The following is a 56,577-nucleotide window of genomic DNA, read 5'->3' on the forward strand; positions in this document are numbered from 1 at the left end:
CGCGCCGCGTCGTGCGCGCTGGCGGCGTAGCGGGAGTACGAGGACTCCACGATCGCCGACGAGACCCGCACCACAAGCCAGGCGGTCGCCGCGCCGCCGCCCGCCCTCCGGCGCGCGCGACCGCCCGCACCCGCGGGGCCGACCCGGAAGCGGCCCGCGGCGCGGGGCGGCCGGAGGCGGCCGGCCGGGCGGACCGGGAGCGCGGCGCGGCGGGCTGGTCAGGCGTCATGTCGTATCCCTCCAGTTTCCCCGCGCGAGCGGTCCTCGCGGGGGGACCGGCGGGCTACTGATCGTCCGGGAACCGGCCGGAGGCCAGATCATGTACCGCCGCGGCGAAGGCATCGCCCCGCTTGTTGTAGTTGGTGAACATGTCCATCGAGGCGCAGGCCGGTGCCATCAGGACGGTATCGCCCGGCCGGGCGAGCCGCGCCGCTTCGCGCACAGCCGCCGCCATCGCCCCAGTGTCGGTCCGGTCGAGGTCCACGACCGGGACATCTGGCGCGTGTCGCGCCAGCGCTTCGCGGATCAGGGCGCGGTCGGCGCCGATCAGCACGACACCGCGCAGCCGCACCGCTGCCGTGACGACGAGCTCGTCGAAGGTGGCGCCCTTGGCGAGGCCGCCCGCGATCCACACGATGTGCTCGTAGGCGCCCAACGACGCCTCCGCGGCATGGGTGTTGGTCGCCTTGGAGTCGTCGATGTAGGCGACGCCGTCGACGTCCGCGACATGCTCCACGCGGTGCGGATCGGGCCGGAAGGCGCGCAGGCCCTCCCGTACGGCCTCGGGCGGCACGCCGTAGGCGCGGGCCAGGGCGGCCGCGGCGAGGGCGTTGGCGATGTTGTGCGGCGCCGGCGGGTTCACATCCGAGACCTCGGCGAGCTCCTGGGCCCGCTTGTGCCGGTCCGGGACGAAGGCCCGGTCGACGAGGACGTTCTCGACGACGCCGAGCTGGGAGGGGCCGGGGATGCCGAGGGTGAAGCCGATCGCCCGGCAGCCCTCCTCGACATCGGCCGCGCGCACCAGGTCCTCGGTGGCGGGGTCGGCGGCGTTGTAGACGCAGGCCACCTGGTTGCCCTCGTAGATCCGGCCCTTGTCGGCCGCGTACGCCGCCATGGAGCCGTGCCAGTCGAGGTGGTCGGGGGCGAGGTTGAGGACGGCCCCGGAGTGGGCGCGCAATGAGGGCGCCCAGTGCAGCTGGTAGCTGGAGAGCTCGACGGCCAGCACGTCGTACCGCTCCTCGCCCAGCACGATGTCCAGCAGCGAGACGCCGATGTTGCCGACGGCGGCGGTGCGCAGCCCGGCCGCCTCCAGGATGGCCGCGAGCATCCGCACCGTGGTGGTCTTGCCGTTGGTGCCGGTGACCGCGAGCCAGGGCGGCGCGTCCTCGCCGCGCAGCCGCCAGGCCAGCTCCACATCGCCCCAGACCGGGACGCCGGCCTCGGCGGCGGCCTGGAAGAGCGGGCTGGTGGGCTTCCAGCCGGGCGTGGTGACGATCAGCTCGGTGCCCTCGGGGAGCGTGTCACCGTCGCCGAGGCGGACCGTGATGCCGAGCGGCTCCAGCTCGGCCGCCTGGGCCCGCTGCGGCTCGCCGTCGCTGCCGTTGACGACGGTCACCGTGGCCCCGAGGCCCCGCAGCGCACGCGCTGCGGGGACCCCGGAGACGCCGAGTCCGGCGACGGTGACCTGCCGGCCGGCGAGGTCGGCGACGTCGAGATCGGCGACGTCGGGCGTCACTGGGCTCGCCAGCCCGCGTAAAAGATGCCGAGTCCGACGATCACGCACATGCCCTGGATGATCCAGAACCGGACCACCACAAGGACTTCGCTCCACCCCTTGAGTTCGAAGTGGTGCTGGAGTGGCGCCATCCGGAAGACCCGCTTCCCGGTCATCCGGAAGGAGCCGACCTGGATGACCACGGACATGGTGATCAGCACGAACAGGCCGCCGAGGAGGGCCATCAGCAGCTCCGTACGGGAGCAGATGGCCAGACCCGCGAGGGCGCCGCCGAGCGCGAGCGAACCGGTGTCACCCATGAAGATCTTGGCGGGCGAGGTGTTCCACCACAGGAAGCCGAAGCAGGCGCCCATCAGCGCGGAGGCGACGACCGCGAGGTCGAGCGGATCCCGCACTTCGAAACAGGACGAGGGGTTGGTGAGGGTCTCCGCGTTGGCGCAGGACTCCTGGTACTGCCAGACGCCGATGAAGGTGTACGCGCCGAAGACCATCACGGAGGCGCCGGTGGCCAGACCGTCGAGGCCGTCGGTGAGGTTCACGCCGTTCGACATCGCGAGGATCATGAACAGCGCCCAGATCGTGAAGATCACCGGGCCGAAGGACCAGCCGAAGTCCTGGACGAAGGACAGCCGGTCGGAGGCGGGCGTCTGCTGGCGCGCGTCCGCGAAGTTGAGCGAGAGGATCGCGAAGGCGATACCGACGATCAGCTGCCCGGCCATCTTCGCCTTGGCGCGCAGGCCCAGGCTCCGCTGCTTGACGATCTTGATGTAGTCGTCCAGGAAGCCGACCAGGCCCATGCCCGCGAACAGGAAGAGCACCAGCACCCCGGAGAAGGTCGGCTGGCTGCCGGTGATCACCTTCGTCACGGCGTACGCGATCAGCGTCGCCAGGATGAAGGCGATACCGCCCATGGTCGGGGTGCCGCGCTTGCTGCCGTGCGTACGCGGGCCGTCGTCCCGGATGTACTGGCCATAGCCCTTGCGGGCCAGCAGCTTGATCAGCAGCGGGGTGCCGATCAGGGTCAGAAAGAGCCCGATGGCTCCCGCGAAGAGGATCTGCCTCATGCCCATCGGCCGGCGACCTCACCCTCACCCTCGAGCAACGCCTGCGCAAGCCGCTCCAGGCCGACCGACCTGGACGCCTTCACCAACACGACATCCCCCGGTCGCAGCTCGCTGCGCAGCAAATCGACCGCTGCCCGCACGTCGGACACGTGCACCGACTCCTCACCCCACGAACCCTCGTTCTTGGCGCCCATGTCCAGCCAGGCGGCCTCCTGGCCGCCGACCGCCACGAGCTTGCTGACGTTGAGCCGGACGGCCAGCCGCCCGACCGCGTCGTGCTCGGCGAGTGACTCCTCGCCCAGCTCGGCCATCCGGCCCAGCACCGCCCACGTACGACGCCCCGGTGTAGCGGCGCCCATCGCGGCCAGCGCGCGCAGCGCGGCTCGCATGGACTCGGGGTTCGCGTTGTAGGCGTCGTTGACGACCGTCACGCCGTCCGAGCGCTCGGTGACCTCCATCCGCCAGCGGGAGAGCTGCCCCGCCTCGGAGAGCGCCACGGCGATCTCGTCGACGGACATGCCCAACTCATGGGCGACGGCGGCCGCGGCGAGCGCGTTCGACACGTGGTGCTCACCGTACAGGCGCATGGTCACTTCGCTGCACCCGGTAGGGGTGTGAAGCGTGAAGGCGGGGCGGCCACCGTCCGCGAGCCGGACATTCTCGGCACGGACGTCGGCGTTCTCGGCCTCGCCGAACAGGACCGTACGGGCCTTCGTACGGGACGCCATGGCGCGCACCAGGGGGTCGTCGGCGTTGAGCACCGCCACCCCGCCGTCCTCGGCGCGGGGCAGCGCCTCCACCAGTTCGCCCTTGGCCTCGGCGATCTGCTCACGGCCGCCGAACTCGCCGATATGGGCGGTGCCGACGTTGAGGACGAGGCCGATCCGGGGCGGGGTGAGGTCCGTCAGATACCGGATGTGGCCCTTGCCGCGGGCGCCCATCTCCAGCACCAGGTGCTGGGTGGTCCCGTCGGCGGTCAGAGCGGCGAGCGGGAGCCCGATCTCGTTGTTGAAGTTGCCCGGCGTCCATACGGTCGGGCCGTGGCGCTGGAGCAGCTGCGCGATCAGATCCTTGGTGCTGGTCTTGCCGGCCGAGCCGGTCAGTGCGACCACCTTGGTGCCCAGTCGCTCCACGACGGCACGCGCGAGCGCTCCCATGGCGGCGATGACATCGGGCACGACGATCGCGGGTACGGGGGCGTCCGCGGTACCGACGGGGCGGGCGGCCAGAACCGCCACCGCGCCCGCCTCGACCGCGCCCCGCGCGAAGTCGTGGCCGTCCACGCGGTCACCGGGGAGCGCGGCGAAGAGGCTGCCGGGCCGCACCTCACGGGAATCGATCACGACGGGACCCGTGACCTTGAGGTCGGGGTCCGGTATGTCGTGCGGCTGTCCACCGACTAGGCCGGCGATCTCAGCGAGGGACAGTGCGATCACTGCTCACCTCCGGCCGTGCGGGGGAGCTGCCTGGAGGGTGCTGGTGCGCGCATGGCGGTCTGTCATCCCTGGTCGTGTTGGTCTGTGTCCCAGTGCGGTCCGCTCGCCTCCCGGCGCTCGGAATCGCGCCGGCGGGCTCGCTCACTGAGCTCGATGGCTTCGCGTAGTACCTGGCGGTCGTCGAAGGCGCGTACCACCCCGGCGATGTCCTGGCCCTGCTCATGGCCCTTGCCCGCCACGATGACGGTGTCGCCGGGCTCGGCGCGGGCGACGGCGGCGGCGATGGCGTTCGCCCGGTCCTCCTCGACCAGCACATCGCCACGTTCGTGCGTGGGCACCTCGGCGGCGCCCGCGAGCATGGCGGCGAGGATGGCGAGGGGGTCCTCGGAGCGGGGGTTGTCGGAGGTGAGGACGGCCGTGTCGGCGTACCGGGCCACCGCTGCGCCCATGGGGCCGCGCTTGAGCCGGTCGCGGTCGCCACCGCAGCCGAGGACGGCGTGCAGCTTGCCGTCGGTGACCTTGCGCAGGGCGCGCAGCACCGACTCCACGGCGTCGGTCTTGTGGGCGTAGTCGACGACGGCGAGATACGGCTGGCCGACGTCGACCCGCTCCAGCCGGCCGGGGACGCCGGGGACGGCAGCGACGCCGTCGGCGGCCGTCTGCGGGTCGATCCCGGCGACGGCGAGGGCCACGATCGCGGCGAGCGCGTTGGCGACGTTGAAGGGGCCCGGGAGGGGGGCCGCGGCGCGCACGGACTCGCCGTTCGGGCCGACGGCGGTGAAGGTCGAGCCGAGCGGGCCGACCTCGACGTCCGCGGCGCGCCAGTGGGCGTCGGGGTGGCCCTCGGCGGAGAAGGTGGTGACCGGGACCTCGGACTGGAGTGCGAGCCGCCGGCCGTACTCGTCGTCCAGGTTGACCACTCCGGCGCGGCTGCGGGCCTTGGTGAACAGCTGGGCCTTGGCCTGGAAGTAGTCCTCCATGCCGGAGTGGAACTCCATGTGCTCCGGGCTGAGGTTCGTGAAGACGGCGACATCGAAGACGCAGCCGTCGACGCGGCCGAGGACCAGGGCGTGGCTGGAGACCTCCATGACGACCGAGCGGACCTCGCGCTCGCGCATCACCGCGAAGAGGGCCTGGAGGTCGGTGGCCTCCGGGGTGGTGCGCTCGGACTTCATGCGGTCGTCGCCGATCCGCGTCTCGACGGTGCCGATGAGGCCCGTAAGGCCGCCGGCGTCCTTCGCGGCGGCCTTGAGGCCGCCCTCGACGAGATACGCGGTCGTGGTCTTGCCGGAGGTGCCGGTGATGCCGATCTGCAGCAGGCTGTGGCCCGGCTCGTCGTAGATCGTGGCGGCCAGCGCGCCCATCCGGCCGCGCGGATTGTCCACGACCAGGACCGGCAGCCCGGTGGCGGCGGCGCGCTCGGCGCCGGCCGGGTCGGTCAGTACGGCGGCCGCGCCGAGGTCGGCGGCCTGGGCGGCGAAGTCCGCGCCGTGGAGGCGGGCACCGGACAGCGCGGCGTACACATCGCCGGGGCGCACGGCGCGCGAGTCATGGGTGATCCCGGTGACCGCGGCGTCGGCCGGTGCTTCGGGGGCATCGACGCCCAGCTGATCTGCCAGCTCCGCGAGCGGGATCGGGCGGACCTGGAGAGGGCGGGGCGCTCCCGGGTATTCCACAGAAACGTCCTTCTGAGGGGTTTGGGACTGATCAGCGTGGGGCACGGCGGTGAGCGTACCCGGCGCACCCGCTCCCCCGCGAAATGAGGCGGCGAAGCGGGGCGGTACCGGACCATGGTTCCCGGGGTCCGGCGTGATCGTCGTCACGGCTGGGCCCGCTCACTGGCCGGGGCTGTAGCTCACGGGGAGCCGCTTGGGCTGCTTGCCGGTGGGCGCGACCTGCAGACTCTTGAGCCCGAACTCCATGACCTTCTTGTACACCGGTCCGCAGACCTGGCCGCCGAAGTAACTGCCCTTCGTCGGATTCTGTACGGCACAGTAGACCGTGAGGCGCGGTTTGTCGGCGGGCGCGAAGCCGGCGAAGGAGGCGGTATAGCCGCGGTAGTGGCCGGTCTTCGGGTCCACTCGGTTGGAAGTGCCGGTCTTGCCCGCGACCTGGTAGCCGGGGATCTTCGCCTTGGCGCCGGTGCCCTGCTGGTCGTTGACGACCGACCCGAGCATCTCGGCGAGCGTCTTCGCGGTCTCCTTGCCGACGACGCGGGTCTTCTTGGGCGCCGGCGCGGGCGTGAAGGCGCCGCCGGGGCCCTTGGTGCCGCGGATGAGGGTGGGCGCGATGCGCTCGCCGCCGTTGGCGATGGTGGAGTACACGGAGGCCGCCTGGACGGCGTTGAGCGACAGCCCCTGGCCGAAGGCGATCGTGTACTGCTGCGAGGAGCTCCAGTCCTGCGGCTTGGCCAGGATGCCCGGGGTCTCGCCGGGGAAGCCGAGCCCGGTGGGCTGGCCGATGCCGAACTTCCGCAGATAGGAATAGAGAATCCGGTTCTTCTGCTTGCTGTTCTTCGCCAGCTGCTCGGTGGCCAGGATGGTGCCGATGTTGCTGGACTTGGCGAGCACGCCGTTGAGCGTCAGATACCAGGTGGGGTGGTCGATGTCGTCGGCGAAGGCCCGGTCCGCGCGCGGCAGCCGGTTCGGGACCTCCACATGGGTGTCCCACCGCGCGACGCCCTCCTGCAGTACGGCGGCCATCGACATCAGCTTGCTCACGCTGCCGGGCTCGTAGGCGTCGGAGACCGCGGCGTTGCCCAGGGCGTCCGCGTCCGTCGTGGAGATGTCGTTCGGATCGAAGCCGGGGGCGTTGGCCATCGCCAGGATCTGGCCGGTCCGGGTGTCCTGGACGATGACATAGCCGCGGTCGGCCTTGGACTTCCCGACCTGCTCGGTGATGGCGCTCTGGGCGGCCCACTGAATGTCGCGGTCAAGGGTCAGCTCGATGTCGCTGCCGGGGACCGCCGGCTGTTCCCTGACGTCGCCGGTGGGCACCTGGTGGCCCCCGGACTGGGCGTAGACCCGCTTGCCGTCCTTGCCCGCGAGCTTCTTGTTCAGCTGCTGTTCGAGCCCCGCCGCGCCGCGGCCGTCGGCACCCACGAAGCCCAGTATCCCGGCGGCGAGGTCCCCGTTCGGATAGACCCGCTTGCTGTGCGCCTCCCGGTTGACCCCGGCGAGGACATTGGTGCCCTTGCCCTTGGCCGCGGCGTCGTCCAGGGCGTTCTTCAGGTCCTTGATCTGGTTCCAGACCTGCGGGGACTGCTGCCGGGCCAGCACCACGTACTGCGACTTCGGGTTGTCGGTGAGCTTCTTCTCCAGATCGGCCCGGTCCTTGCCGAGGATCGGCGCGAGCAGGGCGGCGGCCTGGCGCGGCGCGTCATGGGTCTTGGCCATCTTGGGCGTGAGGAGGTCGGGGGCAGCCGTGATGTCGTACGCGTCCACCGTGGTGGCCAGGGCGACGCCGTCACGGTCGGTGATGGAGCCGCGCTCGGCGGAGAGCTTCACCGGGATGTAGCGGTTGACGTTGGCCTTGGCCGCGTACGCACTGGCGTCCACGGCCTGCACCTGGAGCAGCCGTACGACGAAGGCCAGCATGACGAGGGTGAGGCCGAGGCTGATCAGCCGCAGCCGGGGGCGCGGGCTGCCCAGCCGCAGCAGCTGGGCGGAGCCGGGGCGCGGGCGCTGCGGCGGACGGCCGGACGGCCCCGGGCGCCGGTCGGGACGGTGCGCGGTGCCCTGGCGCGGCCGGCGGGCGGCGCGGGCGGCCGGTTCCGGCACCCTGCGGCGGCGGGGGTCCTGGGGCGCGGTCACGCGGCGCCCGCCCGGGACTCGGCCGACGGGCTCGGCTGGGCGCAGACAAGGGTTCGCGTCACCGTGTCACCTACTGAGGGGCCGGGGTGGACGTCGCGGAGGCGGAGGAGGCGGCGGAGGGCAGCACCAAGCGCGTCCCGGAGGCCGCCGTGGCCGTGGGCTTCCCCGTGGGCTTCCCCTTGGGCTTCCCCGTGCCTGCCGAGGGGGACGGTGCGGGCGTGGCCGACGACGCCGCGACGGACAGTGCGGGGGCCGGTGAGGCCGGCTTCGGGGCCAGCAGGGGCGGCAGGACCGCCCCGGGGGCGCCCATCACCGAGGACTGCCCCGTGGCCGGGGCGGGCACACCGCGGACCGTGCCGTCCGGGTTGAGGAAGACGGGGCTGCCGCCGGGCACCATGCCGAGCTCGCGGGCCCGCCGCTCCAGCGCGCCGGGCGCGGAGAGCTGGTCGACGTCCTGCTGAAGCGCCTGGCGCTCGTCGGTGAGCTCCTTGGTCTGCTTCTCCAACTTGCTGAGCTCGAACGAGCCCTGGTTGAGAGAGGAGTTCAGCAGCAGCAGCGCGATCAGCCCGGAGCCGAGCAGGACGACCACGAGCAGGACGAAGGGCGTGCGCTTGGCCGTGGTGGCTCCCGGCGCCGCCCGCCCTGTCGGACCGGCCGCCCCCGCCGCCGCCCCTGCCCCACTCACGGCGCCGCCTCCTCGTTCGCCCCGCCGCGGCAGCGGCTGATGTCACAGCCGTCCGCGCGGCGCAGAGGTGCGGCTCTCATCGCCGTCTGCGGCCCGGCGGCCGCGCGCACGTCGCACAGCACCTTCTCGTTCGCTTCTCCGCCCGCGCGGCGCAGAGGTGCGGCTCTCATCGCCGTCTGCGGCCCGGCGGCCGCGCGCACGTCGCACAGCACCTCCTCGTTCGCTTCTCCGCCCGCGCGGCGCAGAGGTGCGGCTCTCATCGCCGTCTGCGGCCCGGCGGCCGCGCGCACGTCGCTCACAGCGCCTCCTCGCGGATGCGTTCCGCGCCCCGAAGACGCGCCGGGGCCGCCCGGCGGTTCTCGGCGATCTCCTCCTCGGTGGGCAGCTCCGCGCCGCGGGTGAGCAGCTTGAGCCGGGGCTGGTACTGCTCGGGGACGACCGGCAGCCCGGGTGGCGCGGTGTTGCCGGCGCCGGCCGTGAACACCTGCTTGACCAGGCGGTCCTCCAGCGAGTGATACGAGAGTACGGCGATCCGGCCACCGACGGCGAGCGTGGAGACGGCCGCCGGGATGGCCCTCTCCAGGACCGTGAGCTCTCCGTTGACCTCGATCCGCAGCGCCTGGAAGGTGCGCTTGGCGGGGTTGCCGCCGGTGCGCTTGGCGGCCTGCGGCAGCGCCGCGCGGATCAGCTCGACGAGCCGGGCGCTGTTGTCGAACGGTTCCTTCGCCCGCTCGCGCACCACGGCGTCCACGATCTTCTTGGCGAACTTCTCCTCGCCGTACGCCCGCAGGATGCGCACCAGCTCGCCCGGCGGATAGGTGTTGAGCACCTCGGCGGCGCTGACGCCGGTGCTCTGGTCCATCCGCATGTCCAGCGGGGCGTCCTGGGCGTAGGCGAAGCCGCGCTCGGCCTCGTCCAGCTGCATGGACGACACGCCGAGGTCGAAGAGGACCCCCTGGACGCGCGGCACGCCGAGCCGGTCGAGGACCTCGGGCAACTCGTCGTAGACGGCGTGCACCAGGGTCGCCCGGTCGCCGTACGGGGCGAGCCGCTCGCCCGCGAGCCTCAGCGCGGCCGGGTCGCGGTCGAGGGCGATCAGCCGGGCCGCCGGGAAGCTGCTCAGCAGCGCCTCGCTGTGTCCGCCGAGGCCCAGGGTGCAGTCGACGACGACCGCGCCGGGCTGGGCGAGAGCGGGGGCCAGCATGTCCAGACAGCGCTGGAGCATGACGGGAACGTGGAGAGCGTTGCTGCTCATTGCGCTGCTCGTGCGCCCTTCTGAGGGTCGGGCGAGGAGGGTACGCACCTCCGGGTCCCCGCCCGCTCTGAAGGGGAAGCGGCCATCTGGCGCCGGGGAAGTGACGTCAGGCGGCCGGAGCGGGAGGAGGCCGAGGGGTACGTACGCACCGCGCTCACGCGAAAATTCCGGGATCCAAAGGGGAGCGTCACGCCTCCCACTTCGCGCCACTTTAGTCCACTCGTCCCCTCGGTCAACCAACCGGCCAGCGCGTCCCGCCCCGGGTGTGGACCACCTCGTTCAGCCGTGGGGCACCAGGGCCCACACCCCTGTGGAGTGCCTCACATCACCCCATCGGCCCACCCCGTTGCCCACGTTTGCCCGGACTAAAGAGAAGACAAAACCCGCTGGTGAGATACCTTCATAATCATGTCGATATCAGCGCCGCAGCCGAACCAGTCCGCTGACCGCGACGCCCTCGCGGAAGGCACGGTCACCGACCGCCTCGTTGAGGCCAACCGGCAGTACGCCGCCCAGTTCCACGACCCCGGGATGGACGCGCGCCCCGTGCTGCGCGTCGCCGTCGTCGCCTGCATGGACGCGCGGCTCGATCTGCACGAGGCGCTCGGCCTGGAGCTGGGCGACTGCCACACGATCCGCAACGCGGGCGGTGTGGTCACCGACGACATCATCCGATCGCTGACCATCAGCCAGCGCGCGCTCGGCACCCGCAGCATCGTGCTCATCCACCACACAGGCTGCGGTCTGCTGAGTCTCACCGAGGACTTCCGGCATGAGCTGGAGGAGGAAGTGGGGCAGCGGCCGGCGTGGGCGGTCGAGGCGTTCAAGGACCTCGACGCCGATGTACGCCAGTCGATGCAGCGGGTGCGCACGTCCCCGTTCCTGCCGCACACCGACGACGTCCGCGGCTTCGTCTTCGATGTGACGACGGGTCTGCTGCGGGAGATCGAGCCGCGAGAGTGACGGGATTTACCCCCTGAACTCATACAAGGGTGACAAATAACCCCGGGTTATCCACAGCCAAGTGACGCGAAGCCGCGGAGACCGCAAGAATGCATAAGTGACATCGCCCCCCGCAACCCCGCGGGGGACCGGTGTCAGCGTTTGCGGTGGGCCGGTCCGTTCCAAGGGCAACGGCCCTGAGAACGGGGCCGAGGAGGGCCGGGTGACGACCTATGACGAGCGAGCGAGCCTCAGCGATCTGACCACCACAGCGGAGCGGATCCGCCGGTCGGTGGAGGGTGTGATCGAGGGCAAGCCCGAGGTCGTACGGCTTTCGCTGACCGTGCTGCTCGCCGAGGGGCATCTGCTGATCGAGGATGTCCCGGGCGTGGGCAAGACGATGCTCGCCAAGGCGCTCGCGCGGTCCATCGACTGTTCGGTGCGGCGGATCCAGTTCACTCCGGACCTGCTGCCGTCGGACATCACCGGCGTGAGCATCTTCGACCAGCAGCGCAAGGAGTTCGAGTTCAAGCCGGGCGCGATCTTCGCCCAGATCGTGATCGGCGACGAGATCAACCGCGCCTCGCCCAAGACCCAGTCGGCGCTGCTGGAGTCCATGGAGGAGCGCCAGGTCACCATCGACGGGGAGACCTACGAGCTGCCCAGCCCCTTCATGGTGGTGGCCACGCAGAACCCGGTCGAGATGGAGGGCACCTATCCGCTGCCCGAGGCGCAGCGCGACCGCTTCATGGCGCGCGTCTCCATCGGCTACCCCAGCCCGCAGGCCGAGCTGGAGATGCTGGACATCCACGGTGGCGTCTCACCGCTGGGCGATATGCAGCCGGTCGCGCACGCCCATGAGATCGTCAAGCTGGTCGAGGCGGTGCGCTCGGTGCATGTGGCCGAGGCCGTCCGGCGGTACGCGGTCGAGCTGGTGGCCGCCACCCGCAACCACCCCGATCTGCGGCTCGGCGCCTCCCCCCGGGCGACGCTGCATCTGCTGCGGGCGGCCAAGGCGTCGGCGGCGCTGGCCGGGCGGGACTTCGCGCTGCCGGACGATGTGCAGTCGCTGGCCGGGGCGGTGCTGGCGCACCGGCTGCTGCCCACCGCGCAGGCCCAGCTGAACCGGCGCACCGCGGAGCAGGTGGTCGCCGACATCCTGCAGCGCACCCCGGTGCCCACCGCGGCCTCGCGCGGCTCCGCTCCCATGCCACCGGTGCCGCCCATGCCCCCGGTCGACTACGGGCACCAGCCGGGTGCCCGGAGGCTGTGATGACCGCAGGGGGGACGGGCGCGGCTCCCGGCGGCTCCGGCGACGGGGAGGACAGCAGCGGGCTGCGGGCCGCGCTGGCCGGTCTGACGACCCGCGGCCGGTCCTTCCTGGCCGCGGGGGTCGCCGCCACGGTGTGCAGCTATGTGCTGGGCCAGGAGGATCTGCTGCGGGTCGGGCTGCTGCTGGCCGCGCTGCCGCTGGTGTGCGTGGCCGTGGTCTACCGCACCCGGTACCGGGTGGCGGGCAGCAGACGGCTGGCGCCCCCACGGGTGCCGGCGGGCTCCGAGGCCCGGGTGCATCTGCGGATGGACAACGTCTCGCGGCTGCCCACCGGGCTGCTGATGCTCCAGGACCGCGTGCCGTATGTGCTGGGGCCGCGGCCCCGCTTCGTCCTGGACCGGGTGGAGGCGGGCGGGCGGCGCGAGGTGTCCTACCGGGTCCGCTCGGATCTGCGAGGGCGCTATCCGCTGGGCCCGCTCCAGCTCCGGCTGAACGATCCGTTCGGGATGTGCGAGCTCACCCGCGCCTTCAGCGCGCACGACACCCTCACGGTGGTGCCGCGGGTCGAGCCGCTGCCCGCGGTGCGCCTGACCGGCGAGGCCGCGGGGTACGGGGACGGGCGGCACCGCTCGCTGGCGCTGGCCGGCGAGGACGATGTGATTCCGCGCGGCTATCGCCATGGCGACGATCTGCGCCGGGTGCACTGGCGCTCCACCGCGCGCTACGGGGAGCTCATGGTCCGCCGCGAGGAGCAGCCCCAGCGCGCGCACTGCACGGTGCTGCTGGACACCCGTTACACCGCCTACCAGGGCTCGGGGCCCGGCTCGGCCTTCGAATGGGCGGTGGCCGGGGCGGCCTCGGCCGCGGTGCATCTGCTGGAGCGCGGCTATGCGGTCCGGCTGCTGACCGACACCGGAAGCTCCGTGCCGGGCCCGGACGGCGGGGGCGGCTTCACCGGTTCCACTCATGACTCGGCGGAGACGGCCGGGCTGATGCTGGACACCCTCGCGGTGGTGGACCACTCCGACGGCGGCGGGCTCTCGCGCGCCTATGACGTGCTGCGCGGCGGCACCGAGGGGCTGCTGGTGGCCTTCCTGGGCGACCTGGACGAGGAGCAGGCGGCGATGGCCGGGCGGATGCGGCACCGCACCACGGCGGCGGTGGCGTTCGTCCTGGACAGCGCGGCGTGGTCGCGCGGGATGCCGGCCGCCGGTCCGCATCCGCTGGAGGAGCGGCTGCGACGGTTGCGCGAGCCGGGGTGGACGGCGCTGCCGGTCGCCCCCGGCGACTCGCTGGCACACCTGTGGCGGCAGGCCGACGCCCAGGTCGCCACCCGGGCCGACGCCGGTCCTGTGATCGGCGGCATGACAGGGAGCTGGGCATGATCCATCAGACGCCCCCTGAGGCGAAGGCGGGGGACACGGCATGAGTGGAAGTGTTCGGCTCTCGATATGCGCGACCCTGGCCACGGTGGCGGCGGCCTGTGCGCTGCTGCCGCTGGTGGATCCGGCCGCCTGGCTGCTGCAGGCCATGCTGCTGCTGGCCCTCCAGAGCGCGGTGGGCGTGGCGGCCCGCAGGGTCCCGCTGGCCCGCTCGCTGACGGTGACCGCGCAGTTCCTGGTGGCGCTGTTGCTGCTCACGCTCGTCTTCGCGCGCGGCGAGGCGCTCGGCGGGGTGCTGCCGAGCCCGCAGGCGCTCCATGAGTTCGCGCTGCTGCTGCGCGAGGGCGCCGACGATGTGGGGCAGTACGCGATTCCGGCGCCGCTCACCGACGGCATCCAGCTGCTGCTGATCGGCGGGGTGCTGGTGATCGGCCTGGTGGTCGACGCGCTCGCGGTGACCTACCGCAGCGCGGCCCCCGCCGGGCTCCCGCTGCTCGCGCTGTACTCGGTCGCGGCGGGCCTGTCCGACAACGGGAGCGACTGGCTGTGGTTCCTGGTGGCCGCGGCCGGCTATCTGCTGCTGCTCCTGGCCGAGGGCCGGGACCGGCTGTCCCAGTGGGGCCGGGTGTTCAGCGGCGGCGCCCCGCATCCGCCGGGCATGCCGCCGTCGGGCCTGGCCGGGGCCGGGGGCAGTCCGGTGCTCGCCCCGGTCCGTACCGGCCGCAGGATCGGCGCGCTCGCGCTGGGCATCGCGCTGGCGGTGCCGGTGGCGCTGCCATCCCTGGACGGCGGGCTGCTGGACCGGCAGGGCAGCGGCGGCGGGTCGGGCGGCGGTGGCGGCACGATCTCGGCGGTGAATCCGCTGGTGTCGCTGCAGGACAGCCTGAACCAGCCCGAGAACAAGGAGGTGCTGCGGTACCGCACCTCCTCGCAGACCACCCAGGACCTCTATCTGCGGATCGTCGCGCTCGACAAGTTCGACGGCACCTCGTGGAAGTCGTCCGAGCGGCATGTCACGGATGTGCCGAGCCAGCTGCCGTCGCCGACCGGGCTCGGCCCCTCGGTCCGGGTCTCCTCGATCGACACCTCCATCTCGGCCGCCGACTGGTACGCACAGAACTGGCTGCCCCTCCCCTACCCCGCGTCCAAGGTCGAGATCGACGGGCGCTGGCGCTACGAACCGGAGGGCCGCACGCTGGTCGGCGACCGCGGCCAGACCACCCGGGGCGCCCACTACCGGGTCACCAGTCTGCTGGTGGAGCCGACCGCCGAGCAGCTGGCCACCGCGCCGACGCCGTCCCCGCGGGTGCTGCGTGAGTACACGCAGGTGCCGGGCTCGCTGCCGTCGGTGGTCGCCCGGACGGCGCGGCAGGTGACGGCGGGCACGACCAACGCGTACCAGAAGGCGGTCAAGCTCCAGGACTGGTTCGCCGTGAACGGTGGATTCCGCTACGACACCCAGGTGCAGTCCGGCAGCGGCTCGGCCGCCATCGCCCGGTTCCTGAAGCAGAAGGAGGGCTTCTGCGTCCACTTCTCCTTCTCGATGGCGGCCATGGCCCGGACGCTGGGCATCCCGGCACGGGTGGCCGTCGGCTTCACCCCCGGCACCGCCCAGGCGGACGGCTCGGTGTCGGTCGGTCTGAAGGACGCGCACGCCTGGCCCGAGCTGTATTTCGAAGGCGTCGGGTGGACCCGCTTCGAGCCCACCCCGAGCCGGGGCACCCAGCCCGACTACACCATGGAGCAGACCCCGTCGGGCGACGCGTCCGATGAGCCGACGGCACAGCCGAGCACCTCGTCCGAGCCGTCGGCCGCGCCGACCGCCTCGGACACCTGCACGCCGGAGATGAAGAAGCTGGGCGACTGTGGAGGCGCGGCGGCCCAGCAGCCGGACAACGGCGCCTCGGGCGGCGGTTGGTCGGCGACCAAGGTCACCAGCTGGAGCTCGCTGGCGCTGCTGCTGATCGTGATGCCACTGCTCCCGATGCTCTACCGGCGGCGGATACGGGCCCGCAGACTGGGTGGTTCGGGCGGCCGCACGGAGCAGGACGCGGCCGACCGGACGCTGGCCGCGTGGCGCGAACTGGTCGATTCGGCCTGGGACTTCGGCGTACTGCCGGACGACTCCCAGACCTCGCGCAAGGCGGTGGCGCGCATCGTGCGGATCATCGGGCTCGACGGCGAGGCGGCCCTGGCGGCACAGCGGGTGGCCGCGGCGGTCGAGCAGGTGCTGTACGCGCCGCGGCCGGGCCCGGTGGCGGGCGTCGCGGACGATGTGCGGCGGGTGCTGGCCGGTTTCCGGGCACAGGCCGGGCGGCGGGAGCGGCTGCGGGCGCTGGTGGCGCCGCGGTCCGCGGTCCAGCTGATGTGGGCGGGCGCACGGCGCCGGTCCGCGCTGGTCGAACGATGGGGAGCCCCGCGCTGGGCGCGGTGGGCGTCCCAGCTGCGGGGGCCCCGCGGCCAGCGGGGCTGAGGCCGCCCCGAGACCGGCCCACAGATCCCGGGCCCGCCCGACCCACAGATCCCCCGAGCCACAGGCCCTGGCTCCGAACCCCAGGCCCTGGGCCGAGGCACACGTGAGGGGCGGTCGCCACCCGGCGACCGCCCCTCAACCGTTCATCCGTGAATTCTCAGTGGCCCTGTTCATCGCGGCGGCGCTGCCACCGCTCCTCGATACGGGTCATCATCGAGCGGCGCTGGCGGCCCTGACTGCGGGGAGCCGCCCCGCCGGGACGCTGCGCCTCACCGGGCTTGGGAGCCTTGCGCCAGCCGGTCACCGCGAGCACCGCACACCCCAGCATGATGAGGAAGCCCACCACGCTGATCCAGATCTGCGGAACGATCACTCCGACCATGAGGAGCGCGATACCGACCAGAAAACCCGCGACCGCCTGGTAGACCCGTCGCCGGGTGTACGTGCGCAGGCCGCTTCCCTCAAGCGCTGTCGCGAACTTGGGATCTTCGGCGTACAACGCTCGCTCCATTTGCTCGAGCATGCGCTGCTCGTGCTCCGAGAGCGGCACGGAGTCCTCCTACTCGTCGGTCGCGGGGGGCGACCGGGGTGCGACCCTTTCAGGATAGGCAGGGAATCGCCCCCGTGAAACCCGCCCCTCAACGCCAATTCGCCCACCGTTACCTGTGTGGCGAAAGTTGACGCTGAGACCTGCATTCCCCTCCCGCCGATGCGCCATGCCGGACGGTGTACCCCGATCATACGGGGCCGCGCGTTCGACCGGGCCTCCTGTGGCCTACTCCACCTGCCCCGTCCATCACCCCGCGGCGCAGGTGGAAAGGTCAGTCCCGCTCGGCGAGAACGTGCAGCTGAGTGGCGACGGACTGGAACGCGGGCAGCTCGGCGGCGGCGGCCTCCAGCCGCAACAGGGCGTCCAGTGCGCCGGGCTCGGTGTCGACCAGCACACCGGGGACGAGATCGGCGAAGACCCGCACCCCGTGCACCGCGGCGATCTCCAGACCGGCCGCCGTCACCAGCCCGGACAGCTGGTCGGCGGTGAAGCGGCGCGGCACCGGGTCTCCGGAGCCCCAGCGGCCCTGCGGATCGGTAAGCGCTTGCCGGGCCTCGGTGAAGTGACCGGCCAGTGCGCGGGCGAGCACGGCGCCGCCCAGGCCCGCGGCGAGCACGCTGAGGGTGCCGGCCGGGCGCAGCGCCGCCGCCGCGTTCCGCAGGCCCTCGGCGGGGTCGTCCACGTACTCGAGCACGCCATGGCACAGGACCACGTCGTAACCGCTGCGCTCGACGACGTCGAACAGGCCGTGGGCGTCGCCCTGGACGCCGCGCACCCGCTCGGCGACCCCGGCCTCGGCAGCCCTCCGCTCCAGCGCGAACAGCGCGTTGGGGCTCGGGTCGACCACCGTCACATGGTGGCCGAGGCGGGCGACCGGAACGGCGAAATTACCGCTGCCGCCGCCGGTGTCCAGCACATCCAGCGCCCCGTGCGCGGCCCCGTCCGCAACGGCCTCCCGGCCCGTGGCCTTGGCCCGCCGTTCCAGGGCGTCTTTCAGGACATCCCAGACCACGGCGGTACGGAGGGACGCACGGGGGCGCTGCGGGTCTGACACGGCGGGTGGCTCCTCGGCGCGGTGCCGCCACCGCCCGGAGGCGGCGGCGACGAGTTACTGACGTCGGCGCTCCCAGCCTATTGCCTCCGGCGCCGCGCCCCACGCCAGGCGTCAGGCCGGGCCCGCGCCAAGCCCCGGCCCGGCCCGGCCCGGCACGCCCGATGTGTCCTGCCCGGCCCGCGCTCATATTCCGGACGGGCCCAGGTCAGACCCCAACCCGGCCCATGCCAGGCGCCCGGCCCGGCCCGCTCAGGCCCCGGACGAGCCGGGTCAGCCCCAACCCGGCCCGCTCAGGTCCCGGGCGGGCCCGGGTCAGGCGCCGGACAGGCCCGGCTCAGCACGCACTCAGGCGCCGGACGGGCACGGGTCAGGTGCCGGGCGGGGCACGGGTCAGGCGCCGGGCGGGGCCGACGTCTCGCCCGGCGGCGTCTGCTGGGGCAGCGCGGGCTGGAGCATCAGCATCCGCTCGACCAGCCGCAGGAACATGGCGGCGGCGCGCAGCAGATCGTCCGCGTCACGGCAGCCGGCCGCGCCCGGTATGCCCGCCTCGGCGCGGGCCCGGCGGTCGGCGCCGGAGGCGAACAGCGCGCTCCACTCGGTCAGTTCGGGAGCGACTTCCGGCAGCACTTCCCAGGCGCTGCGGATCCGGGCGCGGCGGCGCGCCGAGGACTCGGGCCGGCCGCGCACGGCGAGCACGGCCGCGGCCGTGCGCAGGGCGGCCAGATGTGCGGTGGCGAAGCGCTCGTTGGCCGTCTCCAGCACGGCGGCCTCCTCCAGACCCCGGTGGGCCTGGGTGAGCAGGTCGAGGGCGGCGGGCGGAGCGGCCTCGCGGCGCAGCACGGGGTGGACATCGCTCGCGGGGCCGGTCAACGAAGGGGCAGGGGCGGCGGCACGGTGCCGGCGCGCTGCGGCGGTACTGGCCATGACGAAACTCCTGTCGTCGCGTGGCGGCCGATCTTGTGGTAAAGCGACCGCCGTATGGACCCATCGTGGGACACACCACTGACAATCGGCCCTGACCTGCGCGAACGACCCCGGTCGCCCAACTCGCCCGACCATGCCCCATACTTGCTTCTGTACTGACCAGTCAGTTCAAATTTCAAGGGGAGTGGTTCGTGTGGAGGACACCCCAGACGGGGAGGCCGGGGCCGCGGTGACGGCCGAGGGGCTCGGCGTCAAGGGGTCGCGCGGCTGGGCGTTCCGCGGCGTGGACATCACCGCCGAACCCGGTGCGCTGATCGCGGTCGAGGGCCCCTCGGGCTCGGGCCGTACCTCGCTACTGCTCACGCTCACCGGCCGCATGCGCCCCAGCGCCGGGCAGGGGACCCTCGGCGATCTCCGTGTTCCCCAACAGATGGCGCGTATACGCCGGATCAGCGCCCTCGCGCATGTGCCCGGCGTCACCGAGCTCGACCCGGTGCTCACAGTCGCCGAGCATCTGCGCGAGCGCGCCCTGCTCCTGCGCCGGTTCGCCGACTCGCCGCGCGGGCTGCTGCGGCCGCGCCGTGAGCGGGCCGCCGCGTCCCGGGCCGCGATCGACGCGGCCCTCACGGCCGCCGGGCTCGACCTGGACGCGCTGCCCAAGGGGCCGCGTACGGCCGTACGGGACCTGGAGCGGCTGGAGGCACTGCGGCTGTCGATCGCGCTCGCGCTGATCGCCCGGCCGCGGCTGCTGGCCGTCGACGACGCCGATATGAAGCTCTCGGACGCCGAGCGCGAGCGGGCGTGGGCGCTGCTGCGGGAGATCGCGGAGGGCGGCACAACGGTGCTCGCGGTGTGCAGCCAGGCCCCGGACGACGCGGTCGTGGTCTCGACCGCGACCGCCGCCGGGCAGACCGCCGCCGGGCAGACCACCGCCGGGCAGACCGCCGCCGGGCAGACCGCCGCCGACACCGCCCGCAGCGAGGACGACACGACGGACGGGAACGAAACCACGGACGAGAACGAGGAGGGGTCGGCGGATGCGCTCGCCGAAACTGGCCGCGCTTGAGCTGAAGCGGTTCGGCAGGGGAAAGCTGCCACGGGCGGCGCTCGCCGCCCTGCTCCTGCTGCCGCTGCTGTACGGCGCGCTCTATCTGTGGTCCTTCTGGAACCCGTACGGCAAGCTCAACAAGATCCCGGTCGCGCTGGTCAATTCGGACACCGGCGCCACCGCGAAGGGCAAGAAGCTCACCGCGGGCGACGACATCACTGACAAGCTGCTCGACAGCAAGACCTTCGACTGGCACCCGGTCAGCGCCGAGGAGGCCCGTAAGGGCGTCGCGGACGGCACGTACTACCTCTCGCTGACCGTCCCCTCGGACTTCAGCAAGCAGATCGCCTCCAGCTCCGGCAAGTCCCCGGAAACCGGCGCCCTCAAGGTGCGCACGAACGACGCCAACAACTACATCGTCGGCCAGATCTCCCGCTCCGTCTTCTCCGAGGTCCGCTCCGCGGCCTCCACCAAGGCCTCCCGGGGCTTCTACGACAACATCTTCATCTCCTTCTCCGACATCCACGGCGAGACGGAGAAGGCCGCCAAGGGCGCCGACAAGCTCGGCAAGGGCATCGGCAAGGCCAAGAAGGGCGCGGGCGACCTCGCCAAGGGGCTGGCCAAGGCCAAGAAGGGCAGCCGCGAGCTCAAGTCCGGCATCGGCAAGCTCGACAAGGGCTCCGGGAAGCTGGAGACCGGCGCGGGCGGGGTCGCCGACGGCACCCAGACCCTGGCCGACAAGGCGAACGACGTGTCCGCCAAGGTCGGCCCGTTCCTCAAGAAGAACGGCAAGGAGATCGGCGAGGTCTCCCGGCTGGTCGCCGAGGCTTCCCGGAAGGCGTCCGACAACCTCGACACGCTCCCCGAGACGACCTCCGCGGCAGCCGTCAAGGCCCGTAAGGCGTCCGACGACCTCGCCGCCGGCTACCGGGCGCGCTGTGAGGGGGTGGTGACCGCCGATCGGGACTGCCCCGCGCTGAAGAAGTCGGTGGCCGCGGCCGACACCGCCGCCGATGTGGCCGAGGACGTCAACACGCTGGTGCGGAACAACACCGACCAGCTCGACACCCTCGGCACCCACTTGGACGATCTGCACGACAAGGCGCTCTGGCTCGCCGACAACGCCCCGCACCTCGGCAGCGACCTCGACTCCGCCGTACAGAAGATCAACACCCTCAACTCCGGAGCGCACAAGGTGGCCAAGGGCGCCGACGCCCTGCACACCGGCCTCACCACCGCCAAGACCGGCGCCTCCGACCTCGACAGCGGCGTAGGCAAGCTGCGCACGGGGGCGGACACGCTGAACGGCGGCATGTTCAAGCTCGTCGACGGCTCCGGCAAGCTCTCCGGCGGTCTGCACGACGGCGCCGGCAAGATCCCCGACTACGACAAGCGCGACCGCGACGCCCGCACCGAGGTGATGTCGGATCCGGTGCAGCTCGTCAAGCAGGCGATGCACAAGGCACCCAACTACGGCACGGGTTTCGCCCCGTACTTCATCCCGCTCTCCCTGTGGGTCGGCGCGATGGTGGCGTACATGCTGATCCAGCCGCTCAACGGGCGCGCGCTCGCCGCGGGCGCCGCCTCCTGGCGCGTGGCGCTCGCGGGCTGGCTGCCGGTCGCCGCGATCGGTGTGGTCCAGATGCTCGCCCTGATGGCCGTGCTGCACTGGGCGATCGGGCTGCAGATGATCCGGGCGGCGGGCACGATCGGCTTCCTGCTGCTGGTGGCGGCCTGCTTCGCGTCGATCGTGCAGTGGCTCAACGCCCGCTTCGGACCGGCCGGCCGGATCCTGGTGCTGGCCCTGCTGATGCTCCAGCTGACCTCGGCGGGCGGCACCTATCCGGTGCAGACCAGCCCCCGCTTCTTCAGCGCCATCCACCCCTTCCTGCCGATGACCTACGTCGTGGACGGGCTGCGCCGGCTCATCACGGGCGGCGGGCTCGGCCCGGTGTGGCTGGCGTGCGGGGTGCTGCTCGGCTACACCGTGGCCTCCCTCGCCCTCACCGCGTGGTCGGCCCGGCGCCGGCAGGTGTGGTCGGTCGACCGGCTGCACCCGGAGCTGAGCCTGTGAGCGGGACCACTTCGGCAGCGGGCACAATCGGCGCTATGGACAGCAGCAGCACGCGCCGCCAGGCCACACGGCAGAAACTCTTCGAAGCAGCGGTCACCCTCATCGCGGAACAGGGCTTCTCCTCCACCACCGTGGACGAGATCGCCGAGCGGGCGGGGGTGGCCAAGGGCACGGTCTACTACAACTTCGCGAGCAAGACCGTGCTCTTCGAGGAGCTGCTGCGGCACGGCGTGGAGCTGCTCACCGCCTCGCTCCAGAACGCCGCCGACGAGAACGCCGAGCGCGGCGGCAGCCATGTGGACGCGCTGGACGCGATGGTCCGGGCCGGACTGGACTTCATCTCCCGCTATCCGTCGCTGACCCAGCTGTACGTGGCCGAGCTGTGGCGCACCAACCGCGCCTGGCAGTCCACCTTGATGATGGTCCGGCAGCGGGCCATAGCGGTGATCGAGGCCGAGCTGAGGGAGGGCGTCGCCGCGCGGGAGCTGAGCGAGGACATCGACGTTCCGCTGACCGCGTCGGCGCTGTTCGGGATGGTGGTGGTCGCCGCGCTGGACTGGCAGTCGTATCAGCCGGAGCGGTCGCTGGACGATGTGCACGCGGCGCTGTCGCGGCTGCTGCAGGGCCGCGTCGGCGGAGCCGTGGCCAACGACGCCGGAGCCGTGGCCAAGGGCGTCGCCGGCACCTCCGGCTAGACACCCGGACGACAGCAGAAAGGCGCTGTTCCGGCGCGGTTCGACCCCCATCGACCCGCGCCGGAGCAGCGCCTCCCCCCGTGCCCCCCGTTCCCCCGTTTCCCCCTCTTTCCCCCGGTTGAAGCCTCCTTGGTCCCCGGAGACTCCCCCGTGCCGTCCAGGCCGCCGCGCCGTTCCGCCGCCCCGTGTCGGCGGTGCGGCGCGCGGCCCTTCCGTGTGCTCCACTCTCTCCTCCGCGCGGGTCGTGGCCCATCCGCGCGGCTACTCATCTCATCGACTGAGTACGTGTGCTCAGGCCCCCGCGCTCATCCCCACGCGCCTCTCCCCCGACCGGTGGGACCGGCTGTCAGTGGCGGCGGATAAAGTCGCGGTCATGGCACGGATTGCGGTGATCGGCGCTGGGATGGGCGCCATGGCGGCGGCCGCCCGGCTGGCCGTCGCGGGCCACCGGGTGGTGGTGTACGAGCGTGGGGGGACCCACGGCGGCGGGGTGGGCCGCTTCGAGCGGGACGGCTTCCGCTTCGACACGGGCCCGGGGCTGCTGCGGCTGCCCGCCGTCTACCGGGATCTGTTCGTGAAGACCGGTAAGCAGACCCTGGAGCAGAGCGTCGAGCTCACCCAGGTCGACCCGGCGAGCCGGCATCTGTTCGCCGACGGTACGGACGTCCGGCTGCCCAACGCCTCGCGCGCGAGGGTGGTCCAGGCGCTGGACGGCGCCTTCGGCGCGGGCGCGGGCGAGCGCTGGAGCGATCTGGTCAACCGGGCGCGCGAGGTGTGGGACGCCACGCGCCGGCCGCTGCTGGAGGAGCCGCTGCGCGCCGACTGGCAGGTCCTGGGCCGCGATCCGTATCCGGTCGCCCCCGTGCGGCGCGGCTGGTTCGGTGGCCTGTTCGGGCGGGGCGAGGCCGGGCCGCCCGTGCTCGCCGATGTGGCCCGGCGTGAGCTGAAGGATCCGCGCGCCGCGGCCCTGCTGGAGAGTTACGCGCTCGCGCACAGCCTGGATCCGCGTACCGCCCCCGCCGCGGCCACCGTGCTGCCCTATATCGAGCAGACCTTCGGCACCTGGTACGTACGCGGTGGTATGCGGGCGCTCGCCGACGCGCTCCATGAGCGCTGCCGCCAGCGGAAGGTGGAATTCCGCTTCGCGGCCGAGGTCACCGGCATCGTCGAGAAGGACGGCCGCGCGGCGGGCGTGGAGTTGGCCGACGGCACGGTCGCGGAGGCAGACGCGGTGGTCGCGGCCGTCGACCCGGCGCTCCTCCCCCCGCTGCTCGGCGGCCAGGAGCCCTGGCGGGATGGGGACGTACGGCCGGATCTCGGCCCGGGAAGCGGCACTCCGGGCCGGCTGACCGTCTTCCTCGCGCTGCGCGGCGCCCGCCCCGAGGGCACCGCGCACCGGACGGTGATCCACACCCCGGACCGCGAGGCGGAGCTGGCCGCCATCTTCGGCGACGGCTACGACCTCCGCGAACCCTGCCCCCGCCCCACGGTGACCGTGCTGCGCCCGGACGACCCCACGGTGCGGCCGGACGAGGACCATGAGGCCGTCACCCTCACCGCGGTCGTCGCCCCGCAGGGCCCGGTGGACTGGATGGACGGCACCGCCGCCGAGGAGGACGCCGACCGGCTGATCACGGCCGCCGAGGCCGCGATACCGGGGCTGCGGGACCGGCTGCTGTGGCACGAGGTCCGTACGCCTGCCCATACCGGCATGGAGACCGGGGCCAGGGGCGGCGCCGTCCCCGGCCCGGCGCTCGCCGGAGCGGACGGCCGCTTCCTGCGCCCCGCCAACCTCACCCGCCTCCCGGGCCTCTATCTGGCGGGCGGCTGGTCCCACCCGGGCGGCGGGCCGGCCCACGAGGGGATGTCGGGCGCGCTGGTGGCCGGGCTGATCGTGGAGGGCGAGGACTGGCGGGGCTCGCAGTAGAGCGGTAGCGGGGGCGCGGGGCCGGGCGCCCCGGCGTCAGTAGCGGTACTGCTCATCGAAGCCCTGCTGGTAGCCCTGTTGCTGCTGCTGGTACGGGTACGGCGGCTGCTCCGGCTGCTGCGGGGCATCGCCCTCGCGCTGGTGCGGCACCCAGGGTCCGCCCGGCTGCATCACGTCGTACCCCTGTTGGTCCGGGGAGGGGTACGCGGCGTCGGCCGCCCAGTGGTCGCCGCCGCCGAAGCTCCCGGCCGCGTACGGGTCCTGCTGCCCGTATGCCGCGTACTGCTCGGCGTACTGCTGCTGACCGTACGGCTGTTGCTGGCCGTAGGGCTGTTGCTGGCCGTAGGGCTGTTGCTGGCCGTAGGGCTGCTGCTGTTCGTAGGGCTGGGCCTGGGGCTGGGCGCCGCCGTAAGGGTCCGCGTAGGCCGCGTACGCCTCGTTCCCATAGCCGTACTGCCCGGCCTGCGCCGCGTCGGCGTACACATCCTGACCGTAGCCCTGGCCCTGCATCTGGCCCTGCATCTGGTCGTCCTGCGAGCCGTAGCCGCCGTAGGTCTCGTACGGGCTGTAGCCGCCACCCGCCTCGTTCCCGTATGCGCCGGAGGCGGGGGCGAAGGGGGACGGCTCCTCGTAGACGCCGTACTGGCCGGTGTCGTCCGGCAGCGGCTGCGGCTGATAGGTGGGCGGCTCGGCCGACGTGACCGGGACCGCCTCCAGGTCCGACACCTGGAGGATCGGCTCCGGGTCCGGCTCGGGCGGCGGGGCGTCCTTCCCGTCGCGCTCACCGCGCAGCCCCGGCAGCCCGCCGCGCACCGCCCACCCGGCGGCGAAGCCGCGCCGGAAAGAGAGGGTCACATACGTCTGGCCGACCGCGAAGGCGATCGCCCCCACGCCGATCACCACCACGGACGGGATCAACACCCCGACGACCACACCCAGAAAGCCGACGAACGCCAGAAGTCGCCAGCGCAGCCGCGCCTTGTACTGCAGGAGCACCTCTCCCAGCAGCCACAGCGCGACGACGCCGAAAGCGATGTAGAGGACCGTCCAGCCCATGCCCGCCCCTCTCAGTGCGGCCGCCTGGTGGCTGCCGTCATCGGGACCGCTGATGCAGTCCCAGATTCTCGTAGATTTCCAGCGTCGCCGGGGAGTGGTTCAGGGTAATGAAGTGAAGCCCGGGGATCTCCTCGGCCATCAACCGCGCGCACAGCTCCGTCGCGTAGTCGATCCCGATCGAGCGTACAGCCGCCGCGTCATCCTTGACCGCCAGGATCCGCTCCGCGAGCTCGGGCGGGAAGGCGGCGTTACTGAGCTGTGCGAACCGCTCGATCTGCTTGACGTTCGTGACGGGCATGATCTCAGGGATGATCGGCGTCGTACAGCCCGTGGCGGCGACCCGGTCGCGCAGCCGCAGATAGTCCTCCGGGTAGAAGAACATCTGAGTGATGGCAAAATCGGCGCCCGCGCGGCACTTGTTGACGAAGTGACGGATGTCGCTGTCCCAGTCCGTCGAGCGGGGGTGCATCTCGGGGAACGCGGCGACGCCGACGCAGAAGTCTCCCGACTCCTTGATCAACTGGACCAGCTCGGCGGCGTAGGTGACGCCACCCGGGTGCCGGACCCACTCGCCCATCGGTTCGCCCGGCGGATCGCCGCGCAGCGCGAGCATGTTCCGGATCCCGGCGTCGGCGTACTGGCCGATGATGTTGCGGAGGTCGGCCCGGGAGTGATTGACCGCGGTCAGATGGGCGACGGGCGTGAGCGTGGTGTCCGTCGCGATGCGCTCGGTGGCGCGCACGGTGCCCTCACGGGAGGAGCCGCCGGCGCCGTACGTCACGGAGACGAAGGTCGGCGAGACGGCTTCCAGCCGACGGATGGCGTTCCACAGCGTGTGCTCGCCCTTCGCCGTCTTCGGGGCGAAGAATTCGAAGGAATACGACTGCTCGCCCGATGCGAGCAGATCACGCACGGTTCGGGCGCGATCGGTCCTGGTGGAAGCGGTGCCTAGGGCCATACGGGAAGGTTATCCAGCCGGGTGGGTTGCGCCCACCCGGGGGTGGGGATATTTCCCCTTTGTCGGCTTCTTGTCCGCACTGCGGACACCGGTTGTTCAACCTGACGGCTCCGGCCCCTGATGGACCCCTGGGCGGAGCCCCGGTTACGCCGCGCGGAGGCGCTTGGCCAAGGAGGCCGCCGCTTCCGCCGGATCGTCGGCCGCCGTGATGGCTCGGACCACCACGACGCGGCGGGCGCCCGCGGCCAGCACCTCGTCCAGGTTGGACGCGTCGATGCCGCCGATCGCGAACCATGGGCGGGCGGGGCGCAGCGCGGCCGTGTAGCGGACCAGCGGGAGGCCCGGGGCGGGGCGGCCCGGTTTGGTGGGGGTGGGCCAGCAGGGGCCGGTGCAGAAGTAGTCGACGCCGGGCTCGACGGCCGCCGCGTCCACCTCCGCCTCCGCATGCGTGGAGCGCCCGATCAGCACGTCGTCGCCGAGGATCGCGCGCGCCGCGGGCACCGGCAGGTCGCCCTGGCCCAGATGGAGCGCATCGGAGCCGATGGCGTGGGCGACGTCGGCCCGGTCGTTGACGGCGAGGAGCTTGCCATGCCGGCGGCAGGCGTCGGCGAAGACCTCGAGGTGCTCCAGCTCCTCGGCCGCCTCCATGCCCTTGTCCCGCAGCTGGACGATGTCCACCCCGGCCCCCAGGACGGCGTCCAGGAACCGCGGCAGGTCGCCCTGGCGCTTGCGGGCGTCGGTGCACAGGTAGAGCCGGGCATCGACCAGCTGTTCACGTGCGGTGGCGGCCATGAGGTCGGGTTCCCCCCGGGTCGGCGGCGTACGGGCCGGGCCGGATCACCAGGCCCGGCCCGTACGCCTTCGGTCGTTCGAGCGGTGTGCGGCGTCAGACGGCCAGTGCCTGGGCCCGGCGCTTCACTTCCGTGCCGCGATTCTCGCGCAGGGCCTGCGCCGGTGTGCCGGGCAGGGTCGGGTCGGGGGTGAAGAGCCACTCCAGCATCTCTTCGTCGCTGAAGCTGTCGTCCTTGAGGAGCGTCAAGGTCCCCACGAGGCCCTTGACGACCTTTCCGTCACTGATGAACTCCTCGGGCACCTGGAGCACCCTGTTCTCGCCACGGCGCACCGCGATCAGCTGGCCCTCCTTGACCAGCTGCCGGACGCGCGTCACTTCGACGCCGAGCCGTTCGGCGACGTCAGGGAGGGTGAGCCAGGCAGGGACGAGAGCATCGATCTTTGCGTCAATCTCGGTCACGGAACAAGCCTGCCATCTGGGACTGACAGTCGGTAGCCAGGCGTCCGCCGGGCGGGCCGCCGGGCCCCGGTCCCGGGGCTCCCGCCCCGGCGGTCACCGACCGGTCACAGAACGGCCGACTTCAGCGGCACCGAGGGGTCCATGGCCCGCGTACGGTCCAGCCGCGCCCCGCGTTCGATCAGCTTCCGCCCCTGGGCCAGATCGCGCGGACGGCCGACCGCCAGCAGGGCGACCAGGGCCCCCTCGCGCAGCCAGCACACCGACCACGCCGCGCCCGTCGGATCGCCGCGCCAGACCAGCTCGTCGTCGGCCTCCGAGTGGTGCCCCGCGTACTGCACGAACCGCCCGAACTGCTCGGACCAGAAATACGGCACCGGGTCGTAGACCGAACCGGGGAAGTGGGCGGCCGTCCGGCTCCCCACCACATTGGCGGCGACGGTCTGGGGCCCCTGCACCGCGTTGTCCCAGTGGTGCACCAGCAGCCGGGTCCCGTACCGGGTGGACGGGAAGGACGCGCAGTCGCCGACCGCGTAGACGTCCGGCACCGAGGTACGCAGCCGCTCGTCGGCGGCCACGGACCGGTCCGTGGCCAGGTCGACGCCCGAGCCCGCCAGCCAGTCCGTCGCGGGCCGAGCCCCGATCCCGACGACCACCGCGCCCGCCCGCAGCCGGGTGCCGTCGCCGAGCAGCAGTCCGCTCTCGTCCACGGCGGTGACCGGCGCGCCGGTGACCAGGGTGGCGCCGTAGTCCGCGTACCAGCCGGCCATATAGGCGGCGACCTCGGCCGGGAGAGCGCCCGCCAGCGGCCGGTCCGCGGCCTCGACGACGGTCACGGCGCAGCCCGCCTCGCGCGCCGCCGTCGCGAACTCCGCGCCGATCCAGCCCGCGCCCACGACCACGATCTCGTGCTGCCGGGCGAGCACGGGGCGCAGCCGTTCGGCGTCGTCCAGGGTGCGCAGCAGATGGACGCCGGGCACGCCCTCGCCGCCGGGCAGCGGGATCGGCTCGGCCCCGGTGGCGATCACCAGGACGTCGTACGGCACCGGCCCGCCCTCGGCCTCCACCAGCCGTTCCTCCGGACGCAGCCCGGTGACGGGGACGCCGAGCCGCAGCCCGATGCCCAGCGCGGCGAAGTCCACGTCGAGCGCGGATCCCTCGGCCTTGCCGAGCAGGACGGCCTTGGACAGCGGCGGCCGGTCGTACGGCTGGTGGGGCTCCGCGCCCAGCAGGACGATCTCCCCCGACCAGCCCTGCTCGCGCAGCGCGACGGCGGTCTGCACCCCGGCCATGCCGGCGCCGACGATCACCACCCGCTGTCCGCTGCCGACACCGCTGCCACCCGAGGACGCCGTCTTCGTTGTCGTCGTCTCATCGCTCACACGATCACTGTATTGCGGCAGGTAGGGCGGACCGCAGAGCGCATGGCGAGATCTCGGGCACAGACAGACCGGCCGTACGGCAGGTGGCCCGGCCCGCACTTCCGGCCCCTCAGGCCGCGTACTAGGGTGACGGGACAGAGCACTCGCGGGAGCCCGGACGCACCGGGCTGAGAGGGAGGCTGGGCGGCCTCCGACCGTACGAACCTGATCCGGGTCATGCCGGCGAAGGGAGGGGCAGCGTGCCCATGCACGCACCACACGGACGTGACGACACCTACGACGCCCTCGTCCTCGGGGGCGGCATCATCGGCCTGGTCACGGCCTGGCGGGCGGCCCAGCGGGGCCTGCGCACCGCTGTGGCCGACCCCGCGCCTGGCGGCGGAGCCGCTCAGGTCGCGGCCGGGATGCTGGCGGCCGTCACCGAGCTCCACTACGGCGAGCAGACCCTGCTGGGTCTCAATCTGGCCTCCGCGCGCCGCTATCCGGACTTCGTGGCGGAGCTGGAGGAGGCGAGCGGCCAGGACGTCGGCTACCGCGCCTGCGGCACGCTCGCCGTCGCGCTCGACGCCGACGACCGGGCCCATCTGCGGGAGCTCCACGCACTGCAGCAGCGGCACGGGCTGGACTCGCAGTGGCTGACGGGGCGCGAATGCCGCCGCCTGGAGCCGATGCTCGCGCCGGGCGTACGCGGGGGGCTGCGCGTCGACGGCGACCACCAGGTCGATCCACGGCGGCTGGCGGCGGCGCTGCTCGCCGCGTGCGAGCGGGCCGGGGTCGTCTTCCACCGGGCCCGCGCGGAGCGGCTGACGGTCGCCGGCGACCGTAGTACGGGCGCCGAGCTGGCCGACGGGACGCGGCTGGCCGCCGAGCGGACCGTCCTGGCCGCCGGCAGCCTCAGCGGCCGGCTCGCGGGCGTCCCCGACGACGTCCGGCCGCCCGTGCGTCCCGTCAAGGGCCAGGTGCTGCGGCTGTCCGTGCCGGGTCCGTACGCGCCGTTCCTCTCCCGGACCGTACGGGCGGTGGTGCGCGGCGGGCATGTCTATCTCGTCCCGCGCGAGAACGGCGAGCTGGTCGTCGGCGCGACGACCGAGGAGCTGGGCTGGGACACCACGGTCACCGCGGGCGGCGTGTACGAGCTGCTGCGCGACGCCCATGAGTTGGTGCCCGGCATCACCGAACTCCCCCTCGTCGAAACCCGCGCCGGGCTGCGCCCCGGCTCCCCCGACAACGCCCCGCTGCTCGGCCCGACCGCGCTCCCGGGGCTGCACCTGGCCACCGGCCACTACCGCAACGGCGTCCTTCTCACGCCCATCACGGGCGATGTCATGGCCGAGGCGCTGACGAGCGGAGAACTCCCGCCGCAGGCGCGGCCGTTCTCCCCGCACCGCTTCGCGGCCGGCCACCCGTCCGCCCCCGCGCCCTTCGCAGCACAGGAGCAGCCCGTATGAGCGTCACCGCCCGGATGACCGTCTCCGTGAACGGAGAGCCCCGCGAGATCCCCGACGGCACCACCCTCGACCGGCTCGTCGCGACCCTCACCCAGGCGCCCACGGGCGTCGCCGCCGCCCTCAACGAGACGGTCGTGCCCCGCACCCAATGGGCCGCGACCCCGCTCGGCGACGGCGATCGCGTCGAGGTCCTCACCGCGGTCCAAGGAGGCTGACCCCCCTCATGACGCACACCACGACGGCCGACGCCGCCACCACCGCCCCCCTCACCGCGCCCGATCCGCTGACGATCGCCGGTACCGACTTCACCTCCCGCCTGATCATGGGCACGGGCGGCGCGCCCAGCCTGGAGATCCTGGAACACTCGCTCCTCGCCTCCGGCACCGAGCTGACGACCGTCGCCATGCGGCGGCTCGACCCGACCGTGCAGGGGTCGGTCCTCTCCGTACTCAACCGGCACGGCATCCGTGCCCTCCCCAATACGGCGGGCTGTTTCACCGCCGGTGAGGCCGTCCTGACCGCCCGCCTCGCCCGCGAGGCCCTCGGTACGGACTGGGTGAAGCTGGAGGTGGTCGCGGACGAGCGCACGCTGCTCCCCGACCCCATCGAGCTGCTGGACGCCGCCGAGATCCTGGTCGACGACGGCTTCACGGTCCTGCCCTACACGAATGACGACCCGGTCCTGGCCCGCAAGCTCGAAGACGTCGGCTGCGCGGCGATCATGCCGCTGGGCTCCCCGATCGGTTCCGGTCTCGGCATCCGCAACCCGCACAACTTCCAGCTGATCACCGAGCGCGCGAGCGTCCCGGTGATCCTGGACGCGGGGGCCGGCACGGCGTCGGACGCCGCGTTCGCCATGGAGCTGGGGTGCGCGGCGGTGATGCTCGCCTCGGCCGTGACGCGGGCGCAGGAGCCGGTGCTGATGGCGGGGGCGATGCGGTGTGCCGTGGAGGCGGGCCGGCTGGCGTACCGGGCGGGGCGGATCCCCCGCCGCCACTTCGCTCACGCGTCCACCCCGGTCGAGGGCCTGGCGGCCCTCGACCCCGAACGCCCGGCCTTCATGTAAACCGGGGCTCCGCCCCAGCCCCCGTTCGGGGCTCCGCCCCGGGACCCGCTCGGGGGGAACCCCGGACCCCGCTCGGGGGGAGCCGGGCCCGCTCGGGGGGAGCCCCGGGAGCCGTTCAGGGGGAGCCGGGCCCCGCTCGGGGGCTCCGCCCCGGACCCCGCTCGGGGGGACCCCGGACCCCGCTCGGGGGACCCCGGACCCCGCTCGGGGGGGGACCCCGGACCCGCTCGGGGGGGACCCCGGACCCGCTCGGGGGGACCCCGGACCCCGCTCGGAGCGAGCCCCGGACCCCGCTCGGGGGCTCCGCCCCGGACCCCGCTCGGGGGGAACCCCGGACCCGTTCAGGGGGAGCCCCGGGAGCCGTTCAGGGGGAGCCGGGCCCCGCTCGGGGGCTCCGCCCCGGACCCCGCTCGGGGGACCCCGGACCCCGCTCGGAGGGAGCCCCGGGACCCGCTCGGGAGCCCCGGGAGCCGTTCAGGGGGAGCCGGGCCCCGCTCCGGGACCTGCTCGGGGGAGCCCGGGACCCGCTCGGAGGGAGCCCCGGGAGCCGTTCACCCGGGGAGCCGTGACCCGCTCGGGGGCTTCGCCCCGGGCCCGTACGCCTTCGGGCGTGTCCTCACTCTCGCCCAGCTACCGCTGGGAGGTGCCCCCTGGGCTGGGGTTTCCGGCCACGCTGGAAAACCCAGCTCCGGCGGGGGCCGGGGGCTGGCCTCCGGTTTCGGGGAGGGGTGGAGTGGGGGACAAACCATCGCCGGCCCACCGCGGCGCCTACCGTGGGAAGCGGAGGTGGTCGCCATGACCGTGACCGTGGCCGACCGGATCGAGCGTGAGATATACGTACGGGCGCCCCTCGACCGGGTGTGGCGGGTGCTGACCACGCCCGAGCACATCCGCTCCTGGTACGCCCCCGCCGGCTGCGAGATCGACCCGCACCCCGGCGGGACCCTCCGCTTCCGCTGGGATGAGCACGGGGAGTTCCACGGCAAGGTCGAGAAGGCCGTCCCCGACACCCTCTTCCGCTTCCGGCTGGCCCATGAGCCCGATCACGCTCCGTCGGCGCCCGGCCACGCCACCCTCGTCGAGTTCTCGCTGTCCTGGGAGGGCGAGGGCACCCGCCTCCGGCTCACCGAGAGCGGCATCCGAGACCTCGCCGTCCCCGATGACGCCAAGGCCAAGCACGCCGAGTGCGCCACCCTCGCCTGGACCTCCGCGCTCGAGGAGCTGGCCGCGATCGCCGCCGCGTCGCACAATTGACGCCCCGGTGTCACCGTTCGGTCGCAGTACCGCCCCACCTGGGGCGGCCGGTCCAAGCCCGTTCCTGTGGCTCGTAGACTCACCCTCGTGGATACGACCCTCCAGGACCCCCTCGTCGGGCAGGTGCTCGACGGCCGCTACCGCGTCGAGGCGCGCATCGCCGTGGGCGGGATGGCGACGGTCTACAGGGCCGTCGACACCCGGCTCGACCGCGTGCTCGCCCTGAAGGTGATGCACCAGAGCCTCGCCACCGACGCCGCCTTCGTCGACCGCTTCATCCGTGAGGCGAAGTCCATCGCGAGACTCGCGCACGCGAATGTGGTCGGCGTCTACGACCAGGGGACGGACGGGCCGCACGTCTATCTCGCGATGGAGTACGTCGCGGGGTGCACGCTGCGTGATGTGCTGCGCGAGCGCGGCGCCCTGCAGCCGCGCGCCGCGCTGGACATCCTGGAGCCGGTGCTGGCGGCGCTGGGGGCGGCCCATCTGGCGGGCTTCGTGCACCGCGACATGAAGCCGGAGAACGTGCTGATCGGCGACGACGGCCGGGTCAAGGTCGCCGACTTCGGGCTGGCCCGGGCGGTGGACACCAACACCAGCGCCTCCACCGGCACCGTCCTGGGGACTGTGTCGTATCTGGCACCCGAGCAGATCGAGCACGGCACGGCCGACACCCGCGCGGATGTCTACGCCTGCGGCGTCGTGCTCTACGAGATGCTGACCGGCTCCAAGCCGCACGGCGGCAGCACCCCGGCGCAGGTCCTCTACCAGCACCTCAACGAGGACGTGCCGCCGCCGTCCGCCGCCGCGCCCGAGGTCGCACCGGAGCTGAACGCGCTGGTCGCGTCCGCCGCCGCGCGCGATGTCGAGCTGCGCCCCGCCGACGCCGTCGCGCTGCTCGGCCATGCGCGCGCGACCCGCGCCGCGCTGACCGACGCGCAGCTGGACGCGGTGCCGCCGCAGGCCAGGGGGGACGTCTCCGGCGGCTCCGAGGACCGTACGACGGTGATTCCGCGCCCCGCGGGGGCCGGCGACCAGCAGCGGCTGAACCACACCAGCCGTCTGGAGCTGCCCCCGGACCCGCCGGCGCGGCGCACCGGGCGCCGGGGTCCGCGCCGCCCGGTGCTGCTGTTCGTGGCCGCCGTACTGCTGGCGCTCGGCATCGGCGCCGGCGTCTGGTACATCAACTCCGGACAGTTCACCGAGGTGCCGCCGGTTCTGCGGAAGACCCAGTCGGAGGCGGAGAAGAAGCTGCACAGCGCCGGTCTGGAGGTGAAGGTCGTCTCCGAGTTCAGCGATGTGGTGCCCAAGGGCAAGGTCATCGACTCCAAGCCGGGTGCCGGCGAGCGCATCCGTGACACGGGCACCGTGACCATCCGGGTCTCCCAGGGTCCGCCCCGGTCCGAGGTGCCCAATGTGGTGGGCAGGCCGCTGACCGAGGCGAAGCGGAAGATCGCCGACGAGGGTCTGTCGGTGGGCTCGGTGACCCGTCGCTTCAGCGGTGAGACGCCGCAGGGCTCGGTGCTGTCCACCAGCCCCGGCCCCGGCTCCGTACGCCGCCCCGACACGGCCGTGTCGATCGTCGTCAGCAAGGGCGCGCGGGTCGATCTCCCCGATGTCGTGGGTAAGTCGGTCGCGGACGCCCAGTCCACGCTGCGCGGCGAAGGCTTCAAGGTGAAGATCGCGCAGCGGCGGGTGTTCTCGGAGGAGGACAAGGGCTCGGTCGCCGAGCAGTCCCCTGCGGGGGGCGGCCGGGCCGCCAAGGGCGACGCGGTGACGCTGACCGTCTCCAAGGGCCGGCAGATGGTCGAGGTGCCGGATGTCGAGGGCCTGAGCGTCGACGACGCGAGGGCCCAGCTGGAGTCGGCCGGCTTCGAGGTGAAGGTCGACAAGCCGCTGCTGTTCCCCGGGAACAAGGTGAAGGACCAGTCGGTGAACGCCGGGGAGAAGGCGCCCAAGGGGAGCACGATCACCGTCAAGGTCAAGGGCGGCGTGTTCTAACAGGGCCTGGCGAGGGTGTGCTGCGGAGCGGGCCCGGCTGGGGGCACCTCCCAGCGGTAGCTGGGGGCGAGCCGAAGGGGCGCGCCGCTGTCGCGCCTCGGGGGCCGGCGAGTGAGCCGAAGGGGCGCGCCGCTGTCGAAAGGGAGAGCGCGCGGAGGCCCCGAGGAACGAGGGGCCGAGCACGGTCGACCGTCGACAGTGGCTTGAGCGCCCCGGAGGCGAACCGAGCCCTGAAAAGGGGGGCCGAGCACGGTCGACCGTCGACACGGGGCACCCCCGGCCGAAGGCTGGGGGAGGCTGAAGCGCCCCGGAGGCGAACCGAGCCGCCAGAAAAAGGGGGGATCCTTGACCCGTGAGTACGCACCGCAACCGCAACCCCATCGGCGGCCATATCCGCGTCGCCGGCGGCCTGGCCACCGTCGGACTGGCCTATGCCGAGGAGATCGGCGCCGAGGCCGTCCAGGTCTTCGTCGCCAACCCCCGCGGCTGGGTCACCCCGCTCGGGACCCCGGCCCAGGACGAGGCGTTCCGCGCCGCCTGCGCCGAGAAGTCCATACCGGCGTATGTCCACGCCCCCTATCTGATCAACTTCGGCTCGCACACCCCGGCCACGGCCGAGCGCTCCGTGGAGTCCCTGCGCCATTCGCTGCGGCGTGGCCGGGAGATCGGGGCGCTCGGCGTCGTCGTCCACACCGGCTCCGCGACCGGCGGGCGCGAGCGCGCCACGGCGATCGCCCAGGTGCGGGAGCAGATGCTGCCGCTGCTGGACGAGCTGACCCACGAGGACGACCCCTGGCTGCTGCTGGAGCCGACGGCCGGGCAGGGCGCCTCGCTGTGCGCGCTCGTGGAGGACCTCGGCCCGTATTTCGAGGCGCTGGACCGCCATCCGCGGCTGGGCGTCTGCCTCGATACGTGCCATGTCTTCGCGGCGGGCCATGACCTCGCCGCCTCGGGCGGCGTAAAGGAGACGCTGGACGAGCTGGTGGCGGTGGCGGGTGCGGGCCGGCTCAAGCTGATCCACGCCAATGACTCCAAGGACGTGGTCGGGGCCCATAAGGACCGCCACGCCAATATCGGTGCCGGGCATATCGGGGCGGAGCCGTTCCGTGAGCTGTTCACGCATCCCGCGACGGAGGGGGTGCCGCTGGTGATCGAGACCCCGGGCGGTACGGAGGGGCATGCGGCGGATGTGGCCCGGCTGAAGGAGTTGCGCTCCGGGGTGGCCTAGGTGGGTGCGCCCGGCGCCTGCGGGCGGGGCTCGATCTGCGGAGTGCGGTGCGGGTGGCGCCGGCCTGAGTCCGGCCGGCGGCCCGGCGCTAGAACTCCGGGCCCTCGCCCGGTTCCTCCTGGTAGGAGTAGCGCTGCTCGGTCCACGGGTCGCCGACGTTGTGGTAGCCGCGCTCCTCCCAGAAGCCGCGGCGGTCAGCGGTCATGTACTCCACGCCCCGGACCCATTTCGGCCCCTTCCAGGCGTACAGGTGGGGTACGACCAGCCGCACCGGAAAGCCGTGCTCGGCCGTCAGCAGCTCGCCGTCCTTATGCGTGGCGAAAATCGTCGTAGCCGCCGTGAAGTCCGACAGCCGCAGATTCGAACTGAAGCCGTATTCCGCCCACACCATCACATGCGTGACGTCCGGCGCCGGCGGAGCCAAGGCCACCACCTCGCTCGCCGCGACCCCGCCCCATTCGGCGTCGAGCATGCTGAATTTCGTGACGCAGTGCAGATCGGCCATGACCGTCGAGTACGGCAGCGCCGAGAACTCCTCATGCGTCCAGCAGTGCTTTTCGCCGTCCGCCGTGGCGCCGAAGACGCGGAACTCCCACCGGTCCGGCCTGAACTTCGGGACCGGCCCATAGTGCGTAACCGGCCAACCGCGCTGCAGTCGCTGTCCAGGAGGCAGCTTCGCGAGCTCCCCCTCGCGGCTTTCCGACTGGCTCATGAACTCCATGGTCTCAGACCGACGGGGGTGGTCATGACCAGGGCATCATCCACCGGGGCAACTCGCACTAAGCGTGCACTTACTGGACGCCCCATCAGGGGCGATGCGACGATGCGCGGAACCTGCCGTTCCCGTTCGGATTGGAAGGAGCCCCTCCGATGCAGGGCGACCCCGAGGTCCTCGAGTTCCTCAACGAGCAGCTGACCGGCGAGCTGACCGCGATCAATCAGTACTTTCTGCACTCAAAGATGCAGGACAACTTTGGCTGGACTCAGCTGGCGAAATACACCCGGTCGGAGTCGTTCGACGAGATGAAGCATGCGGAGATGCTCACCGACCGGATCCTTCTCCTGGATGGTCTGCCCAATTACCAGCGGCTCTTCCATGTCCGCGTGGGCCAGACGGTCACCGAGATGTTCCAGGCCGACCGGCAGGTGGAGGTCGAGGCGATCGACCGCCTCAAGCGGGGCATCGAGCTGATGCGCTCCAAGGGCGACATCACCTCGGCCAATATCTTCGAGGACATCCTCGCCGACGAGGAACAGCACATCGACTATCTCGACACCCAGCTCGCGCTGATCGAGAAGCTCGGTGAGCCGCTCTACATCGCCCAACAGATCGAGCAGCCGAGCGACTGACAGGCCGGGTAGCCGATCAGGCCGGGGCGACAGATCAGGCGGCCTCAGCGGCGGCGGGTGTCGAAAGGACGACCGGGTCCAGCGACTCGCGCCGCGGGCACGCACCGCGCCCCAGCAGCGCCTGGATCTTCCGTACGCACGATCCGCAGTCCGTGCCCGCCTTGCAGGCACCGGCGATCTGGCGCGGAGTGGTGCACGCACCCGTCTCCGCGTGATCGCGCACCTGCTTCTCGGTGATACCGAAGCATGAGCAGACGTACACGGACTCTCCAACGTTGCCGTTGATCGGTGAGGTAACCCTTACCTTACCTTCCCGACCGGACCCTCACAACGCCGTGGGGCGCGGATCCTTGTGATCCGCGCCCCACCTGCGTCTTGACGATCTTTACTGGTCCCGGTACATCTCCGCCACCAGGAACGCCAGGTCCAGCGACTGGCTCCGGTTCAGCCGCGGGTCGCACGCCGTCTCGTAGCGCTGGTGCAGATCGTCGACGAAGATCTCGTCGCCGCCGCCCACGCACTCCGTGACATCGTCGCCGGTCAGCTCCACATGGATGCCGCCCGGATGCGTACCGAGCTCCTTGTGGACCTCGAAGAAGCCCTTGACCTCGTCCAGCACGTCATCGAAGCGGCGCGTCTTGTGCCCGGACGCCGCCTCGAAGGTGTTGCCGTGCATCGGGTCGCAGATCCACGCGACCTGCGCCCCGGACGCCGTCACCTTCTCCACCAGGTTGGGCAGCTTGTCGCGGACCTTGTCCGCGCCCATCCGCGTGATGAAGGTCAGCCGGCCCGGCTCCTGGTCCGGGTCGATCCGCTCGATCAGCGTCAGCGCCTCTTCCGGCGTCGTCGTCGGGCCGAGCTTCACGCCCACGGGGTTACGGATCTTCGACGCGAACTCGATGTGCGCCCCGTCCAGCTGCCGGGTCCGCTCACCGATCCACACCATGTGCCCGGACACGTCGTACAGATCGCCGGTCCGCGAGTCCGTACGAGTCATCGCCGTCTCGTAGTCGAGGACCAGCGCCTCGTGCGACGAGAAGAACTCCACCGTCTTGAACTCCTCCGGGTCCACCCCGCAGGCGTTCATGAAGTTCAGCGCCCGGTCGATCTCGCGCGCCAGCGCCTCGTAGCGCTGACCCGACGGCGACGACTTCACGAAGTCCTGGTTCCAGGCGTGCACCTGGCGCAGGTCCGCGTAGCCACCGGTGGTGAAGGCCCGCACCAGGTTCAGCGTGGACGCCGACGCCTGATACATCCGCTTCAGCCGCTGCGGATCCGGGATCCGCGCCTCCGCCGTGAACTCGAACCCGTTGACGGAGTCGCCGCGGTACGTCGGCAGGGTCACCCCGTCGCGGGTCTCGGTCGGCTTCGAGCGCGGCTTGCTGTACTGACCGGCGATCCGGCCCACCTTCACCACCGGGACGGACCCGGCGTAGGTCAGCACGGCGCCCATCTGGAGGAGGGTCTTGAGCTTGTTACGGATCTGTTCGGCACTGACACCGTCGAAGGCCTCGGCGCAGTCCCCGCCCTGCAGCAGAAACGCCTCACCCCGCGCGACGGCTCCCAGGCGGTGCCGCAGCGCGTCGCACTCGCCCGCGAAGACGAGCGGCGGATAGGACTCGAGCTCAGCGATTACCTCGCGCAGAGCCGCTTGGTCCGGCCAGTCAGGCTGCTGCGCCGCGGGAAGAGACTGCCAGGTGTGGCCACCGGCGTCGTGGGTTTCAGCGTTCACGGTCACCCGGACAAGGTTACGGGGTCCCTACCGTGGTCCATCCCGCCGCCCAAGGGGTGAGACGCCCGCCGTCACGCCTTGAGCTCGAACCAGACCCGTTTCCCCGGCCTGCCGGGCGTCTGCTCCACGCCCCACGCGTCCGTGATCAGCTCCACCAGCGCCAGCCCGCGGCCCTGCTCGTCCCAGGGCCCGGCGGCTGCTTTCGCGGGCAGGCCGGGCCAGGTGTCCCCCACCTCCACGCGCAGCTTGCCCTGCTCCGCGAGGAGGAGGGCGGTGCAGGTGCGGTCGGGCACGTGCCGGATCACGTTCGCGAGGAGCTCGGTCATCGCCAGCTCGGCGGGCTCGGAGAGGTGAGGCATGTCCCACGTGGCCAGGAAGACGCGGAGGAGGCGGCGGAGGTGGCGGGCGGCGTGCGGGGACATGGCGGTCAGGGTGAGGTGGTACTGCGGCGGCGGGTACGCGATGTCTTTGTTCACGCCACAAGGGTGGATCCGGTCGATTACTCTCGGCTATGTGACCAACACAACGCGTTCGGGCGTTGTTGGAGCTGAGGTAGGGGGCACACCTGTGGCGAACGTCAGCGAGCTGGACCCGAGCGCCTCGCCGCTAAACTACTACGGTTACGAGCTGCGACGGCTCCGGAAGGCCGCGAGCCTCACGCTGAACCAGCTCGGCGACATCATCTTCTGTACGGGTTCACTGATTGGCCAGATCGAGACGGCCCGTAAAGCGCCGACCCGTGAGGTGACCGAGCGGGCCGATGCGGCGCTGGGGGCGGACGGGTCGCTGATGCGGTTATGGCCGTTGGTGGCGCGGAGCCAGTTGCCGGGGTGGTTCCAGCCGTATGCGGAGATGGAGGCGATCGCGACGTATCTGTCGACGTACCAGGCGCAACTGGTGCACGGGCTGCTCCAGACCGAGGGCTATGCGAACGCTGTGCTCGGCGTACTCACCAAGGACCGACTCGACGTGCGGGTGGAAGCGCGACTGGAGCGGCAGCGCATCCTGAGCCGTACGAATCCCCCAGCGGTATGGGTCGTGCTGAGCGAGGCGGTGCTGCACTGGGCCATCGGCGGACGGGACGTGATGCGGAGGCAACTCGCTCATCTGTTGAGCTTCCGAGACCGGGAGGATGTGAACGTGCAGGTGCTGCCGTTCACGGCAGGAGCGCATGCCGGGCTCATGGGCTCCTTCAACGTTCTCCGCTTCAAGAACGAGCCGGACATCGTCTACAGCGAGGACTATGACGACGGCCAGATGACCTTCAACCCAGCAGCCGTCAGGGACCGTTCGCTCCGTTACGATCACCTGCAAGCCGCCGCCCTGTCCGTCGAGGACTCGGCGGAACGGATCGCCCAGGTGATGGAGGAGCGCTATGGGGAACACCCCTGATCTGACTGCCGCGCAGTGGCGTAAGTCCAGCTACAGCGGCGACACCGGCGGCGACTGCGTGGAGTGTGCAGCGCTCGGCAGCGCCACGTGGCGCAAGTCCAGCTACAGCACCGACACAGGAGGCGACTGCGTGGAGTGCGCCGCACTCGGCGGCTCCACATGGCGCAAGTCCAGCTACAGCGGCGACACCGGCGGCCACTGCGTAGAGGTCGCCGCGATACCCACCCAGCAGGTGGCCATCCGGGACTCCAAGAACCCCCACGGCCCCGCCCTGCTGCTCTCCCCCGCCGCCTTCACCGCGTTCGTCTCGGCTGCCGCGAGCGGCGAACTCTGATCTCTCGGGCGCGGCTTTCGTCTCGCGCCTTCGGCGCCTGTTGCATGCGGGGAGGGCAGGGGCGAGGTCCGCGCCATCGCCGTCCATCGGCCCGTGGTGGGCCGGGCTTGAGGGCGGCTCCGCTTCGCTCCGCCACAGGTGGCCGTGTGCGTGAGCGTGACGGCCACGGGGGTGCCCCTGCCCCCGGGGTCGGCCGCTGACTCCACCCGACGCGCGGTGAATGTGGGCGTCGAACCTGCGGCGATCCGGGGGGCGACGGGCCCAAATCCACCGCTGACGGCCGCCGGACGGCAACGGCGCAGGACCGGCCCCCCACCACCCCAATGCAACAGGCGCCGATGGCGCGAAACGGCGCCGCGCCCAACCACCCTGCACCAGCCCGCCCCAGCAACGCTCGGGGCGGGCGCGCCGTCGCGGCCTGCGGGCCGGTGGCGGCAGTGGCCGGGCGGTGGGCGCGTTGAGACACACGCCCCGCCGTGACGCGGCGCCTGCACCGCGCCCCTTGCGGCCCTATCGGGCGCATCCACTGGCCCGGTCGGCCTACTGGATCAGCTTCTGCATGCAGAGGGTGAACTGCGCCCTGCCCCTGCGGGTCAGCTGGTACTGGCTGTATCCCTCGTAGCAGGCGTGGTCAAGGGCGTACCGTTCCTTCACCTTGTACTCCGCCGTACTGGCACCGCAGTCGACGATGGAGAGGTCCGGGGCGCTCTCGGAGCCCTTGTTCTGCATGCAGTCGCCGACATGGGCGACGGACGCGCTGGTGGTGTCCCTGTTCTCGGGGCCGGTGGTGTTGCCGCGGCTCGTGTAGTACCAGACGCCGGCGATGATGAGGGCCAGCGGGATCGCGATGATCCGGGCCTTGGTCTGACGATTGAGCGTGCGTGTGGACACGATGAACTCCCCCGTGCTGTGGTGTGTTTCGCGCATCAACGGCATGCGCGCCCCCGTAAGTTAGCCTCCGTCAGCGGCATCGCAAAATGCGAGGTCAGCGCCGTCGGACAAGAGCGGTTGAGTCCGACATCGGCATCCCTTGCGGCATATGCCGCCCTGTGGGCGCCGGGCACCTACCCTGATTCCATGACGACGTACGACGTATGGGTGCGGGTGAACGGCGACGCGTCCGGCAGCCGGATGGTGCGTGCCGACACCGTCGAGCAGGTCAGGTGGGACCGGAAAACTCCCCAGCACCTGATCCTGACCCTCAACAACGGTGAGGAAGTGCGTCAGGACGTACCGCCAGGCATGCCGATCGAAGGCCCCGATCTCGCCGAGCACCTGGTGCGCGCGATGGTCAGGGCTGCCGAGCGGCCCGGTGGCCAGATGCTGGTGCTGGAGGTGGACGAGAACACCGGAGACGTCGGGTGGGTCCGCACACCCCTGGCCGACAAGCCCTGGAAGGGCTGAGCCGCCCCGTGACGCCTTCCGGCGGCTTCACAGCCGAGGATCTGATGCGGCTACGCGGCCTTCCCCGGCACACCGAGCTCATTGACGGCAACCTCGTTCCCGCAGCCCCGCAAGGGAAATGGCACAGTCGGGTGATCAATCTGCTGGTCGCGGAGCTGGACCGGCAAGCCCCGGCCGGGCTGCGGGCCGATCGGGAGATGACCGTACGGCTGGCCAAGCGGCAGGCGCCCGAGCCGGATGTCGTCGTGGTCACCGCCGAGGCGTACGAGCGCGACGAGCCGTCCACGTACTACGTGCCGGAAGACGTCGTGCTGGCCATCGAGGCCGTGTCCCCGGATTCCGAGGAGCGGGACCGCGACACCAAGCCACGGAAGTACGCGAAGGCGGGCATCCGGTACTACTGGCGGGTGGAGAACGACGAGGGTCGGACCGTCGTCTACCTCTACGAGCGCGATCCGGCCACCGAGTGCTTCTCGCTGACCGGCATCCATCACGACCAGCTCAAGACCACGGCACCCTTCACCATCGACATCGACCTCACCTCCGTGGGCAAGCGCTCCGCGTGAGGGCTGAGGTATGGTTCCAGGCATGTTCGCGCGACTGACCATGACCTGGTGGTGGACCGCTCATCCGGCGGCCCACTGAATCGCGCGCACTCATAGATCTCGCGAAGGCCGCCCGAGGGGCGGCCTTCGGCGTTTGAGCGGGCCGTTTCTCCTTCCGGAAGGAACCCACCGCAATGCGAAACGCGACGCCCCGGGATACGTCCGCCGTCATCGCACGGCTGCTCTCCGACGACGCCCCGCCGTTCGCCCTGCTGCACCGACGTACGCCCGGCCACACCCCGGACACGGTCGAGGTGCTGGTCGGGCCTGTCACCGAGGCGGCGCGGCTGACCGATATCGCGTTGCCCACCGGGGCGCCCGAGGGGGGCGAGGCGGTGTGCGACGCGCTCGCCCTCGTGCCGTTCCGGCAGATCCGCGAGCGGGGATTCGACGTACGGGACGACGGGACGCCGCTGGCCGTGCTGCGGCCGGAGGAGGCGTACGAGCTGCCGCTCGCCGAGGTGCTGGAGGCGCTGCCCGCCCACTCCGTCGAGGTCGAGGGCGGGGCGTTCGATGTGGACGACGACGCGTACGCCGAGATCGTGGGCCGGGTCATCGAGGACGAGATCGGCACCGGGGAGGGGGCCAATTTCGTCATCCGGCGGACCTTCACGGGGCAGATCCCCGGTTTTGCGCCTACCGACGCGCTCGCGCTCTTCCGGCGGCTGCTGGCCGGTGAGCGGGGCGCGTACTGGACGTATGTGGTGCGGCTGGCGGACGGGCGGACGCTGGTGGGGGCCAGCCCCGAGGTGCATGTGCGGATGTCCGGCGGGACGGTCGTGATGAACCCGATCAGCGGGACGTACCGCTACCCCGACGATGGTGCCAAGGCCGAAGGGCTGCTGGAGTTCCTGCACGACCGCAAGGAGGTGGAGGAGCTGTCCATGGTCGTGGACGAGGAGCTGAAGATGATGTGCACCGTCGGCGACATGGGTGGTGTGGTGATCGGGCCCCGGCTCAAGGAGATGGCGCACCTCGCGCACACCGAGTACGAGCTGCGCGGCCGCTCCTCGCTGGATGTGCGGGAGGTGCTGCGGGAGACGATGTTCGCGGCGACGGTGACGGGGTCGCCCGTGCAGAACGCCTGCCGGGTGATCGAGCGCTATGAGCCCGGCGGGCGCGGCTACTACGCGGGGGCGCTCGCGCTGATCGGGCGGGACGGCGGCGGTGCGCAGACGCTGGACTCGCCGATCCTGATCCGCACGGCCGACATCGACGGCGACGGCTCGCTGCGAGTGCCGGTCGGGGCCACGCTGGTGCGCCACTCGGATCCGCGCGGCGAGGTCGCCGAGACGCATGCGAAGGCGGCGGGGGTGCTCACCGCGCTCGGGGTGCGGCCGGCGCCCGTACGGGAGGAGTCACCACGGGAGCGGCCGCGGCTCGCGGACGACCCTCGGGTGCGGGCGGCGCTGGACGCGCGGCGGGCGGATCTGGCGCCGTTCTGGCTGCGGATGCGGACCCCGGAGGAGCCGGCGGTCGGCGGCCAGTCCGGGGAAGCGCTGGTGATCGACGCCGAGGACACCTTCACGGCGATGCTCGCGCATCTGCTGCGTACGTCGGGGCTGACCGTGACGGTGCTGCGGTACGACGAGCCGGGGGTGCGGGAGGCGGCGCTGGCGCACGAGGGGCCGGTGGTGCTCGGCCCGGGGCCGGGCGACCCGAAGGACACGGCCGACCCGAAGATGCGCTTTCTGCGGGGCCTGGCCGCGGATCTGCTGGCCGGGCACCGGTACGGGCTGCTCGGGGTGTGTCTGGGGAACGAGCTGATCGCGGCCGAGCTGGGGCTGGAGATCGTACGGAAGGACGTGCCGTTCCAGGGCGCTCAGGAGCGGATCGACTTCTTCGGGCGGGAGGAGACGGTCGGCTTCTACAACACCTTCACCGCGCGGTGTGAAGAGGCGGCGGAGACGGAGTTGGCGATGCACCGTGTGGAGCTCAGCCGGGACCCGGCGACCGGCGATGTGCACGCGCTGCGCGGGCCGGGCTTCGCCGGGGTGCAGTTCCATCCGGAGTCGGTGCTGTCGCTGAACGGCTCGGCGCTGGTGGCGGAGCTGCTGGCGGCCGTCCTGGTCTGAAGGGCGGCCGTGGCGATGGGCCGGTGCGCGGGAGGCAGCGCGCGCCCGGCCCATCGTCGTACTGCACCCAGACGGCCTCAGCCGAAGAAGACCTCGGCCTCGGCGTAGAGCGAGGGGTCGACCGTCTTGAGGCGCGCGGTCGCCTCGGCGAGCGGCACCCGGATGATGTCGGTGCCGCGCAGCGCCACCATCTTCCCGAAGTCCTCGTCCCGGACCGCGTCGATCGCGTGCAGTCCGAAGCGGGTGGCGAGCCAGCGGTCGAAGGCGCTGGGCGTGCCGCCGCGCTGGACATGGCCGAGGACGGTGGTGCGGGCCTCCTTGCCGGTGCGCCTCTCGATCTCCTTGGCCAGCCACTCGCCGATGCCGGAGAGCCGGACATGGCCGAAGGAGTCCAGCGACTCGTCCTTGAGGACCGCGTCGCCGTCCTTGGGCATGGCGCCCTCGGCGACGACCACGATCGGGGCGTAACGGATCTTGAAGCGGGACTCGACCCAGGCGCAGATCTGGTCGACGTCGAAGCGCTGCTCGGGGATGAGGATGGCATTGGCGCCGCCCGCGAGCCCCGAGTGGAGGGCGATCCAGCCCGCGTGACGGCCCATCACCTCGACGACGAGGACGCGCATATGCGACTCGGCGGTGGTGTGGAGCCGGTCGATGGCCTCGGTGGCGATGTTGACGGCGGTGTCGAAGCCGAAGGTGTAGTCGGTGGCGGACAGGTCGTTGTCGATGGTCTTGGGTACCCCGACACAGCGGATGCCGTAGTCGCCCGAGAGCCGGGCGGCGACGCCGAGCGTGTCCTCGCCGCCGATCGCGATCAGCGCGTCGACCTCGTGCTTGGCGAGGCTCTCCTTGACCCGGCGGATGCCGTCCTCGCTCTTGAGGGGGTTGGTGCGGGACGAGCCGAGGATGGTGCCGCCGCGCGGCAGGATGCCGCGTACCGCGCGGATGTCGAGGGGAACGGTGTCGTTCTCGAGAGGACCGCGCCAGCCATCCCGGAAGCCGACGAAGTCATAGCCGTATTCCTGTACGCCCTTGCGCACGACGGCGCGGATGACCGCGTTGAGCCCGGGGCAGTCACCGCCACCGGTCAGCACTCCGACCCGCATCGTTTCTTCCCTTCTCCCGTGAAATCCCGTGATTGGGCCCGGTACGGGACCACGCTAACGGTGATCCAGGTCACAGGGGATGGGGCGTCAGTCGATTCCCGCGCATGCCAAGGGAGTTGTTTTTGAACTTCACTCTTACGAGGGGTCACGCGATGCCCAAACCTCGGGCACTCCCCCTCAGGCGTCGTCCAGACCGCGCTCGATCGCGTACCGCACCAGCTCCACGCGGTTGTGCAACTGGAGCTTGCCGAGGGTGTTCTGCACATGGTTCTGCACCGTGCGATGGGAGATGACCAGCCGCTCCGCGATCTGCTTGTACGACAGGCCCTTGGCCACCAGCCGCAGCACCTCCGTCTCGCGCTCGGTGAGCTGGGGCACGACCGGCTGATCGGCGGCGGGGGCGGGCTCGCCGGCCAGCCGCCGGTACTCGCCGAGCACGAGGCCCGCGAGACCGGGGGTGAAGACCGGATCGCCGGCCGCCGTGCGGCGCACCGCGTCCAACAGCTCCTTGGTGCTGGCCGACTTCAGCAGATAGCCGGTGGCGCCGGACTTGACCGCCTCCAGGACGTCCGCGTGCTCACCGCTCGCGGAGAGCACCAGCACCCGCGGCTGGGGGTGGTAGCCGACGACCTCCTTGCAGACCTCGACCCCGGGCAGCCCAGGCAGGTTGAGGTCGAGCACCAGCACGTCGGGCGCGGCGGCCTTGGCCCGGCGGACGGCCTGCGGCCCGTCCCCCGCCGTGGCCACCACCTCGAATCCGGCCTCGGACAGATCGCGGGCCACCGCGTCACGCCACATGGGATGGTCGTCGACCACCATCACCGTCACCGGGCGACCGTCGTGGTGCTCGGTCATCGTGCTGTCTCCCCCTTGTCCTTCGAGCTGTTCAGCAGAGCCATGGGAGCCTTGGGCACCGTCAACTCCACCTCGGTGCCCTGGCCGGGAGCCGAGATCCACTCGGCGCTGCCGCCGAGGTCGCGCAGCCGCCCCCGGATGGACAGGGCCACCCCAAGCCGCCCCTCCGCCTCGGCGTCCGCGAGCCGGCCCTCGGGGATGCCGGGGCCGTCGTCCCGTACGGTCACCATCACCGCGTCCGGCTCGTCCTCCACCAGGATCCAGGTGTGGGCGCCGTCGCCCGCGTGGATCCGTACATTGTCGAGCGCGGCACCGACGGCGGCGGCCAACTCCCCGGCGGCGCCCGCCGGGAGGATCACGGGGGCGCCCGGTTCGGAGAGGGTGACACGGGATCCGGCGTGCGGCGCCAGCAGGGCGCGCAGATCGCAGGGCCCGCCGCCGGTCTCCTCCGGGTCGGCCGGGACGAGCGGTCCGGGCGGGACCGCCGGGGTGTCCGGGTCCGTCCGGGCGTCCGCGTCGGCCGCCCCACGCGGCGGGGCCACCAGGCCGCTGGAGACCAGCGTGCGCAGCGCGATCTCCTGCTCGCCCGCCATCCGGCCCAGTTCGGCCGCCTCGCCGCCGATCGCGGCGCCGCGCCGCTGCACCATGGCGAGCACCTGAAGCACGCTGTCGTGGATGTCGCGGGCCAGCCGCTCGCGTTCGCGGGTCGCCGCCTCGATGCGCAGCGCGCGGGCGAGGGTGCGCTCACTGACGCGGGCCACCTCGACCACATAGCCGATGGCCACGCTCGCGACCCAGACCAGCATCAGCATATGGACGGCGTCCTGGGCGAAGCCGCCGCGCTCGACGATGTTGGCGGCACAGACGACGGTGGAGGCCGACGCGGCCCAGCGCCAGCCGCCCTTGATCGCGAAGCCGAGGACCGCGCCCGCCGTCCATATGGAGGGCAGGGTGGGTGTGCCGTCGGCGATCCGGTCATGGGTGTCGACGAGCGGGGTGAGCAGAATGCCGACCACCGCGATGCCGAGATCGCCGACCAGGAACCGCCGGGTGCAGCGCTCGGCCGAGGAGACCATGCGGAAGGTCAGCGCCGTCCACACCGTCAGCACGGCCATATAGGCGCCGGCGCCCAGCGGATGGTGATAGTCCTCGAAGGCGTAGACGTAGAGGCTGAGCGCGTAGAGCAGCGTGAGCACGCGGTACGCGGTCAGCGCCTGCCACAGCGGCTGCTCGACGGACATGCGTACGGCGCGCTCACGTCCGGCACGCTCACGTCCGGCACGCTCACGCCTGGCCTGCTGCGCCAATTCCCCCCACCCCCGGTGCCGAGGCGCGTCTACGCCCCGGCCTTGTGCTTGTCCTTCTCCTTCGCGGCCTGCTTCCGGGCCGCCTCCGCGTCCGCGATCTGCCGCTTGGCGGCGGTCGCGTAGACGTCGACGTACTCCTGACCGGAGAGCTTCATGATCTCGTACATGACCTCATCGGTCACCGAACGCAGGATGAAGCGGTCGCCGTCCATGCCGTGGTAGCGGCTGAAGTCCAGCGGCTTGCCGATCTTGATACCGGGCCGCATCAGCTTCGGCATGATCTTGCCGGGCGGCTGGATCTTCTCGGTGTCGATCATCGCGACCGGGATCACCGGAGCGCCCGTCGCGAGCGCGACCCGGGCCAGGCCCCCCGGCTTGCCCCGGTAGAGCCGGCCGTCCGGCGAGCGGGTGCCCTCGGGGTAGATGCCGAAGAGCTCGCCGCGCTTGATCACCTCGATACCGGCCCTGATCGCGGCCTCGCCCGCACCGCGTGAGCCCGACCGGTCCACCGGGAGCTGGCCGACGCCCTTGAAGAAGGCCGCCGTCAATCGCCCCTTGACCCCGGGGGTGGTGAAGTACTCCTGCTTGGCGATAAAGGTGACCTTGCGGTCGAGCATCGCGGGCAGGAAGAACGAGTCGGAGAAGGAGAGATGGTTGCTCGCGAGAATGGCCGGCCCCTCGGCGGGGATGTGCTCCAGCCCCTCCACCCAGGGCCGGAAGGCGAGCTTCAACGTTCCACCCACCGACAGCTTCATTGCGCCGTAGAACAACCGAGGACCTCCTGTATCCGACGAGGAGACCTTAACCTGCCTACCCCGCATGCGGCGCGCCGCGTACGCTGAGGACCCGATGCCCGCTTCATCACCGAACGGAGATCCGTGGTGCCGCTCCTTCCCGGAGCCGAGCCGTTCCGCCACGACGGCGGAGAGATCGGCGTCCTCGTCTGTCACGGTTTCACTGGTTCCCCGCAGTCGGTGCGGCCCTGGGCCGATCATCTCGCGGCGCGCGGTCTGACCGTCTCCCTACCGCTGCTTCCCGGCCATGGCACGCGCTGGCAGGACCTCGCCGTCACCGGCTGGCAGGACTGGTACGCGGAGGTGGACCGGGAGTTGCGGGCGCTCAGCGAGCGCTGCGAGCGGGTCTTCGTCTGCGGTCTGTCCATGGGCGGCGCGCTCGCGCTGCGGCTGGCCGCCCAGCACGGCTCGGCGATCAGCGGCCTCGCCCTGGTCAACCCGGGCAACAAGGTGCACGATCCGCTGGCTGTCGCGCTGCCGGTGATGCGTCATCTGGTGCCCTCCGTCAAGGGCATCGTGAGCGACATCGCCAAGCCGGGGGCGGAGGAGTCGGGCTACCACCGGGTGCCGCTGCACGCCGTGCATTCGCTGCGCCGGTTCTTCCGGCTGGTCGACGCCGAGCTGCCGCAGGTCACCCAGCCGCTGCTGGTGATGCACAGCCGGCAGGACCATGTGGTGCCGCCGGTCGACTCCGAGCGCATCCTGAGCCAGGTGTCCTCGCGGGACGTCAGCGAGCGGCTGCTGGAGCGCAGCTATCACGTGGCGACGCTGGACCACGATGCCGAGTTCATCTTCGAGGAGACGGACGCGTTCATCACCCGGCTGACGGCGGGTAGGGAACAGGAAACCGGGAGGGACTCCGGCAGCGGCAGCGGGAAGGAGGGGGCGACGGCCGGTGGCTGAGCCCGATTCGAACGAGAACGAGGCGGACGCGCGGCGCGATGACGACGCCGCCTTCGCCGACATCGTCGCGGCGTACGGCGAGGAGCCTCCGGACCCGCCGGGCGCCGAGCGCTGGCCCGCCGCCGAGAACCTGACGGAGGAGTGGGGCCGGGAGCGCCCCTCGCCGAGCCCGGACGGCGACCTCGACGGTGTTGACGACGGCGAGAAGGACGAGCAGGCGGCCGGCGAGTCGGCGACCGGCGCGCTCACCAAGCCCGACAAGCCCCTCGGTAGCTTCATCGTCTACGCACCGGGCGTCGGCCCCCGCGACTGGGAGGCCGACGAGCCCTCCGAAGACGACTTCGACGCGACCGACGAGGGCCATTTCGTCCCGCCGGAGCCGCCGCCGCTGCCCGAGTCGGACACCACGTCCCGCTTCGCCTGGCTGGGCGTGCTGGGCGGTCCGCTGCTGCTGCTCGGCGTGGTGCTGTTCCGGGTCGAGATGACCTGGTGGATCACGACGCTGGGCGTCGGCGGCTTCCTGGGCGGCTTCCTCACGCTGGTGCTGCGGATGAGGGACAGCGAGGACGAAGAAGACGAGGACCCGGGGCGCGGCGCCGTCGTCTGAGCCGTGGGCCCTGTTGAGCCGTGGGCCCTGTCGCCCGAGTCCTGTTGTTCGGCCTCAGGCCGGGGAGACGCGCGGGAGGCGGAGCGCGGCCAGGACCGGGAGATGGTCCGTGGCCGCCGTCAGATCGCCGTCGGTGACGCCCGGCAGCCCGGCCGGTACCCCGCAGCCGATGATCTCGACGCCCTCGGACGCGAAGAGCGCGTCGATGCGCTGATGCGGATCCTTCGGCGTCGAGGTGGCCTCGCTCCCCCACGGCTCGGTGGCCCAGCCGTCACGCAGTTGCCCGGCGATCCGGCGGAAGGCGCGGCCGTCCGGCCGGTCGTTGATGTCACCGGCCGCGACGGCGTACGGGACGTCCAACGCGGCCAGCCGGTCCAGCAGCATTCCGGCCTGGTCGTAGCGCTCGGCCGCCGCCAGGCTCAGATGGCAGCTGATCACGCCCAGCCGGATGCCGTTGGTGGCCCCCCTGGGGTCCGTGGGGTCCGTGGGGTCCGTGGGGTCCGTGTCCCGGTGGCCGCCGCCGAAGCGCAGCACGGCGGTCGCGAAGCCGCGCCGGTGCAGCCCGGGGACGCGCGGCAGCAGAATGTCCTCGGCCCGCTCCACCTGGGCGCGCAGCGAGGTGAGGATCATGGGGCCCGTGGCGGTGGCGCCGCCCGTGGTGTACACGAGGCCGGTCTCCCGGGCCAGCCAGGCGGCGGCCTTGCGCCAGCGGAAGAACCGCGGCGCCTCCTGGATGCAGACCACATCGGGGGCGCAGGCCCGGATCACCCGGGCCAGCGCCCCGCGGTCGTCGCGCATCGAGCGGATGTTGTAGCTGAGCACGCGCACCACGGCCGCGTCCGGGCCGGTACTGGATCCGGGCAGGTCCGCGAGCGGCACGACGGGCCCTCCGGTCAGCCCTGGCGGGCCAGGTCGGCGGCGCCGACGAGCCCGGCCTTGCCGCCGAGCTGGGCGGCGAGCACCTGGGCGTGCGGCCGCCACTGATTGCCGACCAGCCAGCGGCGGAAGGACTTGCGGATCGGCTCCAGCACGAGATCGCCCTCGTCGGAGACCCCGCCGCCGACGATGAACGCCGAGGGGTCGAAGAGCGAGGCGAGGTCGGCGAGCCCGGCCCCGGCCCAGCGGGCCAGCTCACGGAAGGAGTCGATGGCGACCGCGTCGCCCCGGCGGGCGGCGTCGCTGATGTGCTTGCCCTGGATGCCCTCGGGGGTGCCGTCGCCGAGGCCGAGGAGCACCTCCGCGTTCTCCGGGGTGGCGGCGGCGCGCTGCTTGGCGTAGCGGACGAGGGCGCGGCCAGAGGCGTACTGCTCCCAGCAGCCCTGGCTGCCGCAGCCGCACAGCAGACCGTCCGGCACGACCCTTATGTGGCCGAACTCGGCCGCGACGCCGAAGCGGCCGCGGTGCAGCTTGCCGCCGATGATGATGCCGCCGCCGAGACCGGTGCCGAGCGTGATGCACACGACGTCGTCATGGCCGGCGCCGGCGCCGAAGCGGTACTCGCCCCACGCGGCGGCGTTCGCGTCGTTCTCCACGACGACGGGCAGCCCGACGCGCTGCTCGACCTTGTCCTTCAGCGCCTCGTGCCGCCAGTTGATGTTGGGCGCGAAGAGCACGGTGGCGCGCTTGTCGTCCACATAACCGGCCGCGCCGATGCCGACCGCCTCGACGTCATGGCCGGTGCTGACCTTGCGCACCGCGGCCGCGATCGAGTCGACGACCCCCTCGGGGGTCAGCGGGGTCGAAACCTGGCTTGTCTCGAGAATCGAGCCCTCTTCGTCGACCACGCCAGCCGCGATTTTCGTGCCGCCGATATCGACGCCGATGGTGAGTCCCATGAGTCCCTCAGTTATTTGGTCGAACCCCGCCGTGGGCTAACGGTACCGGAGGTAGCGCTCAGTCGAGGTCGATGTGTTCACTACTCGAACTCTCCCCTTCGTCGCCATGGCCCTTCCGGCCGGTTTCGCCGCTTTGGGTCCAGCGGTGCTCCTGTCCCGATACGGCGGCACGATAGGCGGCGAGCAGCTCAGTACCAGCGCCGGCGAGGTGCTCGAATACATCGGGATTGCGCTCTATGACCGGTTCGACGGCCGCTTTCGCCTGTGCAATCAACTGTTGTACGGCACCCTGCACCGCCGTCCCGGCGAGCGGCGCCTGCAGCCCGGCGACCTTGTCCGCGAGGGCGTCGGCCAGCTTGCGGAACTCGTCGGCGGCGCTGCCCGGCTCCTCGGCCGACTCCCGGGCCCGCTGCCGGGCCCGCTCGGCGGCGAGATCCTCGGCGCAGGCCCGCTCCCAGGCGTCGGGGTCGATCTCGGTCACCGGTACGTCGGTGTCCGGGGTGTCTGCGGGGCGCTCGGTGGCATCGCTCATGGCGAACTCCTGCGGCGGGGATGCGGGCTGTCCGGGTGCGTTCATCCGGGCTTGTCATCGACGTTACCGGAATGAGGGGCCGAGGTCAGAGCCCATGACCGGGCGGGGTCAGAGCCTCTTGGGCCACAGGTCGGGGTCAGAGCCTCTTGGGCCACAGGTCGGGGTCAGAGCCGCTTGGGCCACAGGTCGGGGTCGGGGGTGAAGCGGACCTGCAGCCGGCCGTCGCGCAGCCCGGCGCCGGAGACGGTACAGCGGCGCAGCGCGGACGGCAGCGGCAGCACCCGGTGGAACGGGCCGAAGGTGACGATCAGTTCATCGCCGCGGCGCACCAGACCGAGCGCGTCGCGGTCGGCGCCGGGCAGCGGCAGCCGCCACAGCAGCGCCCCGTCCTCCGCCAGCCGGTCCTCGACGCTCCAGGGGTCGGCGGCCGGACGGTCCGGCCGGGCGCCGGGCGCCCCGACGGCCCCGGCGAGCGCGGCCAGTCCGGCCGTGGCGCGGGCGGACTCGGGACCGTGCGTCTCCCTCTGCGCATCCCCCGCCCCATGCGTCTCTCCCACCCCATGCGTCTCTCCCACCCCATGCGGGTCGCGGCCCAGATGGGGCAGCTCGCGGATCGGGACGGCGGGGGCCCACTGCTCGTACAGCTCCTTGAGCGCGGCCTGCTGCTGCCCGGAGAGAGCGGCCAGCCACGGATCGGCGGTGCCGGTGGGCAGCAGCCGGTTCGCGATCACCGCCTCGATGCGGCAGCCGTGCAGCGCGAGCCCGGCGCGGGCGGTGCGCAGCGCGCGGTCGGCCACCGGTCCGGGCTCCACGACCAGCCGTACCGTCGTGGCCTCGGAGTCGATCACGCCCTGCACGCCGGCCAGCTCGCGCTCCCAGCGCTCCGCCGTCTCGTACAGCTTCTGCGCGGGCATCGGCACCCCCGCCAGCTGGGCCAGCATCGGCCGCAGCGCACGCGCCGCCTGCCGCTCGGCGGGCAGCAGCCGCCGCAGATAGCGCCGCAGCTGCTCGGGCAGCGCGACGATCGCCACGGTGTCGGGCGCGGGCGGCATGTCGACGACGAGGACGTCCCAGCCGGTGCCGGGCGGGGCGGTCTGCGCGGCGCGCAGAGCGCGCAGCAGCGCGATGGCCTCCATACCCGGGAGGGCGGTCAGCTCCTCGCCGTCCAGCGGGGTCGCGCCGAGCATGTCGAGCGCGGCCCGGCCGCGATCCTGGAGGGCGGTCAGCTCGGCGCGGAACCACTCGTCCGTCACGATCCGGGCGGCCCACAGCCCGGGGGTGAGCTCCACGGGCACCGACCACGGCAGCCGGTCGGGCGCCCTCCCCGGGGCGGAGCGCAGCGCCCCGATGCCGAGGAGCGCCTCGGGCGTGCCGTCCGGGTCGGCGGTGAGCAGCAGTGCCCGCTGCCCCTCCCGGGCGGCGGCGAGGGCGGTCGCGGCGGCAACCGTGGTGCGGCCCGCGCCGCCCGTACCGGTGACGAGGACCGTACGCATGAAGGGAGCCTCCGGCGGGGTGGTGCGTGGGTTCGTGGCGCGGCATCCGAATGATCCGCACCCGGCCGGAGCGTACCTCGCGGGGCGGATCACCCCGACCACCACCGAGCCCTGGCCGCGCCCGCGCTGAACCACCCCGGGGACCCCGCCCCCGGCCCCTGTTCCGGGGGCTCCGCCCCGGCACCCCCGCTCCTCAAGCGCCGGAGGCCCAAGGGCCGGGGCACCCCCCTGGACCCCCGCTCCTCAAACACCGGAGCGGCCGGGGGCTGGGGGCACCGCCCCCGACCCCCGGCTCCTCACACACCGGAGGTAGCGGCTCCGCCCCGGGCTCAGGCCGCCTCGACTCGCTTCTTGAGGCCCGCGAGGGCGCGGTCGATGATGACCTTCTCGGCCTTGCGCTTGATCATGCCCAGCATGGGGATCTTGACGTCGACCGTGAGCTGGTACGTCACCTCGGTGCTCTTGCCGTCGTCGAGGGCGGCGAGCCGGTAGGAGCCGTCAAGGGCACGCAGCATCTGGGACTTGACCAGGGACCAGCTGACCTGGTCGTCGCCGGTCCAGCTGTACTCAAGGGTGTAGTCGTCCTTGATGGCCCCGGCGTCGAGCACCATCCGCACCTGCTCGCCTCGCCCCCGCTCGTCCTTGGTGAGGACGTCGGCCTCCTTCACCTCTCCGGACCATTCCGGGTAGCGGTCGAAGTCGGCGATCACCTCCATCACGTCGGCCGGTGCCGCCTCGATCGTGATGCTCGAGCTGGTGTGTTCCGCCATCGCCGTGGCTCCTCCGTACCGGTCCGCCGCATGGGATGTCTGCCGCTGAAGGCTACCGCGCGCGGGTCACCACTCCAGGGTCCAGGGGGTCCCGATGGAGGCGAAGTGTCCGACATTGACGCACTCGGTGGCGCCAATCCGCATACGGCGGGCGAGCGGCTGATGGACATGGCCGAAGAGGGAGTACTTCGGCCGAACGGTGTGAATCGCCTCCAGCAGCGCCACGCTGCCGCGCTCGAAGCGGCGGGCGACGGTGTCGTAACAGAGCTCGGGGACCTCCGGCGGGATATGGGTGCACAGGACGTCCACCTCGCCGAGCGCCGCGATCTTGGCGGCGTAGGTCTCGTCGTCGATCTCGTACGGCGTACGCATCGGGGTGCGCAGCCCGCCGCCCACGAAGCCGAAGACGAGACCGCCGATCTCGACGCGCTCCCCGTCGAGGACGGTGGTACCGGGCCGGATGTACTCGGGCCACAGCGACGGTATGTCGACATTGCCGTAAGTGGCGTACGTCGGAGTGGGGAACGCGGCGAAGAGCTCGGCGTACTGGCGGCGGACGGCGGACTCGATGGCCGCGTCGCGGTCGAGCCCGGCCCACAGCCGGTTGCCGAGCTCCCTGGCCTCCTCGAAGCGGCGGGCGGTGCGCAGCTCGACGAGGCGGTCGGCGTTCTCGGCACCGAAGAGCTCGGGAAAGATCCCGCGGGAATGATCGGCGTAGTCGAGGAAGAGAACGAGGTCACCCAGGCAGAGCAGGGCGTCGGCCCCGTCGCCCGCCTTCCCGAGGTCTTCACTGTTGCCGTGCACGTCACTCACCACGTGGACTCGCATGCGTGTCACCCTAAGACCTGTGACCATGCGCCCGTAAGGTGTTCTGCCTGCACCGCCCCGCGTCTACCTGCGCTTACTTCCGGGTCGTTGCCCCTGTGGACTAGTCTGCGGACAGTACGAAGGCGGTGTGTGACGCATCAAACATCTAGGCAGCAACCCCTATCCCGGAAGCCCTACCCATGGGTAACGTCCGGGCCGTCCACACCCCCCATGCCCTGTAGCGGCGCCGGCGCCCCACGAGGAGCAGCAGTCTTGCGCGAGTTCAGCCTTCCGGCCCTGTACGAGGTTCCGGCCGACGGCAATCTGACGGACCTCATCCGACGCAACGCCGCACAGCATCCGGATGTCGCTGTGGTCGGCCGCAAGGTCGACGACCGGTGGGAGGACGTCACCGCGACCGTGTTCCTCGCGGAGGTCCGTGCCGCCGCCAAGGGCCTGATCGCCACGGGGGTCTCGCCCGGCGACCGGGTCGCCCTGATGTCCCGCACCCGCTACGAGTGGACGCTGCTCGACTTCGCCATCTGGAGCGCGGGCGGGGTCACCGTGCCGGTGTACGAGACGAGTTCACCGGAGCAGGTCCAGTGGATCCTCAGCGACTCGGGCGCGGTCGCCGCCCTGGTCGAGACCGGGGTGCACGAGGCCGCCGTCGAGGCCGTACGGGACACCCTGCCCGCCCTCCACCAC

General features: G+C 72.0%; 55 protein-coding genes and 1 riboswitch (1 of these 56 only partly in view). Of the genes, 24 read left to right on the plus strand and 31 right to left on the minus strand.

Going from position 1 to position 56,577, the window contains the following annotated elements; translation table 11 throughout:
* Window positions 1-283: 283 nt before the first annotated feature.
* The 8 genes from murD to rsmH all read right to left on the minus strand — a co-directional run bounded on the left by murD (window position 284) and on the right by rsmH (window position 9,987).
* On the minus strand, window positions 284-1,735 hold the full coding sequence (murD, locus tag ABZS71_RS08300) for a UDP-N-acetylmuramoyl-L-alanine--D-glutamate ligase (protein WP_356208395.1): 1,452 nt from the start codon (window positions 1,733-1,735) through the stop codon (window positions 284-286).
* The gene (gene mraY / locus ABZS71_RS08305; protein WP_356208529.1) at window positions 1,732-2,799 is read right to left on the minus strand and encodes a phospho-N-acetylmuramoyl-pentapeptide-transferase; all 1,068 of its coding nucleotides are present in this window, start codon (window positions 2,797-2,799) and stop codon (window positions 1,732-1,734) included. Before mraY ends, murD begins: the two co-directional genes overlap by 4 nt.
* Complete coding sequence (murF, locus tag ABZS71_RS08310) at window positions 2,796-4,235, minus strand: UDP-N-acetylmuramoyl-tripeptide--D-alanyl-D-alanine ligase (RefSeq protein ID WP_355852471.1); 1,440 nt, start codon at window positions 4,233-4,235, stop codon at window positions 2,796-2,798. Before murF ends, mraY begins: the two co-directional genes overlap by 4 nt.
* A 62-nt stretch (window positions 4,236-4,297) precedes the next feature.
* Window positions 4,298-5,956 (minus strand): UDP-N-acetylmuramoyl-L-alanyl-D-glutamate--2,6-diaminopimelate ligase, encoded by a 1,659-nt coding sequence (locus ABZS71_RS08315; protein ID WP_355852474.1) that lies wholly within the window; start codon window positions 5,954-5,956, stop codon window positions 4,298-4,300.
* Window positions 5,957-6,070: 114 nt separating this feature from the next.
* Entirely contained in the window at window positions 6,071-8,047 is a 1,977-nt protein-coding gene (locus ABZS71_RS08320; protein ID WP_356208396.1) for a penicillin-binding protein 2, read from the minus strand.
* A 70-nt stretch (window positions 8,048-8,117) separates the two neighbouring features.
* A complete protein-coding gene (locus ABZS71_RS08325; protein ID WP_356208531.1) occupies window positions 8,118-8,642 on the minus strand; it encodes a septum formation initiator family protein in 525 nt (174 codons plus the stop codon).
* Between the two features lie 86 nt (window positions 8,643-8,728).
* Complete coding sequence (locus ABZS71_RS08330; protein WP_356208397.1) at window positions 8,729-9,031, minus strand: hypothetical protein; 303 nt, start codon at window positions 9,029-9,031, stop codon at window positions 8,729-8,731.
* The gene (rsmH, locus tag ABZS71_RS08335) at window positions 9,028-9,987 is read right to left on the minus strand and encodes a 16S rRNA (cytosine(1402)-N(4))-methyltransferase RsmH (protein WP_355852482.1); all 960 of its coding nucleotides are present in this window, start codon (window positions 9,985-9,987) and stop codon (window positions 9,028-9,030) included. The genes ABZS71_RS08330 and rsmH overlap by 4 nt, the downstream gene beginning before the upstream one ends.
* A 408-nt stretch (window positions 9,988-10,395) precedes the next feature.
* Here rsmH and ABZS71_RS08340 point away from each other — a divergent pair, with 408 nt between their 5' ends.
* The 4 genes from ABZS71_RS08340 to ABZS71_RS08355 all read left to right on the plus strand — a co-directional run bounded on the left by ABZS71_RS08340 (window position 10,396) and on the right by ABZS71_RS08355 (window position 16,057).
* Window positions 10,396-10,950, plus strand: coding sequence for a carbonic anhydrase (locus ABZS71_RS08340; RefSeq protein WP_355852484.1), 555 nt, complete (start codon window positions 10,396-10,398; stop codon window positions 10,948-10,950).
* 202 nt (window positions 10,951-11,152) lie between these two features.
* Window positions 11,153-12,202, plus strand: coding sequence for a MoxR family ATPase (locus ABZS71_RS08345; RefSeq protein WP_355852487.1), 1,050 nt, complete (start codon window positions 11,153-11,155; stop codon window positions 12,200-12,202).
* Window positions 12,202-13,587 carry a DUF58 domain-containing protein gene (locus ABZS71_RS08350; RefSeq protein ID WP_356208398.1) on the plus strand — a complete coding sequence of 462 codons (1,386 nt, stop codon included), beginning with the start codon at window positions 12,202-12,204 and terminating at the stop codon, window positions 13,585-13,587. The genes ABZS71_RS08345 and ABZS71_RS08350 overlap by 1 nt, the downstream gene beginning before the upstream one ends.
* Window positions 13,588-13,627: 40 nt before the next feature.
* Window positions 13,628-16,057 carry a DUF3488 and transglutaminase-like domain-containing protein gene (locus tag ABZS71_RS08355; RefSeq protein WP_356208400.1) on the plus strand — a complete coding sequence of 810 codons (2,430 nt, stop codon included), beginning with the start codon at window positions 13,628-13,630 and terminating at the stop codon, window positions 16,055-16,057.
* Window positions 16,058-16,214: 157 nt separating this feature from the next.
* On the opposite strand, the gene ABZS71_RS08360 is transcribed toward ABZS71_RS08355, so the two are convergent.
* The 3 genes from ABZS71_RS08360 to ABZS71_RS08370 form a co-directional block, all read right to left on the minus strand.
* Window positions 16,215-16,607, minus strand: coding sequence for a DUF3040 domain-containing protein (locus ABZS71_RS08360; protein WP_355852496.1), 393 nt, complete (start codon window positions 16,605-16,607; stop codon window positions 16,215-16,217).
* A gap of 271 nt (window positions 16,608-16,878) precedes the next feature.
* Window positions 16,879-17,661, minus strand: coding sequence for a methyltransferase (locus ABZS71_RS08365; RefSeq protein ID WP_355852499.1), 783 nt, complete (start codon window positions 17,659-17,661; stop codon window positions 16,879-16,881).
* Between the two features lie 390 nt (window positions 17,662-18,051).
* The gene (locus ABZS71_RS08370) at window positions 18,052-18,585 is read right to left on the minus strand and encodes an SAV_6107 family HEPN domain-containing protein (RefSeq protein ID WP_356208402.1); all 534 of its coding nucleotides are present in this window, start codon (window positions 18,583-18,585) and stop codon (window positions 18,052-18,054) included.
* Between the two features lie 193 nt (window positions 18,586-18,778).
* Here ABZS71_RS08370 and ABZS71_RS08375 point away from each other — a divergent pair, with 193 nt between their 5' ends.
* The 4 genes from ABZS71_RS08375 (at window position 18,779) to ABZS71_RS08390 (ending at window position 24,329) form a co-directional block, all read left to right on the plus strand.
* Window positions 18,779-19,651: an ATP-binding cassette domain-containing protein gene (locus ABZS71_RS08375; RefSeq protein WP_356208403.1), complete on the plus strand. Its 873-nt coding sequence runs from the start codon at window positions 18,779-18,781 to the stop codon at window positions 19,649-19,651.
* Complete coding sequence (locus ABZS71_RS08380) at window positions 19,623-21,707, plus strand: YhgE/Pip domain-containing protein (protein WP_356208404.1); 2,085 nt, start codon at window positions 19,623-19,625, stop codon at window positions 21,705-21,707. Before ABZS71_RS08375 ends, ABZS71_RS08380 begins: the two co-directional genes overlap by 29 nt.
* Before the next feature lie 35 nt (window positions 21,708-21,742).
* Complete coding sequence (locus ABZS71_RS08385; RefSeq protein ID WP_355852511.1) at window positions 21,743-22,402, plus strand: TetR/AcrR family transcriptional regulator; 660 nt, start codon at window positions 21,743-21,745, stop codon at window positions 22,400-22,402.
* 373 nt (window positions 22,403-22,775) lie between these two features.
* The gene (locus ABZS71_RS08390; protein WP_356208406.1) at window positions 22,776-24,329 is read left to right on the plus strand and encodes an NAD(P)/FAD-dependent oxidoreductase; all 1,554 of its coding nucleotides are present in this window, start codon (window positions 22,776-22,778) and stop codon (window positions 24,327-24,329) included.
* A 36-nt stretch (window positions 24,330-24,365) separates the two neighbouring features.
* On the opposite strand, the gene ABZS71_RS08395 is transcribed toward ABZS71_RS08390, so the two are convergent.
* From ABZS71_RS08395 to ABZS71_RS08415, 5 genes are all read right to left on the minus strand, one after another.
* The gene (locus ABZS71_RS08395; protein ID WP_356208407.1) at window positions 24,366-25,385 is read right to left on the minus strand and encodes a hypothetical protein; all 1,020 of its coding nucleotides are present in this window, start codon (window positions 25,383-25,385) and stop codon (window positions 24,366-24,368) included.
* Between the two features lie 37 nt (window positions 25,386-25,422).
* Window positions 25,423-26,343, minus strand: coding sequence for a methylenetetrahydrofolate reductase [NAD(P)H] (gene metF / locus ABZS71_RS08400; RefSeq protein WP_355852520.1), 921 nt, complete (start codon window positions 26,341-26,343; stop codon window positions 25,423-25,425).
* A 144-nt stretch (window positions 26,344-26,487) separates the two neighbouring features.
* Complete coding sequence (thiE, locus tag ABZS71_RS08405; protein WP_356208409.1) at window positions 26,488-27,135, minus strand: thiamine phosphate synthase; 648 nt, start codon at window positions 27,133-27,135, stop codon at window positions 26,488-26,490.
* Window positions 27,136-27,229: 94 nt separating this feature from the next.
* On the minus strand, window positions 27,230-27,595 hold the full coding sequence (locus ABZS71_RS08410; RefSeq protein WP_355852525.1) for an Rv2175c family DNA-binding protein: 366 nt from the start codon (window positions 27,593-27,595) through the stop codon (window positions 27,230-27,232).
* 104 nt (window positions 27,596-27,699) lie between these two features.
* Window positions 27,700-28,884 (minus strand): FAD-dependent oxidoreductase, encoded by a 1,185-nt coding sequence (locus ABZS71_RS08415; RefSeq protein WP_355852552.1) that lies wholly within the window; start codon window positions 28,882-28,884, stop codon window positions 27,700-27,702.
* Between the two features lie 225 nt (window positions 28,885-29,109).
* Window positions 29,110-29,222, plus strand: a riboswitch (TPP riboswitch).
* Here ABZS71_RS08415 and thiO point away from each other — a divergent pair.
* The 6 genes from thiO to ABZS71_RS08445 all read left to right on the plus strand — a co-directional run bounded on the left by thiO (window position 29,220) and on the right by ABZS71_RS08445 (window position 35,971).
* Complete coding sequence (gene thiO / locus ABZS71_RS08420; protein WP_355852528.1) at window positions 29,220-30,422, plus strand: glycine oxidase ThiO; 1,203 nt, start codon at window positions 29,220-29,222, stop codon at window positions 30,420-30,422. Its footprint overlaps the riboswitch before it by 3 nt.
* 14 nt (window positions 30,423-30,436) lie before the next feature.
* On the plus strand, window positions 30,437-30,637 hold the full coding sequence (thiS, locus tag ABZS71_RS08425; RefSeq protein ID WP_355852555.1) for a sulfur carrier protein ThiS: 201 nt from the start codon (window positions 30,437-30,439) through the stop codon (window positions 30,635-30,637).
* A gap of 8 nt (window positions 30,638-30,645) precedes the next feature.
* Complete coding sequence (locus ABZS71_RS08430; RefSeq protein ID WP_356208411.1) at window positions 30,646-31,488, plus strand: thiazole synthase; 843 nt, start codon at window positions 30,646-30,648, stop codon at window positions 31,486-31,488.
* A gap of 795 nt (window positions 31,489-32,283) precedes the next feature.
* Window positions 32,284-32,742: an SRPBCC domain-containing protein gene (locus ABZS71_RS08435; protein ID WP_356208413.1), complete on the plus strand. Its 459-nt coding sequence runs from the start codon at window positions 32,284-32,286 to the stop codon at window positions 32,740-32,742.
* A gap of 87 nt (window positions 32,743-32,829) precedes the next feature.
* A complete protein-coding gene (gene pknB / locus ABZS71_RS08440; protein ID WP_356208414.1) occupies window positions 32,830-34,743 on the plus strand; it encodes a Stk1 family PASTA domain-containing Ser/Thr kinase in 1,914 nt (637 codons plus the stop codon).
* A 352-nt stretch (window positions 34,744-35,095) separates the two neighbouring features.
* A complete protein-coding gene (locus tag ABZS71_RS08445) occupies window positions 35,096-35,971 on the plus strand; it encodes a deoxyribonuclease IV (protein WP_356208416.1) in 876 nt (291 codons plus the stop codon).
* An 88-nt stretch (window positions 35,972-36,059) separates the two neighbouring features.
* On the opposite strand, the gene ABZS71_RS08450 is transcribed toward ABZS71_RS08445, so the two are convergent.
* On the minus strand, window positions 36,060-36,683 hold the full coding sequence (locus ABZS71_RS08450; protein WP_355860425.1) for a sulfite oxidase-like oxidoreductase: 624 nt from the start codon (window positions 36,681-36,683) through the stop codon (window positions 36,060-36,062).
* Between the two features lie 158 nt (window positions 36,684-36,841).
* On the opposite strand from ABZS71_RS08450, the gene bfr reads away from it, so the two are divergent.
* Entirely contained in the window at window positions 36,842-37,321 is a 480-nt protein-coding gene (gene bfr, locus ABZS71_RS08455) for a bacterioferritin (RefSeq protein WP_356208417.1), read from the plus strand.
* Window positions 37,322-37,355: 34 nt separating this feature from the next.
* On the opposite strand, the gene ABZS71_RS08460 is transcribed toward bfr, so the two are convergent.
* The 3 genes from ABZS71_RS08460 to ABZS71_RS08470 all read right to left on the minus strand — a co-directional run bounded on the left by ABZS71_RS08460 (window position 37,356) and on the right by ABZS71_RS08470 (window position 39,529).
* Window positions 37,356-37,583, minus strand: a complete 228-nt coding sequence (locus ABZS71_RS08460) for a (2Fe-2S)-binding protein (RefSeq protein WP_355860421.1) — start codon at window positions 37,581-37,583, stop codon at window positions 37,356-37,358.
* A gap of 123 nt (window positions 37,584-37,706) precedes the next feature.
* Window positions 37,707-39,059 carry a class II 3-deoxy-7-phosphoheptulonate synthase gene (locus ABZS71_RS08465; protein ID WP_356208418.1) on the minus strand — a complete coding sequence of 451 codons (1,353 nt, stop codon included), beginning with the start codon at window positions 39,057-39,059 and terminating at the stop codon, window positions 37,707-37,709.
* 65 nt (window positions 39,060-39,124) lie between these two features.
* On the minus strand, window positions 39,125-39,529 hold the full coding sequence (locus ABZS71_RS08470; protein WP_356208419.1) for an ATP-binding protein: 405 nt from the start codon (window positions 39,527-39,529) through the stop codon (window positions 39,125-39,127).
* Window positions 39,530-39,620: 91 nt separating this feature from the next.
* Between ABZS71_RS08470 and ABZS71_RS08475 the strand changes: the two genes are divergently transcribed.
* Both ABZS71_RS08475 and ABZS71_RS08480 read left to right on the plus strand, forming a co-directional pair.
* A complete protein-coding gene (locus ABZS71_RS08475) occupies window positions 39,621-40,445 on the plus strand; it encodes a helix-turn-helix transcriptional regulator (RefSeq protein WP_356208532.1) in 825 nt (274 codons plus the stop codon).
* Window positions 40,429-40,779, plus strand: a complete 351-nt coding sequence (locus tag ABZS71_RS08480; protein WP_356208420.1) for a DUF397 domain-containing protein — start codon at window positions 40,429-40,431, stop codon at window positions 40,777-40,779. Before ABZS71_RS08475 ends, ABZS71_RS08480 begins: the two co-directional genes overlap by 17 nt.
* Window positions 40,780-41,319: 540 nt before the next feature.
* Here the strand turns inward: ABZS71_RS08480 and ABZS71_RS08485 are convergent.
* Window positions 41,320-41,670, minus strand: a complete 351-nt coding sequence (locus ABZS71_RS08485) for a hypothetical protein (RefSeq protein ID WP_356208422.1) — start codon at window positions 41,668-41,670, stop codon at window positions 41,320-41,322.
* Window positions 41,671-41,856: 186 nt separating this feature from the next.
* Between ABZS71_RS08485 and ABZS71_RS08490 the strand changes: the two genes are divergently transcribed.
* From ABZS71_RS08490 to ABZS71_RS08505, 4 genes are all read left to right on the plus strand, one after another.
* The gene (locus ABZS71_RS08490) at window positions 41,857-42,183 is read left to right on the plus strand and encodes a hypothetical protein (protein ID WP_356208423.1); all 327 of its coding nucleotides are present in this window, start codon (window positions 41,857-41,859) and stop codon (window positions 42,181-42,183) included.
* Between the two features lie 8 nt (window positions 42,184-42,191).
* A complete protein-coding gene (locus ABZS71_RS08495) occupies window positions 42,192-42,749 on the plus strand; it encodes a Uma2 family endonuclease (RefSeq protein WP_356208424.1) in 558 nt (185 codons plus the stop codon).
* A gap of 22 nt (window positions 42,750-42,771) precedes the next feature.
* Entirely contained in the window at window positions 42,772-42,828 is a 57-nt protein-coding gene (locus ABZS71_RS08500; protein ID WP_106516695.1) for a trp operon leader peptide, read from the plus strand.
* 94 nt (window positions 42,829-42,922) lie between these two features.
* Window positions 42,923-44,863 (plus strand): chorismate-binding protein, encoded by a 1,941-nt coding sequence (locus tag ABZS71_RS08505; protein WP_356208426.1) that lies wholly within the window; start codon window positions 42,923-42,925, stop codon window positions 44,861-44,863.
* Window positions 44,864-44,940: 77 nt separating this feature from the next.
* Here the strand turns inward: ABZS71_RS08505 and ABZS71_RS08510 are convergent, their stop codons facing one another.
* The 4 genes from ABZS71_RS08510 to ABZS71_RS08525 form a co-directional block, all read right to left on the minus strand.
* Entirely contained in the window at window positions 44,941-45,969 is a 1,029-nt protein-coding gene (locus ABZS71_RS08510) for a 6-phosphofructokinase (protein ID WP_355853698.1), read from the minus strand.
* Between the two features lie 177 nt (window positions 45,970-46,146).
* Window positions 46,147-46,824 (minus strand): response regulator transcription factor, encoded by a 678-nt coding sequence (locus ABZS71_RS08515; RefSeq protein WP_356208427.1) that lies wholly within the window; start codon window positions 46,822-46,824, stop codon window positions 46,147-46,149.
* The gene (locus ABZS71_RS08520) at window positions 46,821-48,131 is read right to left on the minus strand and encodes a DUF5931 domain-containing protein (protein WP_356208428.1); all 1,311 of its coding nucleotides are present in this window, start codon (window positions 48,129-48,131) and stop codon (window positions 46,821-46,823) included. Before ABZS71_RS08520 ends, ABZS71_RS08515 begins: the two co-directional genes overlap by 4 nt.
* Window positions 48,132-48,160: 29 nt before the next feature.
* Entirely contained in the window at window positions 48,161-48,886 is a 726-nt protein-coding gene (locus tag ABZS71_RS08525) for a lysophospholipid acyltransferase family protein (RefSeq protein ID WP_356208533.1), read from the minus strand.
* 126 nt (window positions 48,887-49,012) lie between these two features.
* Between ABZS71_RS08525 and ABZS71_RS08530 the strand changes: the two genes are divergently transcribed.
* Together ABZS71_RS08530 and ABZS71_RS08535 are read left to right on the plus strand one after the other, a co-directional pair.
* Complete coding sequence (locus ABZS71_RS08530) at window positions 49,013-49,828, plus strand: alpha/beta fold hydrolase (RefSeq protein ID WP_355853704.1); 816 nt, start codon at window positions 49,013-49,015, stop codon at window positions 49,826-49,828.
* A complete protein-coding gene (locus ABZS71_RS08535) occupies window positions 49,821-50,435 on the plus strand; it encodes a hypothetical protein (RefSeq protein ID WP_355853707.1) in 615 nt (204 codons plus the stop codon). Before ABZS71_RS08530 ends, ABZS71_RS08535 begins: the two co-directional genes overlap by 8 nt.
* A gap of 54 nt (window positions 50,436-50,489) precedes the next feature.
* On the opposite strand, the gene ABZS71_RS08540 is transcribed toward ABZS71_RS08535, so the two are convergent.
* The 6 genes from ABZS71_RS08540 to ABZS71_RS08565 all read right to left on the minus strand — a co-directional run bounded on the left by ABZS71_RS08540 (window position 50,490) and on the right by ABZS71_RS08565 (window position 55,893).
* Window positions 50,490-51,314 (minus strand): endonuclease/exonuclease/phosphatase family protein, encoded by an 825-nt coding sequence (locus tag ABZS71_RS08540; RefSeq protein WP_356208429.1) that lies wholly within the window; start codon window positions 51,312-51,314, stop codon window positions 50,490-50,492.
* 14 nt (window positions 51,315-51,328) lie between these two features.
* Window positions 51,329-52,270, minus strand: a complete 942-nt coding sequence (locus tag ABZS71_RS08545; protein ID WP_355853713.1) for an ROK family glucokinase — start codon at window positions 52,268-52,270, stop codon at window positions 51,329-51,331.
* A 58-nt stretch (window positions 52,271-52,328) separates the two neighbouring features.
* Entirely contained in the window at window positions 52,329-52,802 is a 474-nt protein-coding gene (locus ABZS71_RS08550; protein ID WP_355853716.1) for a DUF5304 domain-containing protein, read from the minus strand.
* A 164-nt stretch (window positions 52,803-52,966) separates the two neighbouring features.
* Window positions 52,967-54,295, minus strand: coding sequence for an ArsA-related P-loop ATPase (locus ABZS71_RS08555; protein ID WP_356208431.1), 1,329 nt, complete (start codon window positions 54,293-54,295; stop codon window positions 52,967-52,969).
* Window positions 54,296-54,624: 329 nt separating this feature from the next.
* Entirely contained in the window at window positions 54,625-55,065 is a 441-nt protein-coding gene (locus ABZS71_RS08560) for an SRPBCC family protein (protein ID WP_356208432.1), read from the minus strand.
* Between the two features lie 66 nt (window positions 55,066-55,131).
* Entirely contained in the window at window positions 55,132-55,893 is a 762-nt protein-coding gene (locus ABZS71_RS08565; RefSeq protein WP_356208434.1) for a metallophosphoesterase, read from the minus strand.
* Between the two features lie 252 nt (window positions 55,894-56,145).
* Here ABZS71_RS08565 and ABZS71_RS08570 point away from each other — a divergent pair, with 252 nt between their 5' ends.
* Window positions 56,146-56,577, plus strand: partial view of an AMP-dependent synthetase/ligase gene (locus tag ABZS71_RS08570; protein WP_356208435.1) — the 5' portion only. 1,365 nt of this gene lie beyond the right edge of the window; the window shows 432 of its 1,797 coding nt (coding positions 1-432); the start codon lies at window positions 56,146-56,148; its stop codon lies off the right edge, out of view.

Origin of the sequence: Streptomyces sp. NPDC005393, assembly GCF_040606675.1 — a bacterium.
Classification (GTDB): domain Bacteria; phylum Actinomycetota; class Actinomycetes; order Streptomycetales; family Streptomycetaceae; genus Streptomyces.

Bases quoted from the DNA above. Each gene is read 5' to 3' on its own strand.
- ABZS71_RS08525 (WP_356208533.1), bottom strand. From the start codon at position 48,886: ATGAAGCTGTCGGTGGGTGGAACGTTGAAGCTCGCCTTCCGGCCCTGG.
- ABZS71_RS08435 (WP_356208413.1), top strand. From the start codon at position 32,284: ATGACCGTGACCGTGGCCGACCGGATCGAGCGTGAGATATACGTACGG.
- ABZS71_RS08560 (WP_356208432.1), bottom strand. From the start codon at position 55,065: ATGGCGGAACACACCAGCTCGAGCATCACGATCGAGGCGGCACCGGCC.
- ABZS71_RS08385 (WP_355852511.1), top strand. From the start codon at position 21,743: ATGGACAGCAGCAGCACGCGCCGCCAGGCCACACGGCAGAAACTCTTC.
- ABZS71_RS08350 (WP_356208398.1), top strand. From the start codon at position 12,202: ATGACCGCAGGGGGGACGGGCGCGGCTCCCGGCGGCTCCGGCGACGGG.
- thiO (WP_355852528.1), top strand. From the start codon at position 29,220: ATGCACGCACCACACGGACGTGACGACACCTACGACGCCCTCGTCCTC.
- ABZS71_RS08510 (WP_355853698.1), bottom strand. From the start codon at position 45,969: ATGCGGGTCGGAGTGCTGACCGGTGGCGGTGACTGCCCCGGGCTCAAC.
- rsmH (WP_355852482.1), bottom strand. From the start codon at position 9,987: ATGAGCAGCAACGCTCTCCACGTTCCCGTCATGCTCCAGCGCTGTCTG.
- ABZS71_RS08565 (WP_356208434.1), bottom strand. From the start codon at position 55,893: ATGCGAGTCCACGTGGTGAGTGACGTGCACGGCAACAGTGAAGACCTC.
- ABZS71_RS08490 (WP_356208423.1), top strand. From the start codon at position 41,857: ATGACGACGTACGACGTATGGGTGCGGGTGAACGGCGACGCGTCCGGC.
- ABZS71_RS08550 (WP_355853716.1), bottom strand. From the start codon at position 52,802: ATGAGCGATGCCACCGAGCGCCCCGCAGACACCCCGGACACCGACGTA.
- ABZS71_RS08415 (WP_355852552.1), bottom strand. From the start codon at position 28,884: ATGGCCGGGGTGCAGACCGCCGTCGCGCTGCGCGAGCAGGGCTGGTCG.
- ABZS71_RS08390 (WP_356208406.1), top strand. From the start codon at position 22,776: ATGGCACGGATTGCGGTGATCGGCGCTGGGATGGGCGCCATGGCGGCG.
- ABZS71_RS08355 (WP_356208400.1), top strand. From the start codon at position 13,628: ATGAGTGGAAGTGTTCGGCTCTCGATATGCGCGACCCTGGCCACGGTG.
- ABZS71_RS08380 (WP_356208404.1), top strand. From the start codon at position 19,623: ATGCGCTCGCCGAAACTGGCCGCGCTTGAGCTGAAGCGGTTCGGCAGG.
- thiE (WP_356208409.1), bottom strand. From the start codon at position 27,135: ATGGCCGCCACCGCACGTGAACAGCTGGTCGATGCCCGGCTCTACCTG.
- ABZS71_RS08480 (WP_356208420.1), top strand. From the start codon at position 40,429: ATGGGGAACACCCCTGATCTGACTGCCGCGCAGTGGCGTAAGTCCAGC.
- ABZS71_RS08430 (WP_356208411.1), top strand. From the start codon at position 30,646: ATGACGCACACCACGACGGCCGACGCCGCCACCACCGCCCCCCTCACC.
- ABZS71_RS08450 (WP_355860425.1), bottom strand. From the start codon at position 36,683: ATGAGCCAGTCGGAAAGCCGCGAGGGGGAGCTCGCGAAGCTGCCTCCT.
- ABZS71_RS08515 (WP_356208427.1), bottom strand. From the start codon at position 46,824: ATGACCGAGCACCACGACGGTCGCCCGGTGACGGTGATGGTGGTCGAC.
- ABZS71_RS08370 (WP_356208402.1), bottom strand. From the start codon at position 18,585: ATGGCCAGTACCGCCGCAGCGCGCCGGCACCGTGCCGCCGCCCCTGCC.
- ABZS71_RS08505 (WP_356208426.1), top strand. From the start codon at position 42,923: ATGCGAAACGCGACGCCCCGGGATACGTCCGCCGTCATCGCACGGCTG.
- ABZS71_RS08340 (WP_355852484.1), top strand. From the start codon at position 10,396: ATGTCGATATCAGCGCCGCAGCCGAACCAGTCCGCTGACCGCGACGCC.
- bfr (WP_356208417.1), top strand. From the start codon at position 36,842: ATGCAGGGCGACCCCGAGGTCCTCGAGTTCCTCAACGAGCAGCTGACC.
- metF (WP_355852520.1), bottom strand. From the start codon at position 26,343: ATGGCCCTAGGCACCGCTTCCACCAGGACCGATCGCGCCCGAACCGTG.
- ABZS71_RS08555 (WP_356208431.1), bottom strand. From the start codon at position 54,295: ATGCGTACGGTCCTCGTCACCGGTACGGGCGGCGCGGGCCGCACCACG.
- thiS (WP_355852555.1), top strand. From the start codon at position 30,437: ATGACCGTCTCCGTGAACGGAGAGCCCCGCGAGATCCCCGACGGCACC.
- ABZS71_RS08395 (WP_356208407.1), bottom strand. From the start codon at position 25,385: ATGGGCTGGACGGTCCTCTACATCGCTTTCGGCGTCGTCGCGCTGTGG.
- ABZS71_RS08545 (WP_355853713.1), bottom strand. From the start codon at position 52,270: ATGGGACTCACCATCGGCGTCGATATCGGCGGCACGAAAATCGCGGCT.
- mraY (WP_356208529.1), bottom strand. From the start codon at position 2,799: ATGAGGCAGATCCTCTTCGCGGGAGCCATCGGGCTCTTTCTGACCCTG.